Origin of the sequence: Paenibacillus humicus NBRC 102415 (genome assembly GCF_004000905.1) — a bacterium.
GTDB lineage: Bacteria > Bacillota > Bacilli > Paenibacillales > Paenibacillaceae > Paenibacillus_O > Paenibacillus_O humicus.
The window spans coordinates 173,015-230,685 of sequence record NZ_BIMD01000002.1; the positions used below are offsets into that span (position 1 = coordinate 173,015).

Genomic DNA, 57,671 nt, shown 5'->3' on the forward strand with positions numbered 1-57,671 from the left:
CGGGCAACAACGTGGGCATCGGCAAGGATGACACGCTGTACGCTCTGATCGACGGCGTCGTCAAGTTCGAGCGTTGGGGACGCGACCGCAAGAAAGCCAGCGTTTATCCCGTTGATCTGGCTCCGGTAGCTGCAGCAGTAGAAGCTTAAGTTCACGAGAGACGCGACCCGGCCTGATTTGAACAGGCCGGGTTTTTTTGTCAACAAATTGCCGGCTGCATACGGAGTTGGCTGGCCAGGGCATCCTTAAGGCAGAAAGTGGGATAAACGTATGAATCGCATCGGATCGGCTAAGCTGTATGCAGCGGGGTCTGTCCTGCTGCCTGCAGCAGGCGTGATCATTCGGCCTTCCTTGCTATGGACGCATATTTTGTTCATTCTATGGGCCGTTGCCGCAGCTGCCTTCTGGATTGTCCAGGAGCGCAAGGAGCATGAGGAACGCGCCAGGCGCGCCTCCGCGCTCCAGCAGCAAGCCTCCATCCGTACGCTGAATCATCACCGGCATGACTGGATGAACGATTTGCAGGTGCTGTACGGCTATATCCGCATCGGCAAGCTGGATAGGGCTGCTGCCAGCGTGGAACGGATCCGGGACAAGATGGCGGTGGAGAGCAAGATCGCTCACCTGGGCATTCCTTCTCTCGTCGCCTATCTGCAATCTTTCCGCACGCTCAGCCACAATCTGGTGCTTGAAGTGGACGTCGAGGACAACCTCACGCTGGAGGATTTCCAGCTTGACCGAGACCGGACCGCGGATGCCCTGATCGAAGTCATTAACGCTTATCGCTTCGGCGTCAAGCCGGGAATCGGCGATCCTGCCGTCCTGGTGCTGAAGCTGTCCCGCGCAGCCGATGAGCTGATGGTGGAGCTGGAGTTCGCCGGCGAGCTGCGCGACGGCGATGAGCTGGTAGATAAATTGGAGCAGCGTCTGCGCGGAACCCCGCTGCAGGCCGTCAGCCTGAAGCAGTTCCGCCATGTGCTGCTTAAGGCTCCGCTCTGCGCATAATTGGAGGCTAATCATGTTTGTCGATAAAGCAAAAATATTTGTCAAAGGCGGAGACGGCGGAGACGGCATCGTATCGTTCCGGAGGGAGAAATACGTGCCCGAGGGCGGTCCAGCAGGCGGGGACGGCGGCCGTGGAGGCAATGTCATCTTCCGTGTGGACGAGGGCTTGCGCACGCTGATGGACTTCCGCTATCAGAAGCACTTCAAGGGCGAACGCGGCGAGCGGGGCCGTCCGAAGAGCATGCATGGAGCCGGAGCCGAGGATACGATCGTGCGCATTCCCCCGGGAACGATCATCATTGATGACGATACCGGCGAAATTGTCGGGGATATGACCCGCCACGGACAACAGGTCATCGTCGGCAAAGGCGGACGGGGCGGACGGGGCAACCCGCGCTTCGCGACGATCAGCAACCCCGCTCCCGAAATCGCGGAGAAGGGCGAGGAGGGCCAGGAGCGCTGGCTCGTGCTGGAGCTCAAGGTCATGGCCGATGTCGGGCTCGTCGGTTTCCCGAGCGTGGGCAAATCGACGCTGCTGTCGATCGTATCCGCCGCCAGACCGAAGATCGGCGCCTACCATTTTACGACGATCACGCCCAATCTTGGTGTTGTCGATGTCGAAGAGGGCCGCAGCTTCGTCATGGCCGACTTGCCGGGCTTGATTGAAGGCGCACATGAAGGCATCGGCCTTGGCCATGAATTCCTGCGCCATGTCGAGCGCACCCGAGTCATCATCCATGTCGTCGACATGTCGGGCACCGAAGGACGCGATCCGTTCGAGGACTGGCTGAAGATCAACGAAGAGCTCGTGCTCTACAACGCCAAGCTCGCCGAGCGTCCGCAGATCATCGCAGCCAACAAGATGGACATGCCCGAATCCGCCGCGAATCTGGAGCTGTTCCGCCAGAAGCTGGCGGAACGCGAAGAGGAAGGCCAGACCTACGACATCGTTCCCATCTCCTCGCTGACCAAGGAAGGCATTCAGGAGCTGCTCTACAAGGCAGCCGCAAAGCTGGATGAAATTCCGGAAGCGCCTGAACTCGAGGAGGTAAAGGAAGTCGAGGAGCGGAAAATTTACCGTCATGCCGAGAAGAAGGAAGAGCCGTTCCGCGTGTACCGCGAGAACGACTACTATGTCGTGGAGAGCGAATCGTTCGAGCGTCAGCTCAAGCGGATTCACCTCAACTCGTATGACGCCGTGAACCGCTTCGGCCGCATGCTGCGCAAGATGGGCGTCGATTCCGCTCTGCGGAAAATCGGAGCCAAGGATGGAGATACGGTGCATCTCGGCGAATTCGTGTTCGAATTTTTCGAGGGAAGCGAATACTCCCCGGAATAAGAGGCAAGCAGGGGGAGTCGGGCCGGGAGAAATCCGGGCCTTTTCCTTTGTCTTTTTATAGATAACTCCTATAAAGTGATGGTTATTTTATATTTCAAAATAATAATGAATTCCCTTATGATGAGACTAAGAAAAGAAACGGGGTGGCAGCGATGGGAGATCGGGTTCAGCAGCAATTCGATGCGGTTTCGTCTCGATATGACGCACAGCGGAGAATGCTGATTCCTTGCTTCGACGACTTTTACGGAATGGCGGCCTGGGCCGCCGACAGCGCCGCAGCGGAGCCGAGGATATTGGATTTAGGGGCGGGAACGGGGCTGATGTCCTCCTTTATGAGGCAGCGTTATCCGAGAGCGCATATTACGCTGACGGATTTCACGGCAAGCATGCTGGACAAGGCGAGAGAACGATTTGCGGGCGACAGCCGAGTCGATTTCGTGCAAGCGGATATGACGGGCGAGCTTCCCGAAGGGCCTTACGACCTGATCGTTTCCTCGCTGGCCATCCATCATCTGCGGCATGAGGATAAGCGGTTGTTGTTCGGCAGCGTGATGGCGCGGCTTGAAGACGGAGGCCGCTTCGTCAATGCCGATCAAGCCGCGGCGGAGTCCCCGTTGTTCGACCGGCTGTACCGGGAGCAGTGGCAGAGGGATATTTATGACGGCCGCTTGGCCGCGGAGGAGGCGGACGCCTCCGTGCTTCGAAGGGAAGTCGACATCAACGCGAAAGTGTCCGAGCAGCTTCGCTGGATGGAGGAAGCGGGCTTCTCCAGCGTCGATTGCGTCTATAAATATCGGGATTTTGCCGTGTTCTGCGCCGTGAAATAAAGGGCCGCAAAACGATGTTCCGCTTAGAAACAGGTGAATAGATAGAGAGAGCAACACAGCTGCCGGATGATTGTCGATCGGGCAGCTTTTCTGATGGCAGTTTATGCGTTATAATGTACATAAATTCGTTAAAACGAACATTGGGCATGAAATCAACGGTTGCCGAAAGGATCGGTTTTCCGTATAATGTCCTCTATGGGAGTACATCTGTCTACGCTGGGAGGACGAAATGTTGACAGAGCGATATTATGTCGTCCGCGAGGATTTGCTGCCCGAAGCCATCATCAAGACGATCGCGGTCAAGGAGATGCTGGCGCGCGGCGAAGCGGCCACCATCCATGAGGCGGTGGAGAAGGCGGATCTGTCGCGCAGCGCGTTTTATAAGTATCGGGAAGGCGTGTTGACGCTGGGGGAGCTGGAGCGGGGGTCGATCATTACGGTGTCCATCGATTTGGAGCATCGGGCCGGCATTTTGTCCCAAGTGCTCAGCATGTTCGCGGCCCGAGGCGGCAACGTGCTGACGATCCATCAGAGCATCCCGCTGCAAGGCTCCGCCAATGTGGTGCTGTCGGTAGATACGGCTCCGATGAAGGATGAAGTGTTCGCATTCGTGGACGAACTTCGCTTGGTGCCAGGCGTCAAGCGGGCTTCGGTCATCGGCCAGGGATAGAAAAGCGCTGCGTCCGGTGCTGTGAATGCCGGATCGGCCTAAGCATGTCGACTAGGAACAGGAACGGGGGAATGGCGATGAAGCCGGTTAAGGTAGGGTTGCTCGGACTAGGAACGGTGGGCACGGGAGTCGTGCGGATCGTGGAGGGCCATCAGGCGGATTTGCGCAGCCAGGTCGGATCTCCGATCGAGATTGAGAAGGTGCTCGTGCAGAACGTGGAGAAGACGAGGACGATCGGCATCGATGCGGCGAAGCTGACGACCGATCCGTGGGAGATCATCCGCAATCCGGAGATCGATGTCATCGTAGAAGTCATGGGCGGCATCGAGAACACGAAGGAGTATATTCTCGAAGCTCTCTCGCGCGGCAAGCATATCGTCACGGCCAACAAGGATCTGATGGCGCTGCATGGCCGCGAGATTCTGGCCAGGGCCAGCGAGCAGCGCTGCGACGTTCTGTACGAAGCCAGCGTGGCTGGCGGCATTCCGATCATCCGCACGCTCAACGAAGGCTTCTCCTCGGACCGCATTACCAAAATCATGGGCATCGTCAACGGCACGACCAACTACATCCTGACGAAAATGAGCCAGGAGGGGGCGTCCTACGCCGACGTGCTGAAGGAGGCCCAGGATCTCGGCTACGCCGAAGCCGATCCGACCTCCGATGTGGAAGGGCTTGATGCCGCCCGCAAAATGACCATTCTCTCCCGGCTCGGCTTCCGCTCGGAAGTCAATCTGGAAGACGTGTCGGTCAAGGGCATCTCCTCCGTCTCCAAGGAAGACATCGCCTACGCGAAGCGGCTCGGCTACGAGGTCAAGCTGCTCGGCATCGCCGAGCGCCGGGACGAGTCGATCAGCGTCAGCGTGCAGCCGACGATGGTGAAGACGACCCATCCGATCGCCTCGGTCAACGGGGTGTTCAACGCCGTGTACGTCCACGGCGAAGCTGTCGGGGAAACGATGTTCTACGGCGCGGGCGCCGGAGAGCTGCCGACGGCGACCTCGGTCGTCGCGGATCTCGTGTCCGTGGTGAAAAACCTGAAGATCGGCGTCAACGGCCAGCAGGGCGTCATTTCCTACAACGAGAAGCGGCTCAAGACCGACGAGCAGATCTCGTCCAAGAACTTCCTCCGGCTCCATGTCGCGGACAAAGCCGGCGTTCTCGCCCGGATTACGCAGGTGTTCGCCGAATACGAAGTCAGCCTCGAATCCGTCATCCAGCAGCCGAATGCGGATCTGAAGGAAGCGGAGATCATCGTGATTACCCATAATGCCAGCAAGGCCGCGATGAATAAAGTGCTGGACGCCTTCCAGACGCTGGATGTCATCCAGAACGTGCAGAGCGTCTACCGGGTGGAAGGCTGATGGGCATGCGAAGCGTGCTGGTGCGAGTCCCGGCCAGCACGGCGAATCTGGGACCCGGCTTCGACTGTCTGGGCATGGCGCTGTCGCTCTATACATGGATCGAGATGAAGCCGGCGGACAAGGCTACGGTCATCCGGCTGCATGGGGAAGGGCTTGAAGGCATCCCGCTGGACAAAAGCAATTTGATCTACAAGACAGCCCAGCTCGTCTTTCAGGAAACGGGAACCGATCTGCCGGAGCTGGAAATCGACATGTACAGCGATATCCCGCTCACCCGCGGCCTCGGCAGCAGCGCGAGCGCCATCGTCGGCGCCCTGACGGCCGCAAGCGAGCTGACAGGCGGCGGCCTCGACCGCGATGCCCTGCTCCAGATCGCCAGCCGCCTGGAAGGGCATCCGGACAACGTCGGAGCCTCGCTGTTCGGCGGCATCGTCGCGGCGGCCTGGGACGGCACGCGGGCGGACTGCCTGCGCATCGAGCCGCCGGCCGGACTAGCCGCGCTTGTGGCGATTCCGCGCTTCCAGCTCTCGACCGAGAAAGCCCGGCATGCGCTGCCGGAGCAGCTGGCGCTGAGCGACGCCGTGCACAACATCGGCCGCAGCTCGCTGCTTGTGGCCGCTCTCGCCGGCGGCCGGCTCGACATGATCCGCCATGCGATGAAGGACAAGCTGCATCAGCCTTACCGGGCAGCGCTCATTCCGGGCATGGCCGAGGTTCTTGAGGGCGCGTCGGATCACGGAGCGCTCGGAGCTGCGCTGAGCGGCGCCGGCCCGACGCTGCTCGCCCTGATCGAGAACGGAAGCCCGCGAATGAGAGAGCTGGAGGCGTTCCTGCTCTCGACCTTGTCGGCTGCCGGAGTCGATGCGGATCTCCTGCTGCTGCAGCCCGATCCCGCCGGCGCGGTCGTCCTTGAGGGCGCCGATCCCGCACTGCCTTTCGCAGAGCGAATCAAAGGAGAAGTTCATTCATGATCAAAGTCGCCTTGCTTCCCGTCGTCTCCACCTCCGACGAGGCTGCCCGCAGCCTGTGCGGAGACAACGCCGAGAGAGTTTATTACCCGATGATATCCGATGTCTTCCTTGCCACGGCGGAGGGAAGGACCGATTACAGCGTCATTCCGATCGAGAATACGATCGAGGGCTCTGTCAACCTCCATATGGACTGGCTTCTGCACGAAGTGGATTTGCCGATCCAGGCGGAATGGATCTATCCGTCCCGCCAGCAGCTGATCGGCCGCAAGGACGAGCTGCTCGGAGCGGGAGGAGAGCCGGAGTACGGCCGCATCGTCAAGGTGTTCAGCCATCCCGTCGCGCTGGCCCAGTGCCAGAGCTTCCTGCGCGGCCATCTCCAGCATGCCCAATGGGAGCCGGTCAGCAGCACCGCGGAGGCGGTTCGGATCGTATCCGAGAATCCGGGCCAGGGCTGGGCTGCGATCGGGCTTACGCTGGCGGCGGCCCACTACGGCCTTGACGTGCTGCGCGAACGGGTGACGGATCACGACAACAACTACACCCGCTTCCTGCTGGCCGGTCCGAAGCCGTTCGAGCTGCGCCAGTCCCCTGTCCGCAAGACGTCCATTCTCGTCACCTTGCCGGAAGATTACCCGGGAGCGCTCCATCAGGTGCTGTCCGCCTTCGCCTGGCGAAGGATCAACCTCGGGAGGATCGAATCCCGTCCGACCAAAAAACGTCTGGGCACGTACCATTTCGTCATCGACATCGAGATGGCTCTGGACACGGTCCTCCTCCCGGCGGCGCTGCAGGAGATCGAAGCGATCGGCTGCCAGGTAAGGGTGCTCGGCACCTATCCGAGCTTCGGCAGCACGGCGGATTGATCCGTTTTGAAGCGCCGAGCATCATTGTTTTCTGCCGATACCGAATAAGTGAAGGGTCTGTCCTTAGTCGTTTCGTGACTAGCGGGACAGCCCTTCTTCGCGTTCAGGACCAAGCCGCAGGAATACGAGCCAGCTGTCATTCGTACGGATATTCGGTACGCTTCCCGGCAGGGCTTGTATTTTTTTGCTGAAAAGGGAGACAGACGCCCAGTCGCTGCATACGATGTAACGACGGGCAGATAGGCTGCAGTCCTGCCGCTGCGCACAGCACGCGAAGAGGAGGGAGTCGGCTAGTGAAAATCCATATTGTCAAAGAGGGAGAATCATTCTACCTCATCGGCCAGAAATACGGGGTGACGGTGGAGGAGCTGAAGAAGCTCAACCCATCCGTGACCGATGACAAGAATCTGCAGATCGGCGCCAAAATCAAGGTTCCTTCGGAAGAGGAAAAGCCGTGGAGCGGCGGCTTGATCCACAAGTACACGGTGAAAGAGGGGGATACGCTCTGGAAGCTCTCGAAGGCTTGGGGAGTGCCCCTGAACGAGCTCATCAAGGCCAACTCGCAGCTGACGAATCCGGATGCGCTGAATGTCGGCGATACGGTCAATATTCCAAAGCTAAAGGAATCGACCGGATTATCCCCCGAGCATAAATCCGATCATCACGGCCACGCGGGAGGAAAAGCGTTCACGGGACCGGTCGTCGACGGCAAAAAGAACACGGCGCCCATCGAGGAGAAGCCGCCTACGGCGGTGAAGCCTCCAACGGCTGTGAAGCCTCCAACGGCTGTGAAGCCGCCCGAGCCGGTTCCTGTGCCGCCGCCCGCCCCTCCTGTGCCGCCGGCGCTTCCGGCCGAGGAGAAGGCATATGGGAAGCCTTATCAATCCCATTATACGGAGAAGGCGATCCATCCTTTCGCACAGGAGAAGCTTCCGGCCGTCGAAGCGATCGCTCCGCTGTTTGAGCTTCCCAAAATGCCGGAATATGCTCCGTCCCCATCCTATGGAAGCGGGTATGCGAATACGGAAGCAGGGTCTTACGGCGTCCAGGGCACAGGGTACGGGAACGCCTACTCGCAGGGCGGGCATGCCGCGGGATACGGGCAGGAGCTCCCTGGACTAGGCGGCCAGATGGATGGCTACGGCGCATTTAACGTCTGGCCGGCGGCCGCCGGAGCTTCCGTCGAACAGCCCTATGCCGCCGCTTCCCCTTGGATGGCCGGCTATCCGGCCGGTTATGGAGTCGCGGGGCATCAGCAAGGGTACGGTTACCCGGGAGGCGCGGTGCAGGGAGCCGCGCAGATGCCGGGAGACGGCTATGGTTCCCAGGCGGGAAGCCCGGGGCATGACGGCTATGGAGCTGCCGCAGCAGGCATGCAGGATTGTTACCCGCCGGGATACGGCGGATACGGCCATGGCGGATACGGCCATCACGGCTATGCAGCGGGAGCGCAAGGATACGGCGGATACGGCCATCCCGGCTATGCAGCGGAAGCGCAAGGATACGGCGGATACGGCCATCACGGCTACGCAGCGGAAGCGCAAGGGTACGGCGGATACGGCCATCCCGGCTATGCAGCGGAAGCGCAAGGGTACGGCGGATACGGCCATCACGGCTACGCAGCGGAAGCTCAAGGCTATGGCGGATACGGCCATCCGGGTTACGCCGCCGAAGCGCAAGGGTATGGCGGATACGGCCATCAAGGATACGGCGCCCAGAACAACGGAGCGCATGTGTACGGCGGGGGAGGTTATCCTCAGGGCATCATGCCGGCCGCAGGAGCGGCTGCTCCCGGTTCGTACAATTACGACGGCGGCGGCCAGTGGAATGCAGCTGGAGCAGTCGCCGGCGCCGCCAGTCCTGCCCAGTGGCCTGGATACCAAGGCTGGGGCGCGGAAGCTCAAGGGTATCCCGCCTCTCCGGGAGGCTGGCCGCAGACGGCCGCCGTACAGGGCTACGGCGTGAATCCGGGGTATGGAGGAGCGCCGCCGGATGAAGCTGCTCCGGTAGCGGTCCAGCCTTCCTGCTGCGGAGACAGGGACGAGGAGGAGGCGCAGGCGGCTGAGAAGGCAGTCAAGCCGGAGACCAAATCGAAGGCTGAAGCCAAGCCGGCGAAAACGGGCACGGCAGCCGCGCGCAAGCAGCCAAAAAAAGCGGTTATACGCAGCGCTTCCCGGCCGGCTCCCCGCGCCTCCAAGGGCAGCAAGCCCTGGATCAACCGCTGACGGAAGCCGAGCATGGGGAATGGCCATAGAGCCGAGCCGGGCTGAACTCGCAGCCCGGTTCTTTTTTATGCTTGCATAATTCATCCAGCCGGAAGGCAGACTAGCCGAAACTGCCAAGAAGGGGCTATGGATGACCATGTTGTCAATCAGCATCTGGAACCATCTGAAACGGAAATATTTGAGGCGCAGGCGCGGCCGCTCGCCGCTCAGCCTGGCCTGCGCGCTTCTGCTTCCTGCAGCGCTTCTGCTGGGCTCTTCCGCAGCCGAAGCGGCCGCTCGGAGCGGGCCGGACCTTACACAGGAGGGGATCTCTTCCTTTCTGGAAGGAAGCGCATCTGCCGCGGTCACGATGAAAAGAGTCTATCTATGCGGAGAGGAAATCCGTCCGCTCGGCGTCATGGATCCTCCTTCCGTGCTGAAGCTGCTCGGCAGCCATCCCGGCTGGGAAGCCGGATTCGATGATAAGGGCGGCGTCGTCGTGACCGAGCGGATCGACGATCTGTCCGAGGCCTGCAAGCAGAGCGCGACTTTCGGGGTGGATGACGGGGGAAGCCTGACGTTGTTCGAAGGTCCTCCGAGCGACGAGAAGGTCATGAAGACGTTTTTTCAGCTCGACCTGCAGTACATGGAAAGCGCGCTGCCCAAGCAGGAACGGGACAGGCTGCTGAGCGGCATCCGCGTCCAGGACAGGGACGAGTTCAACAGCGTCTTGTCGACGTACAACGATTTTGCCCTGGAGAGATCCAGAGGAGCGATGAAGCGCGCCTACTGATTCCGTTCGGATATCAGCAGACTGCGCTTCCGCCGACAGCATGTCTTCCCGTCCGGTTCCAGTCCGGCAAGCCCATTCTCCGAGCGCCTTTGCGAAAAGGCGTTTTTTGCTTTTCGGCGAGCGGTCTGAAACGCTTGTTCTCATGTCATCCACTTCCTGTTATAATAGATAGAGTCTGTTTTTCGCTACATAGAGATAGATTTCATTGTCCAGCTTTCATACAAGGAGAGTGCGCGATGCGGATTTTAGGGATCGACCCCGGCATCGCCATCGCGGGATTCGGGTTCATCGACAAGGACGGCATGAAGCTTACGCCGGTCCAATACGGCTCCATCGAGACGGAAGCCGGCACCCCTCACGAGGTGCGGCTCAAGCAGGTCTACGAGTCTGCTTCGGCTCTGATGGACAAATACAAGCCGGACTCCGTTGCCGTCGAGAAGCTGTTCTTCAACCGCAACGTGACGACGGCCTTCACGGTCGGCGAAGCCCGAGGCGTCATTATTTTGGCCGCCGCGCAGAGGGGGCTTCCCATTACGGAATATACGCCGATGCAGGTCAAGCAGGCCGTCGTCGGCTACGGCAAGGCCGAGAAGCGCCAGGTGCAGGAGATGGTGCGGATGTTCCTCAAGCTGGCCAAGGTGCCCAAGCCCGACGACGTCGCCGATGCGCTTGCGGTTGCCGTCTGCCATGCCCACGCTTCCGGCATGATGTCCAAGATAAACGAGGTGCGCCGCAGATGATCGATTTTGTAAAAGGCCGTGTGGCCTATGTGGATACGGATTATATCGTCGTCGACGTTCGGGATGTCGGGTACCAGGTCTACACGCCGAATCCTTACGCGTTCGCCCGGGGGGAGGAGCCGGTAACCGTCTACTGCCACCACCATGTGCGCGAGGACGCGGCGCAGCTGTTCGGCTTCCAGACGAGGGAGGAGCAGGCGCTCTTCCGCAAGCTGCTGGAGGTATCCGGCATCGGGCCGAGGGTCGCGGTCGGAATTCTGGCCGGCGGCCGCCCGGAGGCGGTCATCTCGGCCATCCACCGCGAGGATCTGAGCTTCCTCACCCGGCTGCCCGGCATCGGCAAGAAGACGGCCCAGCGGATGATTCTGGACCTCAAGGACAAGCTGCAGATCACGTCGGCTTCCATCGAGCTTGTATGGGAAGCCGAAGCCGCCGGCGGAGCGGCAGTCGCCGCCGCCGGCGAGGACAGCTGGGGCGAGGCGAGGGAAGCCCTCGGAGCCCTCGGTTATACGGCGTCGGAGCTGGACCGCGCCTGGGCGGGCATGGGCGGCTCGCAGCAGCCCGGAGAGACCGTGGACGCGCTCATGAAGCGGGCGCTGCAGCAGCTGTTCAAGGGATAGCGGAAAGGGAGGTTTTGCATGGAAGACGATCGCATCATTTCCGCCAATCTGATGATGGAGGACCAGGCTGTCGAATACAGCCTGCGTCCGAGGTATCTCGCCGAGTACATCGGCCAGTCCCAGGTGAAGGACAACCTCAAGGTATTCATCGAGGCGGCCAAGCTCCGCAAGGAGGCTCTCGACCATGTGCTGCTCTACGGCCCGCCGGGACTCGGCAAGACGACTCTCTCGAACATCATCGCCAACGAGCTCGGCGTCAACCTGCGCACGACCTCCGGCCCGGCGATCGAGCGTCCGGGAGATCTGGCCGCCCTGCTCACGAACCTGCAGGAGGGCGATGTGCTGTTCATCGACGAAATCCACCGCTTGAACCGCTCCGTGGAGGAAGTGCTGTACCCGGCGATGGAGGATTTCTGCCTGGACATCATGATCGGCAAAGGTCCCAGCGCGCGCTCCGTGCGGCTTGACCTGCCCCCGTTCACGCTGATCGGAGCCACGACCCGCGCCGGGCTGCTCAGCGCCCCTCTGCGCGACCGCTTCGGAGTCGTCAGCAGGCTGGAGTATTACGGCACGGACGAGCTGGCGTTCATCATCTCCCGCTCCGCCGAGATTCTGGAGGTCGGCATGGTCGGCGATGCGGCCTCCGAGATCGCACTGCGCTCGCGGGGAACGCCGCGGATCGCCAACCGGCTTCTCAAGCGGGTTCGCGATTTCGCGCAGGTCCGCGGCAACGGCATCATTACGAACGAGCTCGCCCAGCAGGCGCTGTCGCTGATCGCGGTGGATCCGCTCGGACTCGACCGGATCGACCACAAGATGCTGCAGGCGATGATCGCCAACTATCGCGGCGGCCCCGTAGGCCTGGACACGATCGCAGCGACGATCGGCGAGGAAAGCCAGACGATCGAGGATGTGTACGAGCCGTATCTCATGCAGATCGGCTTCCTGCAGCGGACTCCGCGAGGGCGTGTCGTCACTCCTCTTGCCTACCGCCATCTGGGCTTGCCCGTACCGGAATAATGGCCGCGGCAGACAAGCCGCATGGCCTAAGGGAGGATCCGCCGATGAAGGAGCAACGGTCCGGAGCCGCTGAAGACAGCGCGCTCACCGTCATCTACGACGGCCAGTGCAACCTCTGCCTCGCCTCGGTCGACAGGCTGGGCCGACTGGGCTCGCGGGCGGAGCTGAAGTTTGTTCCGTTGCAGAATCTGGACCGGCTCCAGGGCCGGGCCGCCGAGCGGTTACTGGACATCGACGCGGAAGCGCTGAGGGACAGGATGCATGTCGTTGACGGCGCAGGGCGCTTGTATGCGGGCAGCGACGCCGTCGTGCGCATCCTGCGCACGGTTCCTGGCTTCGGTCCGGCAGGCTGGCTGTACCGGCTGCCGGGCATGAGCCGTCTTGGAGACCGGATTTATCGCTACATCGCCAAACGCCGCTATGACTGGTTCGGGAAGGCGGACGAAGCCTGTTCCCCGGATGGATGCCGCATTCCCCCCGAGGACCGTACCGACAAGACCCTGTAAGGTGCCCGCCTGCACGCCGGCCGACGGCCGCGAGCCGGCGGAGCACACGGAAGGAGAGAACCATGAACAGACCGATAGCCCGAATTCTCCCCAAAGGCCTGCTGGCAGCCGCCGTTCTGGGCGGCTGCCTCTACTTGCCTCCCAAGGCGGAAGCGGACGGGATCGAGGTCATGGACACGATTCGCGTCGGCTTGTTCATCACCGTACCGAACAAATATACGCTGTCGATTCCGGCCGCAACGTTCAGCTCCGACGGCGGGATAGCCATCGGCGTCAGCCAAGGGGGAACGGCCAAACCTCTGGCTTTCGCTGTCGGCGGCGCGACTGCCCGGGTAGCCGTGGAGAACTATTCCGTCCTGCTGGGAGAGAACAGCTCCTTCGCGGCCGCGCTGGCAGTATTCAAAGCCGTGCAGACTGCCGGAGGAAACGCCGTGCTGGAGGCGGTGGACCGCGGGGGCGGCACTTCCTACCAAGTGTCGGAAGGCTCCTACTCCTCTGCGGCTGCGGCAGGGACCGCTCTTGCCAAATGGAACGCGAACGCGACGGTGAAGGCATTCGGCGGCGGCGCCTCCGTGCGCGGACCGCTTCACCTGGAGACGGCCGCGTACGCGTCCGAGCAGGAGGCGCGGCTCGCGATGGCCTCGTTCAGCGCTTCCGGAACGGATACATTCCTTGCGCTGCGCCCATCGGATTCCGGAACCCGTTATTCCGTCATGGTGGGAGCGGCGGCGGACAGCGCTTCGCTGGAAGCCGTGAAGCTCAAGCTGGCCGGAATCGCGGAGGCGGCCGGGCTGAAGCAGGCTGCGGCGGGCGATTATCTGCTGCAGCGGAGGGATTTGTCCGTCACCCAGAAGGAAGCGGCGCCCGGCATGCTGCTGACTTTCCCGGCGGGCACGAAGGCTGTCGTGTTGCCGTCCTCGACCCAAGGCGTGAAACTTGCCGAGCGCTATGCCCGTACATACAGAGGCCAGTTCGAGTTAAGCAGCTACAACAACGCTCTTGCCGTCATCAACGAGCTTCCGTTCGAGCAGTATCTGTATTCCGTCGTCGGCGGGGAAATGCCCGGCTCCTGGCCGATCGAGGCGCTCAAGGCGCAAGCCGTGGCCGCCCGCTCGTACGCCGTCTACCAGGGGACCGGCTTCGGCATCGCCCAGGTCGTCGACACGACGCTCAGCCAGGCGTACAACGGTGTCGCCTCCGAGAAGGCGACGACCATCAAGGCGGTCGACGATACCAAGGGGCAGGTCATGCTCAGCGGGGGCAAGCCTGTCGAGGCGGTATTCTCTTCCAGCGCCGGAGGGTACACAGCGGATCCATCCGAAGTATGGGGAAGCAAGGTGCCGTATCTGGCTCCGGTCCAAAGCCCGGACGATTCTTCCGAGAACGGCCTGTTCAAATGGTACCGGGTCATGGCTCCGAGCGGCGGCACCGGCTTCATCCGGTCCGACACGGCTGACCTGACCGGCGAGAAGAACGCAGCAGGGGCTGTCATCGCGCGCATCAAGTCCGCCGCTACCAATGTGAGGCCGCTGCCTCTCATCCAGGACGGCGTGAATCCGGTGGACAAGCTGGACGCCGGGGCTAAGGTGACGGTGCTGGAGACAGTCGCGCAGTCCAATGAATTCAACTGGATGCGCGGCCCGTTCACCTCGGCCCAGCTGCTGGATGCCATGAAGGGCAAGACGACCTCGGCCGTATCGGGACCGATTCAGTCGCTGGAGGTCGCCTCGCGCGGACCTTCAGGGCGGGTCATGCAGGTGAACGTGAACGGCAAAGCCGTTCCGGTCAAGTATCCGGACTCCCTGCGCACCGCGCTTGGCAGCTTGCCGAGCACGCGGTTCGCCATCGAGCCGGCCGGGCAGGTGTCGCTTCTCGGCGCCGGCGGCGCCTCGGCGGTCAAGGAAACGGGAGCCGCCGTCCAAGTGCTGGGAGCCGGCGGAGCCAAAGCATCGCCATCGGGCGGAGCGGGCCTGACGGTCATGAACGCCTCCGGAGCCATCCGGCCCGTCTCCGCTTCGCAGACGTGGCTCATCCGGGGAACCGGCAACGGGCACGGCCTCGGAATGTCGCAATACGGCGCCAAGGGCCTGGCCGATACCGGGTATGATTACCAACGCATTCTGAAATACTACTACAAAGAGATTGAACTCGCTAAGGACGGAAGCTGAAGCCATGAACGTAGAAGATTATGATTTTCACCTGCCGGAAGAGCTGATCGCCCAGACCCCTTTGACGGACCGGACCTCCTCGCGCCTGCTCGCTTTGGACAAGCGCACGGGAGAGATCGCCCATCATCGGTTCACGGATCTGAAGCAGTATTTGCGCGAGGGAGACACGCTGGTCGTCAACGATAGCCGCGTGCTTCCCGCCCGCCTGCTAGGCGTCAAGGAGGATACCGGAGCGAAGGCGGAGCTGCTGCTGCTCCGCCAGCTCGAAGGCGATTGCTGGGAGACGCTGGCGAAGCCGGCCAAGAAGCTGAAGGCCGGCACGGTCATCGCTTTCGGCGCCGGCGAAGGCGGCGAGCCGCTGCTGCGCGCAGTCGTGGAAAGCGAAGGCGATATGGGCGGACGCATCGTCCGGTTCCAGTACAGCGGAATATTCCAGGAGCTGCTGGACAGACTGGGCGAGATGCCGCTGCCGCCGTATATCAAGGAACGCCTGGACGACCGGGAGCGGTATCAGACTGTTTATTCCCGCCAGGCGGGATCCGCAGCGGCTCCGACCGCGGGGCTGCATTTCACGCAGCAGTTCCTCCAGGAGCTGCGGGATAGGGGAGTCGGAATCGCTCCGCTGACGCTTCATGTCGGTCTCGGCACATTCCGGCCGATGTCCACGGACACGATTGAAGAGCATGTGATGCACTCCGAGTATTACGAGCTCAGCGAGGAATCCGCCGCGATGATCCGCGCCGCCAAGGAACGCGGCGGCCGAATCGTTGCCGTCGGCACCACGTCGGCCCGCACGCTGGAGACAGCGGCTCAGCGGTATCCGGACGGGCTTCAGGCTTGCAGCGGCTGGACGGATATTTTCATTTATCCCGGATATGAGTTCCGGGCTGTCGACGCCCTGCTGACGAATTTCCATCTGCCCAAGTCGACGCTGGTCATGCTGGTCAGCGCGCTTGCCGGGCGCGAGCATGTCCTGCACGCCTATGCAGAGGCAGTCAACGAGAAGTACCGGTTTTTCAGCTTCGGCGACGCGATGTTTATCTACTAGGAATGGAAGAGTGAACTGTGGCTGTAACTTACGAACTGATCAAAGTATGCAAGCAATCCGGGGCGCGGCTCGGCCGCGTCCATACCCCTCACGGCGTCATCGAGACGCCGGCGTTCATGCCCGTCGGCACCCAGGCTACCGTCAAGACGATGAGCCCGGAAGAGCTCAAGGAAATGGACGCCCATATCATTCTCAGCAACACCTATCACCTGTGGCTCCGTCCGGGCCACGACCTGATCCGCAATGCCGGCGGCCTGCACAAGTTCATGAATTGGGACCGCCCGATTCTGACGGACAGCGGCGGCTTCCAGGTGTTCTCGCTGAGCAACATGCGCAAGATCACCGAGGAAGGCGTCGAATTCCGCTCCCATCTCAACGGCGACCGCTTGTTCCTGTCGCCGGAGAAGGCGATGGAGATCCAGAACTCGCTCGGCTCCGATATCATGATGGCGTTCGACGAGTGCCCTCCGTATCCGGCCGAATACGAATACATCAAAAACTCGCTCGAGCGGACGACCCGCTGGGCGGAGCGCTGCCTCAAAGCCCATGCCCGTCCGCAGGACCAAGGGCTGTTCGCGATCGTCCAGGGAGGCATGCATGCCGACCTGCGCAAGCAGAGCGCGGCGGATTTGACTTCCATGGATTTCCCGGGGTATGCTATTGGTGGTTTGAGCGTCGGGGAACCGAAGCATCTCATGTATGAGGTGCTGGAGGAGACGATTCCGCTCCTGCCGACAGGCAAGCCGCGTTATTTGATGGGCGTCGGATCTCCCGACGCGCTTCTCGAAGGAGCGATTCGCGGAGTCGACATGTTCGACTGCGTGCTTCCGACCCGCATTGCCCGCAACGGCACGACGATGACGAGCGGAGGACGGGTGAACATCCGCAATGCCAAGTACGCGGAGGACCTCGGACCGCTTGATCCGGACTGCGGCTGCTACACCTGCCGCAATTATTCCCGCGCTTATCTGCGGCATCTCATCAAGGCCGACGAGACGTTCGGCATCAGGCTGACGACCTACCATAACCTGCATTTCCTGCTGGAGATGATGCGCGGCGTGCGCCAGGCGATCATGGAGGACAGGCTGCTTGATTTCCGGGACGAATTCTTCACCCAATACGGCCTGCATGACAACGACAAAGGGTTTTAACCAGAATCTCGTTCCGATATTGAAAGGGGTATACACCTATGTTTCTGGCTTCCGGTAGCGCCGGCGGTGGCGGCATGTCCATGCTGCTCATGTTCGGCCTCATGTTCATCGTCTTCTACTTCCTTCTGATCCGTCCTCAGCAGAAGAAGCAAAAGCAGCGCAACGCCCTGCTCGGCTCGCTCAAGAAAGGCGACAAAATCGCGACCATCGGCGGCATGCACGGCACGATCGTGGAGCTGACCGACGACACGGTCGTTCTGCGCGTCAACGATACGACGAGAGTGACGTTCGAACGCAGCGCCATCGCATCCGTCCTGAACAGCGCTCCGGCTCCTGTCGAAGCCAAGACGGAAGAAAAGCTTGAAGTCAAAAGCGACAAAGTGGATCCTGAAGGCACACTCTAAGCAGCCCGACGCTCCAAAAACCCTTCGGAGAGCAGCTCTCCAAAGGGTTTTTTTATGCGTTGCGGTGCATCTCCAGAGCTGCTTCGGCGAGCTCGCATACCCGCTGCCGCAGCTCCGGAGGATCGACAGCCTCGACGGCGGGTGCGAGCGAGAGCACGACGCCGGCCGCATAGTCCAGCGTATCGAAGCGGACGTCGACGAGCTTCAAGACGGGGGTTGCTTCCGTCTCCTCCCTTTCTGCCGAAGCCGCCTCGCTTTCAGGGGAATAGGCGCCTACAATCCGCGTATATCTCATTTTTTGCAGCCTGTCGATGGCATCCGGAGAAGCCTTCAATCGAACAAGAGTGGAAGGCAGCCCTTCAAGGAAGCGGCTCACTGAAGTCCGCCACCACGCCGCCAGGCTGAATGAGGCAGGACGCTCAAAGGGCTCTCCCGTCAAGCGGATATCCGACAGCTTGGACGTCCGAAAGCTTTTAACGGCATCTCCCTCGCTGGCCGCCAAATACCAGCCGCTCCCCTTCATGACGAGACCGAGCGGCATCAGGCAGCGCGGGGAGGCAGCCTGAGGGGCGTTCCGCGATTCATAATAAGCTTCGATCCGCTGTTCGGTCAGGACGGCTTCGAACAAGAGGGCGAGCTTCGGCTGCGGCTCCCGGCATTCATGCCAGCCGTCCGCATCGACATGAAGCTTGGAGGACAGGCTCGCGGCGACGGCAGGCTTGCCCGGCATCCCCGCCGCCCGCAGCTTGAGCAGCGCCGAGTCGAGCGCATCCGCCAGACCGAGGTCGCGGGCCGCCCGGCTGCCCGCCGACAGGAGGAGAGCTTTCCATTCCTCTCCGGTCATGCCGGTGGCATCCGTCCGGTACCCCTCCATCAGCCTCCAGCCGCCGGCGCTTCCCCGTTCGGATACGACTGGAATCCCCGCCGAGCCCAAGGCATCCATATCCCTTTGAATCGTTCTTTCGGACACCTCCAGCCTTCGGGCAAGCTCCCGCTGCGACAGCTTTCCTTCGGCCTGGAGCGTCAGCAGGATGGCAAGCAGCCGGTCTCCGCGCATGGAACAGACCTCCTACAATGGATGGTTCATCCTACAAGACAGAGGATGTCGTGTATGGCACTATATGATTATACCTGAACTTAGTGCCGCTGAGCGGCCCCTATTGAAAAGGAGAGATGGTTCATGACGCAGAACAAGCCGTTGAAGGACAAGATTGCCCTCGTAGCCGGAGGAACGAGGGGAGCCGGCCGCGGAATCGCGATGGCGCTCGGAGAAGCCGGTGCGACGGTATACGTGACAGGGCGGACGACGCGAATGTCCTCTTCCCCCATCGGACGCAAGGAGACGATCGAGGAAACCGCTGAAAGGGTTGAAAGCCGCGGCGGTATCGGGATTGCTGTCCGAGTCGACCATTCGGTGCCGGAGGAAGTGGAGGCGCTGATGAAGCGGATCGAAATGGCCCATGGACGTCTGGATATCCTCGTGAACGATATTTGGGGAGGAGAAAGGCTGACTCATTGGGGCAAGCCTTTCTGGGCGTCACCGCTGAAGGATGGGCTGGCGATGCAGCACGGAGTGCTCGACACCCATTACATGACGGCACATTACGCGATGCCTCTGCTCATCCGCAGCGAGTCCGGCCTCCTCGCGGAAATAACCGACGGCGTCGACTACAAGTATCGGGGCAATCTGCCCTATAGCTTGTCCAAGATATGGGGAATCCATATGGCTGCAGGGCTGTCCGAGGAGCTGAAGCCATATGGAATTTGCGCGGTTTCGTTGACCCCGGGATTTTTGCGCTCGGAGGAGATGCTGGCCCATTTCGGCGTGACGGAAGCGAACTGGAGAGACGCCGGCGAGAAGGATCCTAATTTTCTTCAATCGGAGACACCGCTTTATGTAGGCAGGGCGCTGGCCTGTCTGGCGGCCGACCCCGGGAAGGGAAGCTTGTCGGGATGGCATCTTAGCTCATGGGAGCTGTCGGAACGTTACGGATTTGTGGATGAGGACGGAACGCAGCCTCATTGGGGCCGGCACGAGCAAAAGCTGCTGAGTCAGCCGTAAAGGCAAAAAAAAGGAGCCGCGAAGGCTCTTTTTTTGCGCTATTGCCGGAAGGGGGAGCGATTCAACGCCGGGAAGGAGTTCAGCGTGAAGGATGAACGGACGGAATTGGTTTGGCCAGCGATTTCAAATCCGCCAGCTTGTAGCCCATGTACACGGCGAAGGTCGCCAGGCAGAGGCCTCCGAGCATATCGGTCAGCCAGTGGATGCCCATATAGAAGATGGTGAAAATAATGATTGCCGCCGTCACGCCGGTCAGCCAGGCCCAGCGCTTGATGCCGGAACGGGCTCCCAGCAAGGCAAGCGTCACGGAGATGGAAGTATGAAGGCTCGGGAAACAGTTGTCCAGGCCGGACAAGCCGCGGTATACCGTTTCAAAAGCCGGAAAAGCCTCCAGCATATAAAAATGAACGTTTGGATTATAGGCCCAAACTTCCTTGACGGGCATGAACAAATAAAAAGGAATCGCAATCAGGTAGTTGAGCATGATCGCGTAGCAGGTCGCGGAGAATTGCCGTCCGGTCTTGTCGCGGTACATGTAGACAGCGAGCGATGCGACCAGCAGCGACTGGAAGACGACAACGTAGAAAAAGGCCAGCACCGGCGTCAGCCATGCGGCATGGAACAGCTGCTGGAATCCTTCCACGAAGCCGCCTTCGAGCCGCTGGACAAATGGGGTGAAGTCGGTCTGATGCTTCATCTTGCTTTCGATGATCAGCTCGAGCTTGTTCATGAAGAGGATGGCGAGCAGCGAGCCGAACAGCAGCAAGTATCTGGGATTGACGGCTAGATTGCGGGCAAAGACGCCTGCGGCGCGCAGCGGATTGCGGCCGGTTCCGAAACTGATCAATACGGCGGACGTCAACACCGTGTACAGCGTAATTTGATTCATGGATGTCAAGATTGCCACTATGGTTCCCCCTAAGCTTGCCCCTGATACACCGGAAGATGACAGTTCCAGATGTTTACCAGTTCGATTACCGAGAACAAGTATAGCATACCCGAGACAAGTTTACACAGGGGGTCATTTCCGCAGATTGACGCCGATCATGCCCCCGAATGCGCCTGCGAGAGCGACGATGAGGAAAAGGATGCCGGTTTTGGACGACATGCCTGCATCGGCTGCCAGAAAGCCGATCACGAGCACCAGAAGGCCGTAAACGAGACCGAGCAGGCCGCCATGGTACCAGCCTTTGGCTCCGCTGCGCTTGCCGGACGTGAAGCCTCCGCACAGGGAAGCGGTGCCGTGAATGCCAAGCGCCCAGGCCGGAAGCGAATCCTCGCTGAGATTTCCCGCGTACAGCATGAGCGACAGAAGCAGGGCTCCCAGAGCGAGCCATAAGCCGGAGTAAGCCAGCCCTCCTAGCATGGGGGAGCCGATACGCACTTTTTGCACATTTTTAATGGGGTTCATGCGGGAATCACCCTCCAGTGATGGTATGGTATTTAGTTCACCATATGGTCAAGCCGCGGGAATTAGTACAGCCCTGCCGATGGGAAGGACAAATCCTCGTTTCGCCTTTATTGCCAACATTTCATTGCGTCATGCTGTGCATGGCTGCGGACAGGGGGGGCGACAATACCATCTGACGCTTGATGATTGGGCCAAGGGGGGCGAAAGCATGGAATATGGGTCGCTGCTGCTGCGGACCGTCCTGATTTATTTTGTCGTGTTCCTGATCATGAGATTGATGGGAAAGCGGGAAATCGGCAAAATGAGCGTGTTCGACCTCGTCATCTCGTTCATGATTGCCGAAATTGCGGTTCTTGTCATCGAGGATACGAAACGGCCGGTTATCGAGGGCATCGTTCCGATGGCCGTGCTGATGATCATTCAGGTGCTGATCGCTTATATCGGCCTGAAAAACCGCAAGCTCCGGCTGCTGTTCGACGGCAAGCCCAGCGTCATTATCGCGGACGGCAAGCTCAATCAGAAGGAAATGAAGAAACAGCGCTACAACCTGGACGATCTCATGCTTCAGCTGAGGGAAAACCAGGTTGCGAGGGTGGCGGACGTGGAATTCGCGATTCTCGAGACGAGCGGCAAGCTGTCCGTCATCCCGAAGGAAAGCCAGTCCCAGTCTTCCGGCCAGAGCCAGCAAGGACAACAAGGCCAGCAGAACCGGCAAAGCGGGCAGCAGCAAAGCGGACAGGGAAGCTCTTCCGGCGGAGAACAAAAACAGGGAAAGCATGGAAAGCAAGACAAGCAAGACAAGCAAGACAAGAACAATGAGCAGCAGGATTCATCGTCAAGCGACATAACGTTTCCTTCGGCTTATCGATTCGAAACGCTGCCGGTTCCGCTCATCATGGATGGCAGAGTCATGGATCATAATCTGGAGAAGCTGGAAAAAAACCGTCTCTGGCTGAAGCAGCAGCTTCGCAAAAGAGGGCTTACGGAGTGGAATCAGGTGTTCTTCTGCACGATCGACCACAAAGGCGAGCTGTTCGTCGATGAGAACCGCCGAAAAAAATAAAAAGCGGGCAGCTGCGATGCAGCTGCCTTTTCGCTTTGTCTCCATACATGCCGGCTTCACCCGAACCAGCGCCCGATGCCCGGTATTCGGGACAAGTCATGTCTGTCGACAATTCCCATGGCTCCCATCAAAAATAAATAAACCGCGGCGCCGGCTGCGCAAGAAACGATCAGATTGAGCCATTCGGCTGGCAGCGGCCCTCTGCTCATCAGCCACCTGCAGCAGGCTCCCATGATGATCATGGCGCTTCCGACCTTGATGAAGTCGGGCAGCTTCATGCGGTACCCGGCGCAGCGCATGACGCTGATGCCGTGGAGGGCAGTGACGAGGATGATGTTGACGACGATCGCGATGACAGCGCCATAGATTCCGAGCTCGGGACGAGATGCGAGCTCGACGATCAGATACAGCTTCACGCAAGCGCCTACGGTCGTATTGAACAGAGCCGTTCCGGGTTTGTCTAGCGCCTGCAGGGCTGCCTGGAGCGGTCCTTGCAAGTAGATGAAGATGCCGGCGGGAGCGAGCAGGGCAAGCAGCGGGGCGATTTCCCCGTGGTTGTACATCAGCCGGCACAGCGGCTCCGCGAGCAGTCCCATGACGACGACAAAGGGGGCGCCGCTGACGAGAGCGAGGCGGAGGGACTGATGGAGACGCTTGTGGATCGAGGCCATGTCTCCTCTGGCCGCTGCGGCCGACAGGGATGGAATCAGAGACACGGACAGGGAGTAGGTCAGAGCCGTCGGCAGCAGCAGCAGCGGAATGATCATCCCTTGAAGGGCGCCGTATTGCGCGGTGGCGGCACCGGTCGCGATGCCTGCGGCGGCGAGGCTGCGGGCGGTCAGAATCGATTCCAGCAGATAGGACAGGGAGCCGACCAGCCGGCTGCCGGTAACTGGGATGGAAAGGCGCAGCAGCTTTTTCAGCACGGGAACGCGGTCTTCGTTCTTGAAGTCTTGAGAAAAAGGTGGAGCGCCGGCAGGGGGGGCGGGAACTGCCGCAGCGGACTTTCCCTTGTCTCTGGCTGCATGCCAGAACAAGATCAGCAAGCCGGCGATCTCCCCGATGACGGTTCCCATCATCGCGCCTGCGGCTGCCCACTCGAGTCCGTACGGGAGCAGAAGGAAAGCCAGCAGCAATTGCCCGGCAATCCGCAGCACCGTCTCCACGACCTGGGACTGGGCGGTCGGGATCATGTTCTGCTTGCCTTGGAAATAGCCTCTGTATACGGACGATACCCCGATGATGAGAAGCATCGGCGCCATCATGACGAACGGCCGGTACACGCGGCTGTCGGTCAGGACGCGGGTCGTGATCCATTCGGCGCCGAGCAGCATCAGAGCCGTCATCGCGAGGGCAAGGGCGATCGTCAGCAGCATGGCGGTGCGGAAAATCTGCTTGACGCGGTGGCCCTCCCCCTTGGAGTCGGCTTCCGCGATCCATTTGGCGACGGCCAGCGGGATGCCGCCTGTAATGAGAGTCAGCAGCACGCCGAGGAACGGGTAGCTGAGCTGGTAGATGCCGACCCCTTCGGCTCCGATGACGCGGGGAAGGGCGATGCGGGGGACGAAACCGAGAATCCGGTTGATGACGCCCGCCGCAAGCAGGATCATGGCTCCCTTGATAAAGGTTTGCTTGGTTGGTTTGTTCGGCTTCGTCATAGATTCCTTCCTCTTCCCTAACGGTGTTCATTGTGCTGGCCCGGCAGCGGGCGGGCACGTCCGTACAGCATGTTTATGCGGCATCCGGCACCCGGCATGTCTATGTTTTTTGGGAAGAAGCCGGATCGAGGGAGGAAAGCGGGCCTCTGCGTCGAATGAAATCAGTTCGACGGCTTGAGGCGGATAGTCAACAGGGGAGGCGAGTTGCCGCATGACGGAAAAGGAAATGAGCGAGGAGATCTTCGCCCTGTGCGAGAGCAAGGCGGAGGAGTTCCGCTGGATCGGTTACGAGCAGGTGACGGGGACCGATGTATGGGAATGCGTTCAAGCCCGGTATATCAAGTCGGGAGAGCCGCTGCTGCACAAGCTCGTAAATGACATCTTGTCCCTTAAGGCGACCCAGCTCATGAACCATCTGACGATGAGCGCGTGGAAAGAACCCTGATTTTGACAAGGGTTTCTTTTTTTTGACTCAAATTTCCGTCATCGTTATAATAGAAACGATTGTGAACTTAAGGAGGAACATCAGGAATTATGAAACGGATGCTAGCATTCCTGATCATTGTCGTCGTCAGTTTCGGCGTCATTGGTTGGACAAGCCCCGCCCTCTTGGATAAGACCCGGTTAGGTCTAGACCTCAAAGGCGGATTCGAAATCCTCTACCAGGCCAAGCCTTTGAACGAAGGCAGCAAAGTGACGCGCGAGTCGTTGACGGAGACGGCAAAAAGCCTCGAGAAGCGCGTCAACAAAGACGGCGTGTCCGAGCCTGAAGTCACGACGGAAGGCACGGACCGCATCCGCATCCGCATCGCGGGCATGGACGAAGCCAAGGAAGCCAAGCTGCGCGAGGATCTCGTCAAGCCGGCGAACCTGACCTTCCGCAGCGCCATCGGCTGCGCCAAGGAGGCCGGCTACTGCAAGGTCGAATTGACCGGCAGCGACTTCAAGGAAGGCGGCGCATCGGTCCAGCGCGATGACTTCGGACGCTATCAGATCAACATCAAGCTCAAGGATGCCGCCCAGTTCGCCAAGGTGACGGCCGAGGTGGCCAAGCTGGCCGTGACCGGAAACAACCAGCTCGCCATTTATCTCGACGAGAACCAGCTTTCGGCTCCGGCCGTGTCCTCGACGATCAACAGCAGCGACGCCCAGATCACCGGGGGCTACACGCAAGAAGAAGCGATGAATATCCGCGACACGATCAACCTCGGCGCCCTGCCGCTGAAGCTCGAAGTGAAATACACGCAATCCGTAGGCGCCTCGCTCGGCAAGCAGTCGCTCGACGACACGATTTTCGCCGGTCTCGTCGGCACGATCTTCATCGTGCTCTTCATGCTCGTGTTCTATCGGGTGCCGGGCATCGCGGCCAGCGTATCCCTGATCATCTATACGTGGCTGCTGCTTGCGGCGCATATCGCGCTCAACGCGACGCTTACGCTTCCCGGCATCGCGGCTTTCATTCTCGGCATCGGCATCGCCGTCGACGCCAATATCCTGACGGCGGAGCGGATCAAGGAAGAGATGCGTTCCGGCAAGAGCCTGCTGAGCGCTTTCCGCGCCGGCTCCAAAACTTCCCTGCGCACGATCATCGACTCCCATGTCACGACGATCATCGCCGCCGGCGTTCTGTTCTTCATCGGTGTCGGATCCGTCAAAGGATTCGCCATCACGCTGCTTCTGAGCATCATCATCAGCCTGATCTCCAACGTAGTCGTTTCCCGCTACCTGCTCTGGCTGATGATCAAGAGCGGCAAATTCAACAAGCCGGGCTATTACGGCGTGAAGGAGAGTGAAATCCGTGCGCTCTAAGGAATCCCGGATCGATTTTGTCCATTACAGCAAGTATTTCTACATCTTCTCGATCGTCATCACGATCGCCGGCATCGTGGCGCTCGCGGCTCTGGGACTCAACTACGGCGTCGATTTCAAGTCGGGCTCCAGCGTGGACGTCAAGTCGACCAAGGACTTGTCCGCCCAGCGCCAGGAGATCGAATCCTATCTCCAGGCCGGAGAATTCGGCAAGCACAACGCGCCGACCTTCGGCGACAACCGGATGACGATCCGATTCGACGAAGTGCTCAGCCAGAGCAAGGAGGAGCAGCTCAAAACGGATCTTAAAGCGAAGTTCGATCCCGGCTCTTCGGTCGAGGTCAACACGGTCGATGTCGAGATCGCCCGCGAGCTGCAGTGGAACGCGCTGAAGGCGATGCTGCTGGCTTGCATCGGCATCATTATCTATATCGCCATCCGCTTTGAATGGCGCTTCGGCCTTGCGGCCGTCGTGGCTCTCGTCCACGATGCCTTCATCGTCATCAGCGTCTTCTCGATATTCCGCCTGGAAGTCAATCTGCCGTTCATCGTCGCGATTCTGACGATCATCGGCTACTCCATCAACGATACGATCGTCATCTTCGACCGGATCCGCGAAAACCTGCGATTCGCGAAGATCAAGACATTCAAGGACTATATCAAGGTCGTAAACGACAGCGTATGGCAGACGATGACGCGCTCCATCAACACGGCGCTTACGGTGCTGTTCGCCGCTTTGGCGCTGTTCATTTTCGGCAGCGAATCGATCCGCCTGTTCTCGCTGGCCATGCTGGTCGGCCTGTTCAGCGGAGCGTATTCCTCCATCTTCATCGCAAGCCCGCTGTGGCTGCTCATGAAGAAGAATTCCAAGTCGAAGCCGGCTTCCGCCGGCAATCCGGCAGCTTCATAACGGGAGGCTGAAGCCATGGCCGACAAGCTACCGCAATCCGGCCAAGCTGCGGCCGGCCGGCGGAGGGAGACCGGAGTCCATATCGGGCTCGCCGTCATCAAGGGAACGGCCGGTTCCCTCTTCGGCAGTTCCGTTCTGCTGTCCGATGCTTTCCGTTCCGCTTCGGACGCATGCTCCTCCTATGCGGCGCAAGCATCCGGCAAGGAGCACAGCCGCCGCAGCGGGGACAACGTGCAGCGTATGGGCAGGGAGCATACATTCGCTTATGTGTTCTCCATTTTTCTCATCGTCATCGGCCTGCAGATGGCCGTACTCGCTCTCAACCGCATGATGGAGCCGCTTGACGGCTATCCGCAGCTGCCGGCTGCCTTCGTCATTCCGATCTGCCTTGCCTTGCGGCTTCTGTTCGTAAGAGGCCCCATTCCCGGATGGGAATGGGCGGTCTCGCTGACGGCGGCCGCCGGAGCCGCCGGCGCTTGGGCCGGAGGCGAGAGCGGATGGACCTGGATGACTTATCTGGATCCTGCCGCATCGGTCCTCATCGGGGCTTTCATCGTCTACAAGGGCTATCTTCTTTTTCTTGGAACCGGCAAAAAGAAGGAACCGGCACCCGCAGACCATTCCGGTCTCGCCGAGGACATGACGGAGATCATCCAAAGAGTCGACGGCGTCGTGACGGTTGAAGCGGTCCAGCCGCATATGAGCGGAGGCAGGATATCCGCCGAAATCGTCATCAGCGTCAATCCGCGGATTTCCGTTCTCGAAGGGGCGGACATCGGGCGGCGGGTCAAGCAGCTGGTCCTCAAGCGATTCATGCATATCCATGACGTCAAAATCTGCGTAGAGCCTTATAATCCCGGCTATCCGTACAAATCCAATCATGATCCCAATCAGGAGCATATGCCGACGCTGCTTCAGTAAGAGCCGGCTGGTCCGTCCTGGGCATAACGCTGCCGCCGCCTGCTGCGGGCTGATCCGGTCTTCCGGAACGGCCAGCAGCCGCAGAGGGCAGCGTTTCTCTGCTTGGATTTCGTTTTGAGAACCAGCCTGTGGCGGCAAGCGGCAGATATAAGCAGCAAGCTACACACCGAATGGCAAGGATGGAGGCGGGTACAACGTGATCGGGTCCAAAACCCGCTGGAACATAAGAAAGCTGAATGAAGAGGAAAACCAGGCCGCGCAATCGATTCAGGCTGCCCTTGGCCTGAATCCGCTGGCGGCGAGACTGCTCGTCCAAAGAGGGTGCATGACGCCGGAAACGGCCCATGACTTCATGGGAGCGGGAATCGAGTCGATGCATGATCCCTATCTGCTCAAGGGAATGGAGGAAGCGGCCGCCCGCATCCGGAAGGCCGCGGCAGACGGGGAGAAAGTGCTGGTGTACGGAGATTACGATGCGGACGGGGTTTCCTCCACCGCCTTGATGATCCTTCTGATGCGCGAGCTGGGCATTCGCCATGACTATTATATTCCGCATCGTACCCGGGAAGGATATGGCATGAACATCCCGGCCGTGGACAAGGCTGCGAGAGAGGGATTCACGCTTATCGTCACGGTCGACAACGGAATCAGCGCCGTCGAGCCGATCGCGCATGCCCGCAAGCTGGGCTTGTCGGTCGTCGTTACGGATCATCACGAGCCTCCCGACGTTCTTCCCGATGCCGATGCCATCGTGAACCCCAAGCAGCCTGGCTGCGCTTATCCGTTCAAGGGACTGTGCGGCGCGGGAGTCGCATTCAAGCTCGCCCAGTGCCTGCTGGGCCGCATTCCCCTGGAATGGAGCGATATCGCCGCTCTGGGAACGATTGCGGACTTGATGCCATTGGCCGACGAGAACCGCATTATCGTTCGCTCCGGCCTGCATGTCATTCGAACTTCGCCTCGCCCCGGCTTCGCGGCTTTGGCCGAAGCGGGCGGCATCAAGACGGAGGCGGTCACGGCTTCCGATATCGGCTTCCAGATGGGGCCGAGAGTCAACGCCGCCGGCCGGCTCGATCATGCCGCTCCGGCCGTAGTCCTTCTTGTCACCGATAATCGGGAGGAAGCCGAGGAAATCGCCTCGAGCCTGGACGAGCTCAATATCGAGCGCCGCGAGGTTGTCGCCGATATCGCCAAGGAAGCCGAAGCCATGTGGCAGGAACGCTGCCGCCGGGCCGACGAGCAAGGCGCTCCCCGCCCCGGAGTGATCGTGCTCGCCGGTGCGGGCTGGAATCCCGGCGTTGTCGGCATCGTAGCTTCCAAGCTGCTGGAGAAGCATTACCGTCCGACCGTGCTGCTCGGACTTGACGAGCAATCGGGAATGTGCAAAGGATCGGCAAGGTCGATTCCGGGTTATGATCTGTTCGAAGCTCTGAGTTCCTGCAAGGAACTGATGGAGCATTACGGAGGCCACGCGGCCGCAGCGGGCATGACGCTGCACCGCACCCGTCTGGACGAGCTGGAAGAAGCCCTTTGCGCGCAAGCGGAGCTTCAGCTGCGTCCGGAGGACTACATTCCGGTCTGCGACATCGATTTGGTCTGTCCCATCGAGGAGGCGTCGATCGAGACTGCCGGCGAGCTGGCGCTGCTTGAGCCTTACGGCAGCGGCAATCCGGTGCCGAAGCTGCTGATCAGCGTAGCGGGCATCGGCGATGTCCGCCTGCTCGGCAAGGAAAAGACGCATCTCAAGCTCGCTCTGAGCAGCGGCATCACCCCGGCGAAGCTGGACGCGATCGGATTCGGCATGGGCGAATTCGCCGATCCGCTCGCCGCTTCCTTGAGGGCGGACATCGTAGGGGAGCTGACGGTGAACGAATGGAACGGGAAGCGGAAGCCGCAGCTGATGATCCGCGATTTGAGGGTCAGAGAGCCGAGGGTGTACGACTTCCGAGGGACAAGGGATCCGGTCGGCCGCCTCGCCTCGATCATCGAGAGGCTCCGGCAGGAAAAGAGAACGGCCGTCATCGTGACGAGGGAAAGGCTTCATTTGTCCAGCGCTCTCGAGATCGCAGCAGGAAGCGAAGGAAGCGGCAATCCCGGATGGACTCATTGCCTTCCCGAAGAGGTTCCGGCAGGAGGCTTCTCCTGCCAGGAAATCATCCTTTATGGAAGTCCGTCATCCTGCATCAGGCTGGAGAAAGCTCTTCGGCTCAGCCATGGGCTGGAGGCGCTGCATCTGCTCTATCCGGCCGATCAGAAAGGCTCCGCGGATTGGCTGGAGCGGCCGGGCATGGGCAGGCTGTACGCCTGGATCCGCAAGCTGTCTCCGCTGCCTGCCGGGCAGGCGGGACGGAGGCTGGCCGAGGCTGCGGGCTGCCCGCCGGAGCGAGCCTCTCTGGCATTGGAAGTGTTTCATCAGCTGGGCTTCATCGAGCGGCGCGACGAGGGCTGGACAGCCGCCGAAGCCCCGGCCCGCAGGGACCTCTCGGAATCCGCGCTTTACTTGGAGGCGCTGGAAGAAGAGAAGATCATGTCCAGGCTCTTTTCCGCCACCGAAGACATCAAATCTTGGATAGCCGGCTTGCCGGCATCAAGCCATCATACCGAACTACCCGCATAGGGAATAAAAGGAGCTCGACAATCATGAACTTCAAAGAATATATCCGCGTTATCGAAGATTTTCCTCAGCCAGGCATCCGCTTCAAGGACATTACGACGCTGCTGAACAACGGCGAAGTATACCGTGCGGCGATCGATGAGCTCAAAAAAGCGGCCCACGGCAAAGAGATCGACCTGATCGCCGGTCCGGAGGCGCGCGGCTTCGTCGTCGGAGCTCCGCTTGCGATCGCTCTCGGAGTCGGCTTCGTGCCGATCCGCAAAAGCGGCAAGCTTCCGGGAGAGACCGTCGAGGCCGGTTATGATCTCGAATACGGCAAAGACACGCTCGCCGTCCACAAGGATGCCATCAAGCCGGGACAGCGCGTGCTTATCGCCGACGATCTGCTCGCCACCGGCGGTACGATCGCGACGACGATCAACCTCATCGAACAGCTCGGCGGCGAGGTGGTAGGAGCTTCGTTCCTGATCGAGCTCGGCTATTTGGACGGACGCGCCAAGCTTGGCGGATTGGACATCTTCTCCCTGATGAAATACTAAATGCTTCATGGGTAATTATTTCTCAGGAAATAATGACGGCCGGTCATCGGCCGTCTTTTTTTGTCGATCTAGAGACATTTCCGCCAAATGAATAACAGAATAAGGAATTTGAACCATTGTTTATGGTGGACCTGTGTGCCGCGTTCGGAGGGAGGACCGTATCGCTTCAAGTTCAGTTGACGCAGCCCGTATTGTAGGGGCATAATAGGAGTTAAACTTATTTCATAGGTACTGGGACACGGTAGAAGTCGAACGATGACATTTGGATGGAAAGGGACGTTTCATGGGCATAGAGCAATTACTCGCTAAGGCGTCGACTTATATGAGGGACCAGGATCTGAACAGGATCCGGGAAGCCTATGAATTTGCCGACCAGGCCCATCACGGGCAGGTGCGCAAATCGGGAGAGCCCTATATTCTCCATCCGGTGGCCGTGGCGGAAATCCTGGTCAATATGGAGATGGACGTGACTTCCATCATAGCGGCGCTGCTGCATGACGTTGTGGAGGATACGACTGTCGAGGTGGAACAGGTCCGAGCGAGGTTCGGAGATACCTGCGCCATGCTGGTCGACGGCCTCACCAAGCTGGAAAAGATCAAATTCCGGTCCAAGGAAGAACAGCAGAACGAGAACTACCGCAAGATGTTCGTGGCGATGGCTCAGGACATCCGCGTCATTCTCATCAAGCTTGCGGACCGGCTTCATAATATGCGCACGCTGAAGTTCCAATCGGAGGAGGCGCAGCGCCGCATCGCCTACGAGACCCTGGAGATTTTCTGTCCGATCGCCCACAGGCTCGGCATCTCCGCGATCAAGTGGGAGATGGAGGATATCGCCCTGCGCTATCTCAATCCGCAGCAGTATTACCGGATCGCCAATTTGATGAAGAAAAAGCGTGCGGAGCGGGAGCAGTACATCGCTGTCGTCATCGGCCGGATCACGGAAAAGCTGGAGGAAATGGGCATCGACGGCGATATTTCGGGGCGCCCCAAGCATATTTACAGCATTTACCGCAAGATGACGATGCGCAACAAGCAGTTCAATGAAATCTATGATCTGATGGCGATCCGCATCATCGTGGACAACATCAAGGACTGCTACGCGACGCTCGGCATCATCCATACGCTGTGGAAGCCGATGCCGGGCCGCTTCAAGGACTATGTCGCGATGCCGAAGGCCAACATGTACCAATCGCTGCATACGACCGTCGTGGGACCGAACGGCGAGCCGACCGAGGTCCAGATCCGCACCTGGGAGATGCACCGCACGAGCGAGTACGGCGTCGCGGCCCACTGGGCCTATAAGGAAGGATCGGCGGGACCGAGCGGCAATATCGAGGACAAGATGGGCTGGTTCCGCGAAATTCTGGAGCTGCAGAACGAGGCCGAGGACGCCTCCGAGTTCATGGAGTCGCTCAAGATGGACTTCTTCTCGGATCTGGTGTTCGTGTTCACCCCCAAAGGCGAAGTGATCGAGCTGCCGGCCGGTTCCGTTCCGCTTGATTTTGCGTACCGGATCCATACGGAGGTCGGCAACCGGACGATCGGGGCCAAGGTGAACGGCCGGATCGTGCCGCTCGACCATAAGCTCAAGACCGGCGACATCGTGGAGATTCTGACCTCGAAGCATTCCTACGGCCCGAGCCAGGACTGGATCAAGATCACGAAATCCTCGCATGCCCGGACCAAGATCAAAGCCTGGTTCAAAAAAGAGCGGCGCGAGGAAAACGTCATCAAGGGCCGCGACATGCTGGAGCGCGAGCTGAAGCGGCTCGGCCTCGAGCCGTCCGCCTGGATGGCCGAGGACAAGCTCATGGAGGCCGCGTCCAAGTTCAGCTTCCACGATGTCGAGGACATGATGTCCGCGATCGGCTTCGGCGGCATCACCGCCGCGCAGATCTGCACCAAGCTGACCGAGAAGATGCGGCGGGAAGCCGAAGCCGCGCAGCTGATCGAGCTTACGAACGAGCCGACCGAGGTGAAGTCTCCGGGGACCCGCAAGAAGGCGGCGACCGGCGGCGTGACCGTCAAAGGCATCGACAACCTGCTCGTCCGCTTCGCCCGCTGCTGCAATCCGGTTCCCGGCGATGAAATCGTAGGTTATATTACGCGCGGACGCGGAGTGTCCGTTCACCGGCAGGATTGCCCGAATCTTCCTGTCGAAGGCAAGGAGGACGACGCGGAGCGCGTCATCGAGGTCGAATGGGAAGAGTCGACGGAGTCGAACTACAGCGTCGATATCGAGATTACCGGCTACGACCATCGCGGCCTGCTCAACGAGGTTCTGCAGGCAGTCGCGGAGAGCAAGACGAATATTTCCGCCGTCACGGGACGCACGGGCAAGAACAAGATGGTCATCATCCATATGACCATCCTGATCCGCAACATCGAGCATTTGCAGTCTGTCGTGGACAAGATCAAGCGCGTCAAGGACATCTACTCGGTTCAGCGCATCATGCAATAGATAGAGGACGGTGGCCCATCGTGAAAGTCGTCGTTCAGCGCTGCTCCAGCGCATCGGTCTCTGTCGGGGGCGCAGTCGTCGGCAGCATCGGCCAGGGACTGATGCTGCTTGTCGGACTTACCCATGAGGACACCGAAGTCGATATCACCTGGATGGCGGACAAGGTCGCGAACCTGCGCATCTTCGAGGACGGGGACGGGAAGATGAACCTGAGCGTGCTCGACGCGGGCGGCGCCGTGCTTTCGGTGTCCCAGTTCACCCTGTACGGCGATTGCCGAAAGGGAAGGCGTCCCAACTTCATGTCCGCAGCCCGGCCGGAGCATGCCGAGCCGCTCTACGAAGCGTTCAACGGAGCGCTGCGCGCGCTGGGGCTCCAGGTGGAGACGGGCCGTTTCGGGGCCATGATGGATGTATCCCTCGTCAACGACGGTCCGGTTACGCTGATCGTGGACAGCCGCGATTAATCCCTGCTTCCCGGACTAACGAAGACGTTATGCGGCAACACTACTTACCGGAACCTCGACAGACGCTTCATAAGCGATTTGACGGCGAGAAAGGAAGTGGCCGCCATGCGGCAGGGACGCAAAATGCAGATGCTGAGCCGCGCTTCCAGCCGGATTCTCCAGGCGGACAGACGGGAAGCGCTGCTGCTGGACGATCTGGAGGACGATCTGGAGTTCGCGGAAGACTGGGCTGGGGGCGGACCCGCTCCCAAAAAGGAAGATCGGGAAGATAGCTGACCTTTCATGCCGGCAGAAGCGATTTTGTCATCCAATTGTAATCTGGGCAACATCATCGCTTAACACAGCCGGGCTATACTTGATCTCGACCCCCTTTTTAATATGGCAAGACTTCAGAGCCCGCTTGCCGGGCTCTTTTTTTTGTTCCTGCGAGGAGAGCGGCTTGACTTGATCCCTTTACAGCGGTAGAATGAATCTCAATTGAAACCAACCTTTGATGATGGGAAGAAGTACTCTGCGCGCACGTATCCAGAGAGGGACGCCGTTACGGCTGCAAGCGTCCTTATGGTGGCGGGAGGAATGACATCCCGGAGAACATCCGGCGAAGAAGGCTTTTGCGCGCATGACGGCGCAGCCTTTGCGTAGACGGCATGCGTGTGACGGGCGTTAACCGTTCTTTGAAGCGGATGGACCGGCCTTAGGCCTCTTGTCCGGAATCAGGGTGGCACCACGGGAGATCGAGCTCTCGTCCCTGACGACCTTACGGGGTCGTCAGCGGACGAGAGCTTTTTTTGTCGATGAACATAGGTTGGAATGCGATGATAGCGAGCAAAAGCAAGGAGGGGCGGTTATGGGATTTCAAAAAATGCCGGGAACGCAGGATCTGCTGCCCGGACAAGTCGAGAGATGGCAGTTCGTCGAAAGCAAGGCGAGGGAAATATGCCGCAGATTCAACTTTCGCGAAATTCGTACGCCGATGTTCGAGTCGACGGACTTGTTCCGGCGCGGCGTTGGGGAGACGACGGATATCGTCGAGAAGGAAATGTACACGTTCGAGGACCGCGGCGGGCGCAGCCTGACGCTGCGTCCGGAAGGAACGGCCGGCGTCGTGCGCGCTTATGTCGAAAACAAGATGTACGGCGAACCCGATCTGACGAAGCTGTATTACATCGGGCCGATGTTCCGCTATGAGCGCCAGCAGGCCGGACGTTACCGCCAGTTCCACCAATTCGGCGTGGAAGCGCTCGGGTCGGTCGATCCGGCGCTCGATGCGGAGGTCATCGCGCTTGGATATACCTTCTACACGGAGGTCGGCCTGAGAGACGTGCGCGTGGAGATCAACTCCGTCGGGACGCCCGAGGTGCGCGCGGCGTTCCGCGGCAAGCTGCTTGAGTTCCTGGAGCCCAAGCGCAGCGTTCTATGCAAGGACTGCCAGTCCCGCATGGACCGCAATCCGCTGCGGGTACTGGACTGCAAGCACGACCAGCATCACTTCGAAGGCGCTCCGTCGATTCTCGATAGCCTGGACGAAGCCAGCAGCCGGCATTTCGAAAAGGTGAAGCAGCATCTGAGCGATATGGACATCCCGTATGACATCAACTCCCGGCTCGTGCGCGGACTTGATTATTACACGAATACCGCCTTCGAGTTCAAAGCGGAGGGCATCGGCGCCATCGACACGATCGGCGGCGGAGGCCGCTACAACGGCCTCGTCGGCGAAATCGGCGGGCCGGACCAGCCCGGCGTCGGATTCGGCCTCGGAATCGAGCGCACCGTCATGATTCTGGAGCACCAGCAGGGCGGCGAGGCGGCCAAGCCGCGCATCGACGTGTATCTGGTCGCTCTCGGCGAAGCGGCGGAGCGTGAGACGGTCAAGCAGCTTCAGCTGCTTCGCCAAGCCGGCTTGTCCGCAGAACGCGACTATCAGGGACGCAAGATGAAGGCGCAGATGAAATCGGCCGACCGTTACGCCGCGCGTTATACGGCGATTCTGGGCGACGACGAGCTGGCGGCCGGCCAGATTTCCCTTAAGGAGATGGATACCGGCGAGCAGCGCATGGTTCCTCTCGCAAGCTTGGCTTCCGAAATCAAAGGCTGATCCGCATTCGGAATCCAACTGTCGACCGCATCCTTGAAAGTTCGGCCTTAGCCGCGGAATCGGAATTTCCAGCGATTTCAAGGCTACTCAAATAGAGCATGGGAACCCGTGCCAATCATCCGAAGGAGTGACAGAAATGAGCGAACAAGCTTATCAATGCGGCCGGCTGACCAAAGCCGACGTAGGCAAGACCGTGGAACTGAAAGGATGGGTGCAGCGCCGGCGCGACCTCGGCGGCGTGCTGTTCATCGACCTGCGCGACCGCACGGGCATCGTACAGATCGTCTTCAATCCGGCTTATTCGGGCGACGCGCTCGGCATCGCCGACCGCGCGCGCAGCGAGTATGTGCTCGCTGTGAAGGGAACCGTCGTTGAACGCGACGCGGAAACTCGCAATCCGAACCTGGCCACCGGCGAGATCGAAGTCCGCATCACCGAGATCGAGATTCTCAATGCCGCCAAAACGCCGCCGTTTCCGATCGAGGACGGCATCGAGGTCGACGAGCCTCTCCGCCTGAAGTACCGCTACCTGGACCTGCGCCGTCCGGAGATGCAGCGCACGCTGCTGCTCCGCTCCAAGGCGTCCAAAATCTTCCGCGACTTCCTCGACGGAGAGGAATTCGTCGAAGTGGAAACGCCGATCCTCACCAAGAGCACGCCGGAGGGAGCGCGCGACTATCTCGTGCCGAGCCGCGTGCATCCGGAGGAGTTCTACGCGCTGCCGCAATCGCCGCAGCTCTTCAAGCAGCTGCTCATGGTCGGCGGCGTCGAGCGCTACTACCAGATCGCCCGCTGCTTCCGCGATGAGGATCTTCGCGCCGACCGCCAGCCGGAATTCACCCAGGTCGACATCGAGACTTCCTTCCTGACGCAAGACCAGCTGCTCGCGATGATGGAGAAGCTGGCCCAGCGCCTGTTCAAGGAAACGGTAGGCGCCGACATAACTGCCCCGTTCCAGCGCATCACCTATGCGGATGCCATGGACAAATACGGCTCCGACAAGCCGGATCTGCGCTTCGGTCTGGAAATTGAAGATATTACGGACATCGTGAAGGACAGCGACGTGAAGGTGTTCGCGAGCGTAGCTGCTTCCGGCGGCGTCGTACGCGTCCTGAACGCCAAAGGCTGCGCAGGATGGAGCCGCAAGGAGCTTGACGACCTGCAGCCGTTCGCGGCCCGCTACGGCGGCAAGGGACTTGCCTGGATTACGGTGAAGGAAGGCGAATGGCGCGGTCCGATCGTGAAATTCCTCAAGCCGGAGGAGATTCAGGCGCTGACCGGGCGTCTCGGCGTTGAAGAAGGGGATCTGCTGATGTTCTCCGCCGACAAGAAAAAGGTCGCAGCCGACGTTCTCGGCAACCTGCGGCTGAAGGTCGGACGCCAGCTGAACCTGATCGACGACTCCGTCTTCAAGTTCGCCTGGGTCGTGGACTTCCCGCTGCTCGGCTGGGACGAGGAAGCGAAGCGTTATGTCGCCGAGCATCATCCGTTCACCCGTCCGAAGGATGAGGATCTGCATCTGTTCGACACCGATCCCGGAGCGATCCGCGCTCAAGCCTACGATCTGGTGCTCAACGGATACGAGGTCGGCGGCGGCTCGATGCGGATCTACAAGCGGGATATCCAGGAGAAGATGTTCGCGGCGCTCGGCTTCAGCATGGAGGAGGCGCATGAGCAGTTCGGCTTCCTGCTGGACGCTTTCGAATACGGCACGCCTCCGCATGGCGGCATCGCTTTCGGCCTGGACCGCCTCATCATGCTGCTGGCCGGCCGCACCAACCTGCGCGAGACGATCGCCTTCCCGAAAACGGCGAGCGCGACCGACCTGCTGACGGCGGCTCCGTCTCCGGTGGATATCGCCCAGCTTCAGCAGCTGCATATCCGCACGGTTGCGAAAGCGGGCTCGAAGCCGGCTCCGGGAACGGCGCCGGCTCCAGCCACGGCCGTTCAATCGTAGTCGAGGGACCCCTGCAAATTACAGGCATGGAAGCAGGCCGCACCGGAACCGGTGCGGTTTTGCCCTGCCTGAAAGGATAACGAAAAGGATAAAGGAGGAAATGCCCATGCTCAATCAATTTTCCCGAACGGAGCTTGCCTTCGGGCCTGAAGGCATCGAAGCCATGAAGCGGAGCACCGTCGCCGTGCTCGGCATCGGCGGCGTCGGCTCGATCGCGGCCGAGGCTCTGGCCCGTACCGGCGTCGGCCGGATCATCCTGATCGACAAGGATGTCGTGGACATCACCAATATCAACCGGCAGATCCACGCCTTGACGACGACGGTCGGCGAGCCGAAGGCGGATCTCATGCGGGACCGCATCAAGCTGATCAATCCCGAGTGCGACGTCGTCAGCCTGAGAATGTTCTATACCGAGGAGACGTACGAGAAGCTGTTCGAATACCCGCTCGATTATGTGCTCGACGCATCCGACACGATTTCCTACAAGGTCCACCTCATCAAGCAGTGCCTGGAGCGGAACATTCCGATCATCTCCAGCATGGGGGCTGCGAACAAGGTCGATCCGACCAAGTTTCAGGTGACGGATATTTCCAAGACCCATACGGATCCCGTCGCGCGCGTCGTCCGGCAGAAGCTGCGCCGCGAAGGCGTGAAGAAAGGGGTCCAGGTCGTCTTTTCGTCGGAAGAGCCTAAAAAGCCGCGCGAGGACGTCACCCAGCGGATCGTGCCGGACAACGCTCCGGAAATCCGCAAAGCCCAGCAGCCGCCTGCCAGCAATGCCTTCGTGCCGCCGGTAGCGGGACTGATCATGGTCAGCGTCGCCGTTCGGGAGCTGCTCGCCAAATCCGGAATTTCTCTGTAAGCTTTCCTGTTCAATAGACAAAGGCGGATCTCGATTAGAGGCCGCCTTTGTTTTATATCTATTCATAATATTACATATTAAGTTATGTATAGGGTAGATATGCAATTGAAAAGGCCTATTTTGCGTAATCTATATTGACATAAAGCTTCAAATTGGATACCATCATCTCTAATTAATCTACGGGATGGTGCATATCATGGTCACGACGAATCTGATGAGGCGTTTGCCGAAAATCGAATTGCACTGCCATCTCGACGGAAGCGTCAGGCCGGCGACAGCCGCGGAGATCGCCGAGGAGGAAGGAATCGAGCTGAGCTGCCGCGATTTGCGGGATTTGACGGACCGCATGACCGCGCCTCCTTCCTGCAGCAGTCTGGTGGAATATTTGGAGCGGTTCGAGCTTCCGCTGCTGCTGATGCAGTCGGCATCCTCGCTGTCGCGCATCGCATTCGAGGCCGCAGAGGATGCGGCTCTGGACAACGTCCGCTACCTGGAAGTGCGCTTCGCGCCGCATCTTCATACCCGCCGGGGGCTGACGGTCGAGGAGGTCATCGAGTCCGTCGGCTCCGGCCTTCGCGCCGCGGAGCAGAAATACGGCCACTGCGTGCGCATGATTCTGATCTGCATGCGGCATCATGGACAGATGGACAACGAGGAGATCGTGAGGGCCGCCGCACGCTATTATGGGCAAGGAGTTGTCGGGGTCGATTTGGCCGGCGACGAGGCCGGCTATCCGAACGAGCTGCATGCGGAAGTATTCGAGCTGGCCGACCGCCTCGGGCTGCCGATCACGATCCATGCCGGCGAGGCGGCGGGGGCATGCAGCATCCGCTGCGCGGTCGAGAAGCTCCGGGCGCGCCGGATCGGACACGGGGTCAGGCTGCAGGAGGATGCCGAGGTGACGGAGCTCATCCGCGTCAAGGGAATTCCCCTCGAGCTGTGCGTCATCAGCAATGTGCAGACGAAGGCGGTATCCTGCATGGAGGCGCATCCGATCCGCAGCTACCTGGACAGCGGCCTGCTGGTGACAGTCAATACGGATAATCCGACCGTCTCGGGAACGAACCAGACGCGGGAGTACGAAAATCTGACTCGCCGGTTCCGCTTCTCCGCCGGAGATATCCGCAAGGTCGCCGGCCATGCGATCAATGCGGCTTTTGTCGACGAGGACCGGAAGCGCCAGCTGCGGGAGCTGTTCGAGCGCGAATGGTCCGAGCTTGGGCTGGCGGCGGAGGCCTGAGATTGCCGGGCAGAGCGATCCGCAACCGGAGGATTTCCAGGCGAAGGAATTGATTGCCAAAGACCTGAATGGGATTGAAACAGCAGGCGTGAAGGAAAGGCAATTCCGGATTGAAAAGGGGACAGACTTTGTGTCTGTCCTTTTTCTCGTGCGTCGGAGGTTCAGCTGTCGGCCGCGCAGGGGAATCCCGGCTTCGCCGTAATGCTCCAGGAGCGGAACGGGCGGAGCCAGGTTCAGCTTCGGCTCAAGCGCGATGGATTTCATGGCGAACGTTTGTGCCCTATCCGCAGCTGTGATACACTTTTTCTAAAGGAATCCGGCTGTCCGGGAACCGGCTGCGGCCTTCCCGGACATCCCTCAGTCCAGCATAGTACAGGGGATGTTGCGAGATGGACTTATTTGATTATAAAGAAGAAAAGGAGCAGCCGCGGGCGCGGCTGCTTGCGGACCGCATGCGTCCGCGGACGCTGGACGAATATATCGGCCAAGAGGATGTCGTCGGCCCCGGAACGCTGCTGAGGCGCGCGATCGAAGGCGACCAGGTCAGCTCGCTGCTCCTGTTCGGCCCTCCGGGCAGCGGCAAAACGACGCTGGCGAACATCATTTCCAACCGTACCGAGGGGGAGTTCGTGAAGCTCAATGCCGTCGACGCGTCGGTCAAGGATGTGCGGGACGTCATCGAGCGGGCAAAGAGCGCCAAGTCCCTGTACGGGCGCAAGACGATTCTCTTTCTCGACGAGGTGCACCGCTTCAACTCTTCGCGCCAGGATGCGCTGCTTCCGGCGGTCGAGCAGGGAATCATCATTTTCATCGGGGCGACGACCGAGAACCCGTTCCATTCCGTCAACGGCGCCTTGCTGTCCCGCTCGACGCTGTTCCGTCTCCACGCGCTGGAGAGCAGGCATGCGCTGGAGGCGATGTCCCGGGCGATCGCGGACAAGGAGCGCGGGCTCGGATTCATGAAGCTGGATGTGGAGCACGAAGCTCTCGAGCATATCGCAGGCATGGCGGGAGGAGATATCCGCCGCGCGCTCAACGCCCTTGAGCTGGCGGCCGTGACAACCCCGTCGGAGCCGGACGGCACGGTCGTGGTCACGCTGGAGGTCGCCCAGGAATCGATCCGCAGCCGGGCGGTCCAAGCGGATGAATCGACCCAATACGACGTGCTGTCGGCTTTCCACAAAAGCATCCGGGGTTCGAGCGATGCGGCCTTGTTCTGGTTTCTGTACGCGGTGGAGAAGCTCGGGATGGACCCGATGGTGTTCATCCGCAGGCTGATCGTCGCTTGCAGCGAGGATATCGGACTTGCGAATCCGCAGGCGATGGTGCAGGCGGTGACGAGCATGGACGCCTATCACAAGATCGGCTGGCCGGAAGCCAAGTACAATGTGGCGCAGGCGATCCTTTTCGCTGTAGAGAGTCCCAAGTCCAACGCGGCCGCCATGGCGATATCCAGAGCGACGCAGAAGATCGAAGCGGTAGGAACGGCGGAGGTGCCGATGCACTTGAGGGATACCCACTACAAGGGCGCCGGGAAGCTCGGCCACAAAGGGTACAAATACCCGCATGATTTCCCCGGCCACTACGTCGTGCAGCAGTATTATCCGGATCGGCTGGCCGGCTCGTCCGTGTATGAAGCGACCCGCCAGGGCATGGAGGACAAGATTCGCCAGAACCAGGACCGGCGTCCCAAATAGACGGAGCGATATGTCCGGCAAGCGCCGTGCGGCCCGGTAAATTCAGGGCGGTTACAACGGAAAGGAAAGATCGGAGGGACCGGTCCTTCCTTTTTTTGTTTCTTGTGTTTTGAAACGAGAAAAAAAGGCTATTCAAATAAAAAGGTTAGTGCTAAGATTTAAGCATAGGAACATTTGCGGAGATGGGTTCATATACAAGTAAGACAGGATCAAGATCGAATGGCTCTTTTTTTTGGCTCAAAAGTTTCCCTAGGTCAACATATATGGATGGATACAAGTTTAGGAGGAGAGACATCATGAACGAGGAAAGCGCCCTGATCACTACCCGGGATAAAGGCTGGAACCGCGCATCCGGCAGGCCTTCGCTCGCTGAAGTGAACGGCTCCCTGAGCGTTCCGACGAAAGGCGGATGGTTCCGGAAGCTGCTCGCCTTTATGGGACCGGGATATCTGGTTGCCGTCGGATACATGGATCCCGGCAACTGGGCGACGGATCTGGCCGGAGGCTCGCTGTTCGGCTACACGCTGCTGTCGGTCGTCCTGCTGTCCAATCTTATCGCGATCCTGCTGCAAGCGCTGGCCGGCAAGCTCGGCATCGTCACCGGCAGGGATTTGGCGCAAGCCTGCCGCGACCATTACAGCAAGCCTGTATCCGTCGCGCTGTGGGTGCTGTGCGAGCTGGCGATCGCGGCTTGCGATCTGGCGGAGCTGATCGGCACCGCCATCGCCCTCAATCTTCTATTCGGCATGCCGCTCCTGTGGGGCGTCATCCTGACGGCATTCGACGTCATCATCGTCCTGATGCTGCAGAACAAAGGCTTCCGCTACATGGAGGCGCTCGTCATTACGTTGATCGGCACGATCGGCCTCTGCTTCCTGATCGAGCTGTTGTGGGCGCAGCCGGTCATGGCCGATGTCATGAAGGGCTTCATCCCCCGGGCGGAAATCGTCTCCAACCCGGCCATGCTCTATATCGCGATCGGCATCCTGGGAGCAACCGTCATGCCGCATAATCTGTATCTGCATTCTTCCATCGTCCAGACGAGGAAATTCGAGCAGACTCCGCTCGGCAAGCGCGAAGCGATCCGCTACGCGACCTGGGATTCGACGATCGCCCTTTTTCTGGCCCTGTTCATCAATGCGGCCATCCTCATCGTAGCCGGAGCGGTCTTCCATACTTCCGGCCATACCGATATCGCGGATATCGGCGATGCGTACCATCTGCTGACGCCTCTCATGGGCGGGGCGCTCGCCAGCATCCTGTTCGGCGTCGCTCTGCTGGCGGCCGGACAGAACTCGACCTTGACGGGAACGCTGGCCGGACAGATCGTCATGGAAGGCTTTCTGAACATCCGCATGAAGGCTTGGCTGCGGAGGCTGATCACCCGTCTCATCGCAGTCGTGCCGGCCGTCATCGTGACCTTCATGTACGGGGAGAAAGGGACGACCGACCTGCTCATTTTCAGCCAGGTGGTGCTGAGCTTCCAACTGAGCTTTGCCGTATTCCCGCTCGTGCTGTTCACGGGAGACCGCAAGAAGATGGGCGAGTTCGCCAACAAGCCGGCAACCAAAGTTCTGGCTTGGACGTGCGGCTGCCTGATCGCCGTGCTCAACCTGTACCTGCTCGGCGCTACGATCTACAGCTGGATTTGAACGGAGATTCCAGGATAGGCAGGATTCTTTGCCGGACCACGGCGGAAGGGTCCTTTTTTCTTCTTCTTGTTTGTCCCAAACGAGCTTCAACTGTCATATGGGGCTTCTGAGAGCCATAGTAATGGAAATAATCAGACAAATCGTCCTCATGCCGCCGATAACGGACTTATCGTGAGCCGCAGGCGGTTTGACCGGGAATGCCGTCATGGACTACAGTACTTCTTAATAGATTTGATGCCGGGGAGGTGCGCCTGTCCTTGAGCTTGCCGAACATCGGCGCCGGGAGACAGGCAAATGAGTGAGTGACGACCCGTTACCGCTGAGTCTAAGCATTATCGTGGTTCTTGTATTGGTTTTCCTGAACGGTTTTTTCGTGGCGGCCGAATTCGCCATGGTGAAAGTCCGCGGCAGCCGGATCGGCTCCCTTGTCTCGGAGGGCAACGGCAGAGCCCGTTTCGCGATGCGCCTGACGGACAATCTCGATGCTTTCCTTTCGGCTTGCCAGCTCGGCATCACGCTTGCCTCCCTCGGTCTCGGGTGGGTCGGGGAGCCTGCCGTCGCCCGCCTGCTGGAGCCGCTTTTTTCCCGCTTCGGAATCGACGGCCTCGCCTTGAACACCGTCTCCTTCATCATCGCCTTCACCTTGATCACGCTGCTGCATATCGTCCTCGGCGAGCTGGCTCCCAAGACGATCGCCATCCGCAAGGCGGAGCAGGTGACGCTGTTGACGGCCGCTCCGCTCGTCCTGTTCCATCGGATCATGTACCCCTTTATCTGGGCGCTGAACGGCATGGCGAACCTGCTGCTGAAGTGGATCGGAATCGAGCCTGCTTCGGAGCATGAATCCGCCCATACGGAGGAAGAGATCCGCATCCTCATGAAGGAAAGCCACAAAAGCGGGCTGATCGACAACACCGAGCTGACTCTGGTCGACAACATCTTCGATTTTGCGGACACGCATGCCCATGAGATCATGATCCCCCGCACGGAGATGATCTGCCTTTCCATCCAAGCCCCCTTTGCCGAGAACAGGGACATCGCCCTGGAGCAGATGCATACCAGGTATCCCGTCTGCGACGGGGACAAGGACAACATCATCGGATTCGTCCATATCAAGGATCTGCTCAAGGCGGGTCCCGACCTTCACGATCTGCGGCAGATTCTGCGGCCCATGACGACGGTTCCGGAATCGATGCAGATCAGCTCGCTGCTGAAGCTGATGCAGAAGCGCAGAACTCAGATCGCGATTCTGATCGACGAGTACGGAGGCACTTCCGGCCTTGTGACGCTGGAGGACATCATGGAGGAGATCGTCGGAGAAATCCAGGATGAATTCGACGAGGAGAGGCCCGATGTCGAGCAGACGGGGGAGGCCGCCTATTCGCTCAGCGGGCTGATGCAGCTCGAAGAGGTCGCCGCCCGCTTCGGGCTGGAGCTGGACTCGGAGGATTACGATACGCTCGGCGGCTGGCTTTATTCCCGGATCGAGATTCCGCCGACGCGGGGACAGAGAGTCGCCATGTCGGATGAGGCTGAGTTCGTCATCGAGGAAACCGACCATTTGCGCATTTCCAGAGTGGCTCTCCGGATGCTGAGGCCCGCGGGAGCGGAAGAAGAGGCCGCTGCCGCGAAGCGTCAGACAGCTGCCAGCTCCGAGCCGAATGCCGGAGCGACCTGGCCTTCCTGAATAAGCAACGATGCGAAAAAGCCCTGCAGTGCCGGATAACCGGCGCTGCAGGGCTTTTTTGGAGGCTGCGGATCAGCGGGCGGCAACGCCTTCCGGATAATCCGCCTCTCGGACGAGATGCACCTTGTCGATCGTGCCTCCGCCGAGGCAGGTGTCGCCGTCATAGAACACGACGGCTTGGCCTGGAGTGACCGCCTTCTGCGGTTCGTCGAAGACGACCTCCGCCGTCCCGTCGGCCGACAGCCTCAGCGTCACGCCTTGGTCGCGCTGGCGGTAGCGGAATTTGGCTGCGCAGCGGATCTCGCCGGCCGGCAGCTCGGGCGCGATCCAGTTGATGCCGCTTGCGGTTAGCGACGAGGAATAGAGGCGTGGATGCGATTCGCCCTGAACGACGTACAGGATATTGGATTCAAGATCCTTGTCGGCGACGAACCAAGGCTCTCCGTTGCCGGAGCCGCCGATGCCTAGTCCTTGGCGCTGACCAAGCGTGTAGTACATGAGTCCGTCATGGCGTCCTTTGGTCTCGCCGCTGCGCAGGTCGACCATCGGTCCGGGCTGCGCGGGAAGATAGCCGCTCAGGAACTGCTTGAAGTTCCGTTCGCCGATGAAGCAGACGCCGGTGCTGTCCTTTTTGCGGGCGGTCGCGAGGCCGTGCTCCTCGGCGATGCGGCGGACTTCCGGCTTCGGCAGATCGCCGATCGGGAACATCGCCGATGCCAGCTGTTCCTGGCTGAGCTGATGCAGGAAGTAGGTCTGGTCCTTGTTGGAATCGACTCCCCGCAGCAGACGGGTGACGCCGTTCCCGTCGCGCTCGACGCGGGCGTAATGGCCCGTGGCGAGATAATCCGCTCCGAGCGATTTGGCCTTGGCGAGGAATTCCCCGAACTTGATCTCGCGGTTGCACATCACGTCCGGGTTGGGCGTGCGGCCCCGGCGATACTCGTCCAGGAAATAGCTGAACACCTTGTCGAAATATTGGCGTTCAAAGTTCACCGTATAATAAGGGATTCCGATCTGCTCGCAGACCTTCCGCACATCCTCGGCGTCCTCGTCCGCGCTGCAGACGCCGTTTTCGTCGGTCTCGTCCCAATTTTTCATGAAAATGCCGATGACGTCGTATCCCTGCTGCTTGAGCAGCAGAGCCGTAACCGAGGAGTCGACTCCTCCGGACATGCCGACGACGACGCGTGCTCCCGTTTGTGCCATTTATCTCCACCACCTTGACAATCTTGCTCTTTCCCTGCTAATCTGACAACTTGTGTTCCATCCACTCAGGGCAAGGGGAGCGTAAAGCCCATTGTAGCATATTTCCTGCCCGCTTATCATGCATTCTGCGCGTATTTTAGCGGACGAATGGGGTGGAATATGTTAACATAGCAGTTAAATGGGAATACCTTGAATTAATCCACGCAGCCGTGAACCTGCAGAATAGAGATCGAGAGGCCGGAGGCCGCGGAGAAGACGGTGCTTTCCAGGCCCGTACTTTGGCAAATATCGCCTTGGACCGCATTTCAGAGGGCTAGAACGCGATATTAACGGCCATCCTGCCTCGAAGGTTAGTCTTCAACATCTGTCAAACAGGGAAAGAGGTGCAGCCTTGAAAATTTCAACCAAAGGCCGTTACGGCTTGACGATTATGATGGAGCTCGCCGCCAAATTCGGCGAAGGTCCGATTTCATTGAAGAGCATTGCGGAGAAGAACTCCCTCTCCGAGCATTATCTGGAGCAGCTGATCGCGCCCCTGCGCAACGCCGGGCTGGTCAAGAGCATCCGCGGAGCCTACGGCGGCTATATTCTGTCCAAGGATCCCGAGACGATCACCGCAGGCGACGTCATCCGCATCCTGGAGGGACCGATCTCGCCCGTCGACTTCACGGAGGAGGACGATCCGGCCAAGCGCAACCTGTGGCTGCGCATCCGCGACAGTATCGCGGAGGTGCTGGATTCCACGACGCTCCAGGATCTGATCCAGTATACGGAGAAGAGCGAGAACGACAGCTATATGTTCTATATCTGACCGGGAGAGAGGCCAATGGAACGCATCTATTACGACCATGCGGCGACGACCCCGCTGCATCCGCTTGCCGCTGAAGCGATGCTGGCCGTCATGCAGGGCCCGCCGGGCAATGCCTCCAGCATCCACAGCTTCGGCAGGGAGGCGCGGCGCCTCGTCAATGCTTCCCGCGAAGCCATCGCGGCTACGCTGGGCTGCAAGCCCGCCGAGATCGTCTTCACCTCCGGCGGCACGGAAGCCGACAATATGGCTGTCCGCGGCGTCATGGAGGCTCAGGCCGCGGCAGGCAGGCGCCATCTGATCACAAGCCGGGTGGAGCATCATGCCGTGCTCAGGGAATGCGAGCGCCTGGAGCGGACAGGCATCGAGGTGACGTATCTGCCCGTTGACGAATTCGGCCTCGTATCCGTGAACGACCTGAAGGAAGCGCTGCGGCCGGATACCGGACTCGTGAGCATCATCTATGCGAACAACGAGACGGGCACGGTGCAGCCGATCGCCGAGCTAGCCGCATTGGCGGGCGCGGCAGGAGTGCCTTTCCATACCGATGCGGTGCAAGCCTACGGCAAGCTGCCGATTGATCTGGCGGTCCTTCCCGTCCAGCTCCTCTCCGTCACGGCCCACAAGATCAACGGGCCGCATGGAGCGGGCGCCTTGTTCGTTCGCCAAGGAACCCTCATGCATCCGCTTCTCGTAGGCGGCTCGCAAGAGAAGAAGCGCCGCGGCGGCACGGAGAATCTGGCCGGCATCGCCGGGTTCGCCAAGGCCGCGAAGCTGGCTGCGGAGAAGCTGGAATCCGATGCGCTTCGTCTCGACGATCTTCGCCGGCAATGGATTTCTTTCATGGACGAGGCGGCCGAAGGGGGAGTCGTCGTCAACGGGCATGAGGAGAAGCGGGTGCCGGGAATCGTCAATCTGAGCTTTCCCGGCTTGGACAACGAAGCGCTGCTCATGAATCTCGACCTGGCGGGAATCGCCGCTTCGGCGGGCTCCGCCTGCACGGCTGGAGCGCTGGAGCCTTCCCATGTGCTGCAGGCGATGGGGCTTCCCCGGGAGCGTCTGCAGACCGCGATTAGATTCAGCTTCGGATTGGGCAATACTAAGGAGGAAATGGCGCTGGCGGCACGAAAGGTTGAAACTTTTCTGCGCCGTAATCGTAATTCTTCTTAGGAGGCGGATGCCGCATGGCGACTCCGGCCGTTCCCGTGATGAAGCTTCAGCATATCATCGGACTGCCTGTCCTGATCTCCCATACCGGCCGTATGGCCGGACGCATCAAGGATGCCTGGTTTGACGAGCATTGGAAGCTGAAGGGATTCGTCCTGGACGGCTGGTGCTGGAAGCCGCGTACCGTTCGGACCGTTCTCTGGGACGAGGTGCTGACCTGCGGTGAAGACTGCGTCTTCATCCGGGGCAGGGAATCCGTCCGCACGGCGAAAGTGTCCATCGCGCAGCGTTCATTCCTGAACGGATGCGTGAGGCTGAAGGATCTTCCGGTCGTCACGGCAGGCGGCAGCCAGCTTGGACGAGTGTCCGATGTTTATATCGACCCGTTCTTGGGTACACAGTTAGTAGGTTTTGAACTGACGGACGGTTTTGTCTCCGATCTCATGGATGGACGGAGATGGCTGAGAGCGCCCCGGGATTCCGACGTCTTCTTGCTTGGCGAAGATGCGATCATCGTCCCGACGATGGATGAGAGTTCCCTGGAGCGCGTCGCAGCTTCCGATCCGTACATGTAGGGAGAAATGACCAATGACATTGAAATGCCCCAACTGCAATTCCCGAGATATCGGCAAAATCGGCTCGCATCAGTTCTATTGCTGGAGCTGCTACATCGAGCTGACGGTGAACGGCGACAAGATGAGCGTCTACCAGGTGGAGGAAGACGGCACGCTGAGCTCGCTCGACGATCTGTTCTTCGAAGAGGATATCGCCTCCTCGGAGCTTCACGCCAACTGACGGCTGTCCAACCGGAATCCACGCCCCTGAGCGCTTTGCGCATCAGGGGCTTTTGCATTTAGGCGGCTTTCGGGAACTGCCCCAAGCTTGGAGCGGAATGCCTCGTTTCCCGCAGACGCCGGAATACGGACTGCCGACACGGGTGCAAGGTCAGGCGCGCATCCAGCCTGGGGCCGCGGAGCCGCCAAGCGGCTTGCTTGGCTGAGCGGGAAAGGTATGGAAGGCGGCAGAAGGACATATACTGTAACGACCTGCCGGGGAAGACAGGCCCTTTAGGCATCGCTCCCGGCCCGAGCAAGGCGCCAGGGGAGGACGGCAACATGGACAAGCTGAGGCAGAACCGCGTCCTGATGACGCTCATATACATCATTCTGGGGCTGCTGGCCCTGTTTTTGCTGCTTCTCATCAAGCCGATGCTGATGGATGCGTACCGGTTCGTCCGCGCGGTGCTGACCCCTTTCCTCATCGCGATGGTCATCTCGTACGTGCTTCATCCCGTCGTCAGCCTGCTCAGCGCCAGGCGGGTGCCGCGTACGATCGCCGTCCTGCTCATCTACGCCGTGTTCTGCACCGCTCTGACCGTCATCCTGATGAATCTCATCCCGATGGTGGCCGGCCAGGTGCAGGAGCTCGGAGAGCATGCGCCTGAGCTTACGATGAGAGCCAAAGGCATGATGGAGGATTTCAACAACACCTCCTTCCTGCCGGACAGCCTGCGCAGCGGCATCGAGCGCGCGCTGGTCACGATGGAGAAGAAGCTGACCGAGACGACCGCCGATTTCCTGAACAATATCGGCTCGATGCTGAATGTCGTTTTCCTGGCGTTCATCATTCCGTTTCTCGTTTTTTATATTCTGAAGGACTTCGACGTGATGGAGCGGACCGTCGTTACCTACATGCCCAAAGCGCACCGCAAACATCTGGTCCGGATGTTCAAGGACATCGACGAGGCGCTTGGAAGCTACATCCGCGGGCAGTTTCTCGTATGCGTCATCGTCGGGCTGCTGGCCTATGCCGGCTATCTGATCATCGGAATGCCCTATGCGCTGCTGCTGGCCTCGATTGTCGCCGTAACCAACATCATTCCGTATCTGGGCCCGTTCATCGGAGCGGCGCCGGCGCTGCTCATGGCATCCACCGTTTCGGTGAAAATGATGCTGCTCGTCGTCGTCGTCAACACGCTGTGCCAAATTCTGGAGGGCAACGTCATCTCTCCCCAGGTCGTGGGCAGGACGCTCCACATGCACCCGCTGTCGATTATTTTCGCCCTGCTGGTCGGAGGGGAGCTTGCCGGCATCGTCGGCATGATTTTGGCCGTTCCCGTCTTCGCTGCGCTGAAGGTCATCCTCCAGCATTTGTTCGCTTATTACATCCGGCGGCGCACCGTCTGAATCGAGGGGCGTCAATTTGACAAAAGGCTGTTTTTTTCTTATAATGCATGGCATATAGGTCTATTTTCAGCTTCCATACACACAGCGTTGATGAGATAACAAGTAAGCCGCAGCCCGGCATTCAGAGAGAGGATTCCTTCCGGCCTTGCGCCGGTCGGCTGCAAGAATCCCCGTGCCGAAGAGCGTGCCGAAGCTGGTCTCGGAGCGTGGATGAACTCCACCGGCAGCGGATCCGTTATCTTCCGCATCGAGGAGATTGCCCCCTTCGGTAGCCCAAGCGGCGGCTGGAGAGCGGCAGTAACCAGGGTGGTACCGCGATATGAATCGTCCCTGTCGGCTGACAGGGGCGTTTTTTACGTTTTTTCAGGCTTATCGACAAGCAAGACGAGTAGACCAAAATCCCTAGTGGAAGGCTGGAATTTTCCATGAAAGCTGCAGAAATCCGTTCCAAATGGCTGAAATTCTTTGAAAGCAAAGGCCACAAGGTCGAGCCGAGCGCTTCGCTCGTGCCGCATAACGATCCTTCCCTGCTGTGGATCAACGCGGGCATCGCTCCGCTCAAGCCTTACCTTGACGGACGCCAGATTCCGGACAATCCGCGCATCACGAACGCGCAGAAATGCATCCGTACGAACGATATCGAGAATGTCGGCAAAACCCGCCGCCACCATACGTTCTTCGAGATGCTCGGCAACTTCTCGATCGGCGACTACTTCAAGGACGAGGTCATCGTCTGGGCGTGGGAATTCCTGACCTCCAAGGAATGGATCGGCTTCGATCCGGAGCGTCTGTCGGTGACGGTCCATCCGGAGGATGAGGAAGCGTTCAAGCTCTGGAACGAAACCGTCGGACTGCCTGCCGAGCGCATCATCAAGCTGGAAGGAAACTTCTGGGAGATCGGCGAGGGGCCATGCGGACCTTGCACGGAGATCTTCTACGACCGCGGCGAGAAATACGGCAGCGATCCGTCCGATCCCGAGCTCTACCCCGGCGGCGAGAACGAGCGCTACCTGGAGGTTTGGAACCTCGTGTTCACCCAGTACAACCTGAACAAGGACGGCAGCTACACGCCGCTGCCGAACAAGAACATCGATACCGGAGCCGGGCTGGAGCGCTTCGCTTCCATCCTTCAGGATGTCGACTCCAACTTCGACACCGACCTGTTCGTGCCGATCATCGAGAAAGCCTGCTCCATCGCCGGCGTCAAATACAAGGAAAAAGAAGATACGGACGTTGCCCTCAAGGTCATCGCCGACCATGTCCGCACCGTCGTCTTCGCAGCCGGAGACGGCGTGCTGCCGTCCAATGAAGGACGCGGCTACGTCATCCGCCGCCTGCTCCGCCGCGCGGTGCGCTACGGCAAGTCGCTCGGCGTGGACCAGCCGTTCCTGTACCGCCTGACGGAGACGGTCGGTGACGTCATGGGCGTCTATTATCCGGAGATCGAGGCCAAGCGCGAATTCATCGAGAAGGTCATCCGCGGCGAGGAGGAGCAGTTCCACCGCACGCTCGACAGCGGCCTCGGCCTGCTCGGTCAGCTCGTGGAAGCGGCCAAAAAGGACGGACGCGCCGAAATCGGCGGCGAGGATGCCTTCAAGCTGTACGACACGTACGGCTTCCCGTTCGACCTTACGGAAGACTTTGCAGCCGAGAACGGCCTGTCGGTCGATCGAGGCGGCTTCGACCAGGCGATGGACGCCCAGCGCCAGCGCGCTCGCGCCGCGCGTCATGAAACGGGCGGAATGAGCGTTCAGGGCGGCGCTCTGTCCGAGTTCACCGAGCCGAGCAGCTTCATCGGCTATGACAGCCTGTCCGCTGAAGCGGTCGTGACGGGCATCTTCGTGGACGGAGAGACGGCGGACATCGCCGGCGAAGGCAGCCGCGTGCTGGTCGTTCTCGACCGCACGCCGTTTTACGCTGAAAGCGGCGGCCAGATCGGAGACAAGGGAATCATCAGCGCTCCGGGAATGAAGCTTGAGGTGGAGGATGTCACCAAAGCTCCTCACGGCCAATCGGTCCATCATGCCCTCGTCGTAGAGGGAACGCTCCATAAGGGCGCCAAGGTCCAGGCCGAAGTATCCGGAACGTCGCGCGGCGATACGGTGAAAAACCATACCGCGACCCATCTTCTGCACAAAGCGCTCAAAGACGTGCTCGGCGGCCATGTCAACCAGGCGGGCTCGCTGGTCGAGCCGGAGCGTCTGCGCTTCGATTTCTCCCATATCGGCTCCATTTCCGCGGAAGAGCTGGCCGATATCGAGCGCCGCGTCAACGAGCAGATCTGGAAGGGAACGGACGTCGTCATCGAAAGCAAGCCGATCGCCGAAGCGAAGGCGATGGGCGCGATGGCTCTCTTCGGAGAGAAATACGGCGACGTCGTGCGCGTCGTCCAGGTCGGCGACTACAGCCTCGAGCTGTGCGGCGGCTGCCATGTAGAGAACACGTCCCGGATCGGGCTGTTCAAGATCACCGGCGAGACGGGCATCGGCTCCGGCGTGCGCCGGATCGAGGCGGTCACCGGCCGGTTTGCCTACGCGTATACGGAAGGCCGGCTGGAGCTGCTGGAGCAGGCGGCCGGGCTCGTGAAGGCCGGCGTATCCGAGCTGCCGCGGCGCATCGAGGCGCTGCTCGGCCAGGTGCGCGAGCTGCAGCGGGACAACGAGTCGCTTCAAAGCAAGCTGTCCCGCATCGAGGCAGGCTCGCTGGAGAGCAAGGCCGTATCGGTCGGCGGCGTGACTGTGCTGGCCGCTCAGGTCAGCGCTCCGTCCATGGATGCGCTGCGCGGCATCGCCGACGAGCTGAAGCTCAAGCTGCCGGAAGCGGTCATCGCGCTCGGCGCGGCGGCCGAAGGCAAGGTCAATCTGGTCGTATCCGTGTCTCAGGATCTCGTGAAAAAGGGCTTCCATGCGGGCAAGCTCATCAAGGAAGCGGCGGCTGTATGCGGCGGCGGAGGCGGCGGAAGGCCCGATATGGCTCAAGCCGGCGGCAAGGATCCTTCCAAGCTGGAGGAAGCGCTCAAACTTGTCGAAGAACTGGTTCTCGCGCAGTCAAATGTGATATAGTAAGGATGTATCTCAAGCGGAGCCGGCTGTTCTGTCGAAGGACGGCCGGCGCTTGCGCAGGGAAGTAGAGAATTTCATTTAATTCTATACGACTCCGAAGAGCCTCCTGAGCGGGGGCGAGAGGAAAGCGAGGTGCTGGCGGTGAGCTCCATGGACAAGACAATGAAGTTTGACGTGGTTGCGGACGGTCCTGAGGCTTCCTCGAAGGATATCCTGCTGACGGTGTACGACGCGCTGGTGGACAAGGACTACAATCCGATCAACCAGATCGTCGGGTATCTCCTGTCCGGAGATCCCGCTTACATCCCGAGGCACAACAACGCAAGAAGCCTGATCCGCAAGAAGGAACGAGACGAGCTCATTGAGGAATTAGTGCGCTCCTATCTGGCCAATCACCGCTGATTGAACGGCAGGCTGGCGACTGGAGAGGGTAGCGGCAGATGAGATTGATGGGCTTGGATTACGGCGACCGCCGAATCGGCGTTGCCCTCAGCGACCCGATGGGCTGGACTGCCCAGGGGCTCGAAGTGGTGCAGCGCAGGGACGGCAGCGAGATGCAGCGTCTCGCCGCGCTTGCGGCTGAGCACGAAGTGGTTGGAATCGTTGTCGGGCTGCCCAAGAACATGAACGGCAGCATCGGTCCGCGTGGCGAAATTTGCATCGCATTTGCCGAGGAATTGGGGCAAGTACTGAACTTACCTGTACACCTATGGGACGAAAGACTTACGACGGTATCCGCAGAGCGGACGCTCATCGAGGCGGATGTCAGCCGCAAGAAACGAAAGCAGGTCGTGGATAAGATGGCGGCCGCGCTTATTTTGCAAAACTATCTCGACTCTAAGATGAAAAGGTGAGGGTAACGATGGCAAATGACGACATGCAGTACGAAGAGCCGGAAATCATCTATATTCCGGACGAAGACGGCAACGAAGAGGAATTCGAGGTAATCATGAAGTTCGAGGTTGACGGCTCGGACCAGAAATATATGATGGTCGTTCCCCTGAACTCCGAAGGCGGAGAAGAGGATGAAGAGGACGAGGTGTACGCCTTCCGTTACGAGGAGGATGGCGACGATCTCAAGCTGTACACGATCGAAGACGAAGAAGAGTGGAGCATGGTAGAGGAAACGTTCAATACCCTGCTCGGCGAACTGGAGGAAGAACAAGGTTAATGAGCACATCGCAGCCGGAGCGCATCACGCTCCTTAAAGAAACTTTCGGCCGGGAAGTTCTGCTCGTCGACGACAGCGGGCAGGAAATTCCTTATACGGTCCAAGCGGAATTCAGCCTCGGCGACCGCAGCTATGCGGCTCTCCAATCTCCTGCCCTGCGCAAGGAGGGCGAAGTGGAGATGTTCCTGATCGTGCTTGGCGAGGATGGAACTCCAGAGCTGGAGACGATCGAGGATGACGAAGAGTGGGAGCTTGCGGCCGAATCCTATGACGCCCTGCTTTTCGAAGGGTCGGACAACGAGGAATAGCAGTTGACGCAGGGGCGGCTGACACCGCCCCTTTTGGTTGTGTCATGAAAGCGCCGATGAAAGCGGAGTGCCGGCGACACTTGCGAAGCGGGGGACAGGGATAGAGATGCGGAACGAAGAGATGAGCGGCATGCCGGGCGGGCAGCCGTCCGGGCCGGCGAGAAGCCGGATTACGCTTTGGGTAGTACTTACGCTGCTTACCCTGCTGCTCGTGACGGCTGCAGGAATCGCAGGATATATTTGGAACGGCCTGCGGCCTGCGGCTGCGGGCGATATGAAGCGAGTGCAGATCGCCCGGGGCATGTCGCCGTTTCAGGTGGCCGACCTTCTGGAGCGCGAAGGCATTATTCGGAATGCCTTCATTTTCAAATATTACCTGAAATTCAAGGAACAGGGCGGCAGCTTCCAGGCTGGAACCTATGAGCTCGCGCCGGGCATGGAGCATGAAGCGATCATCCAGAAGCTGAACAGCGGCTCCACGGTGAAGGAAGCGGTCATCCGGTTCACGATTCCGGAAGGCTATACGCTGCTGCAGATTGCGGACAAGCTGTCGAAGGAAGGCATCATCGACAAGAACCGCTTCCTTGAACGGGCCGATTCCAGTAGTACCTGGGGCGACGCCGAAGCCGTCAAGACGATTCCGGAGGATTCCCGGATCCGCCATCGTCTGGAAGGCTATTTGTTCCCGGATACGTACGAGCTCAAGAAGGGCAGCACCGAGGAGGATATCCTCACCCGCATGGTGGAGGAGACCGATCGCAAGCTTGCCGAGCTGCCTGACCTCGACGAGACGCTGCAGGAGCGGGGAATGTCGCTGCATGAGCTGCTTACCGTCGCCTCTCTGGTCGAGCGCGAGGTCGTCGTCGACGCGGAGCGGGCTGCCGTCGCCGGCGTCATCTACAACCGTCTGGCCAAGCCGATGCGGCTGCAGATCGACGCCACCGTGCAATACTTGCTGGACAAGCCCAAGGAAAGGCTCTACGAGAAGGATCTCGAGGTCGAGAGCCCCTACAACACGTACCGGAGCGACGGCCTGCCGCCGGGACCGATCAGCAGTCCGAGCTTGAAGTCCATCGAAGCTGCGCTGCATCCGGAGAAGAACGAATACTACTATTATGTGACGAAGAAGGACGGCAGCAGCCGTCACCTGTTCGCCGTCACCTACGAGCAGCATCTGAACAACATCAAGCAGAGCGAGAAGTAAAAGGCAAGGAGGAACGACGCAACTTGAATACCAAACCGGAACTATTGACAACAGCTGCTTCCTTGGGCGAGCTCCGCAAGCTCATGGAAGCCGGAGCGGATGCGTTCATTATCGGAGAATCCAAATACGGAGCGAGGCTGCCGGGCGAATTCGGACTTCAGGAGATGGCCGAGGCCGTCGAGGCGGCGCATGGCTTCGTCCGCCCCGTGCGGATCTATGCCGCCGTCAACAACCTGATGGACAATGCGGCCGCAGACTCATTGCCGGAGTATCTCGGCTCTCTGGCGCAAATCGGCGTGGATGCGATCGTCTTCGGCGATCCGTCCGTTCTCGTGACCGCGCGCGAGGCGGCACCGGGCGTGGCGCTGCACTGGAACGCCGAGATGACCTCGACAAGCTACGCCCAAGCCGATTACTGGGGCCGCAGGGGAGCGTCGCGCATCGTGCTCGCGCGCGAGCTGAACATGGAGCAGATCATCGAGATCAAGCAGCGGACCTCTCTGGAGGTTCAGGTGCAGGTGCATGGCATGACGAACATCTACCATTCCAAGCGCTCTCTGGTCGACAGCTATATGGGCCATCTCGGCAAGGAGCCTTCGGAGCTTGACAGCCGTCTCGGCCAAGGGCTCTATCTGATGGAGGAGGAGCGCAGGGACGAGCGCTATCCGATCTACCAGGATGCCCATGGGACTTACATGATGAGCTCCGATGACGTCTGCATGATCGAGAACCTGCATGAGCTGATGGAAGCGGGAATCGACAGCCTGCGGGTCGAAGGCTTGATGAAAACGACGGCGTACAACGAGACCGTCATCCGCGCTTACCGGGCAGCGATCGACGCCTATGCGGCCGACCCGGCCGGCTACGAGTTCAAGGAAGAATGGCTGGACGCCATCCGCGCGCTTCAGGATCCCAGCCGGGAGCTAAGCTACGGCTTCTTCTTCAAAGAGCAAGTCTATTAATCCAAGCAAGCAGGAGGTGAATACATCATGTCTATGACTTCAATTAAACCCCTTCTCAAAGGAAAAAGGCATCGCCTGGACAGGCCCGAGCTGCTGGCTCCGGCCGGCAACCTGGAGAAGCTCAAGTTCGCCGTCCATTACGGCGCCGACGCCGTTTATATCGGTGGACAGAAGTACGGGCTCCGCTCGGGAGCGGACAATTTCAGCTTCGAGGAAATGCGCGAAGGCGTCGAATTTGCCGCCCGTTACGGAGCGAAGGTATTCGTCGCGACCAATATCTATGCCCACAACGAAGATATTGAAGGCCTGGAGGACTATTTGCGCGGCCTCGAAGCGGCCGGCATAGCCGCGATCATCGCGGCTGATCCCGCCATCGTCGAGACCGCCCAGCGGGTCGCGCCTGGACTGGAAGTCCATCTCAGCACCCAGCAGTCGGTGCTCAACTGGCGTACGGTCAAGTTCTGGAAGGACGAAGGGCTGCCGCGAGTCGTGCTTGCGCGGGAGACGAGCCTCGAGGAAATCGCGGAGATGAAAGCCCATGTCGACATCGAGATCGAGGCGTTCATCCACGGCGCGATGTGCTCCTCGTTCTCGGGCCGCTGCGTGCTCTCCAACCACTTCACCGACCGGGATTCCAACCGCGGCGGCTGCTGCCAGTCCTGCCGGTGGAAGTACGATCTGTACGTGGACGGCGATTCCGTCAACACCGAGCAGGACAGCCAGTTCACGATGGGCTCCAAGGATCTGTGCATGATCTCGCATCTGCCGGAGCTAATCGAGGTCGGGGTGGACAGCTTCA

The 57,671-nt window shown here is 60.0% G+C and carries 54 protein-coding genes (2 of these 54 running past the window's edge); 49 read left to right on the forward strand and 5 right to left on the reverse strand.

Going from position 1 to position 57,671, the window contains the following annotated elements; translation table 11 throughout:
* The 18 genes from rpmA to yajC form a co-directional block, all read left to right on the forward strand.
* Positions 1–149, forward strand: the 3' end of a protein-coding gene (gene rpmA, locus PHU01S_RS02685) for a 50S ribosomal protein L27 (RefSeq protein ID WP_048744637.1). 163 nt of this gene lie to the left of the window's left edge; 149 of the gene's 312 nt are visible here — the last part of the coding sequence; its start codon lies off the left edge, out of view; its stop codon occupies positions 147–149.
* A gap of 121 nt (positions 150–270) precedes the next feature.
* Positions 271–1,005, forward strand: a complete 735-nt coding sequence (locus PHU01S_RS02690; protein WP_021881559.1) for a Spo0B domain-containing protein — start codon at positions 271–273, stop codon at positions 1,003–1,005.
* 13 nt (positions 1,006–1,018) lie between these two features.
* The gene (gene obgE / locus PHU01S_RS02695) at positions 1,019–2,344 is read left to right on the forward strand and encodes a GTPase ObgE (RefSeq protein WP_048744640.1); all 1,326 of its coding nucleotides are present in this window, start codon (positions 1,019–1,021) and stop codon (positions 2,342–2,344) included.
* A gap of 152 nt (positions 2,345–2,496) precedes the next feature.
* Positions 2,497–3,171 carry a class I SAM-dependent methyltransferase gene (locus PHU01S_RS02700; protein WP_127505999.1) on the forward strand — a complete coding sequence of 225 codons (675 nt, stop codon included), beginning with the start codon at positions 2,497–2,499 and terminating at the stop codon, positions 3,169–3,171.
* 229 nt (positions 3,172–3,400) lie between these two features.
* Complete coding sequence (locus PHU01S_RS02705; RefSeq protein ID WP_076354318.1) at positions 3,401–3,841, forward strand: ACT domain-containing protein; 441 nt, start codon at positions 3,401–3,403, stop codon at positions 3,839–3,841.
* A gap of 77 nt (positions 3,842–3,918) precedes the next feature.
* A complete protein-coding gene (locus tag PHU01S_RS02710; RefSeq protein ID WP_049869674.1) occupies positions 3,919–5,205 on the forward strand; it encodes a homoserine dehydrogenase in 1,287 nt (428 codons plus the stop codon).
* Positions 5,205–6,176: a homoserine kinase gene (gene thrB / locus PHU01S_RS02715; RefSeq protein ID WP_049867827.1), complete on the forward strand. Its 972-nt coding sequence runs from the start codon at positions 5,205–5,207 to the stop codon at positions 6,174–6,176. Before PHU01S_RS02710 ends, thrB begins: the two co-directional genes overlap by 1 nt.
* The gene (gene pheA / locus PHU01S_RS02720; protein WP_048749341.1) at positions 6,173–7,039 is read left to right on the forward strand and encodes a prephenate dehydratase; all 867 of its coding nucleotides are present in this window, start codon (positions 6,173–6,175) and stop codon (positions 7,037–7,039) included. The genes thrB and pheA overlap by 4 nt, the downstream gene beginning before the upstream one ends.
* 293 nt (positions 7,040–7,332) lie before the next feature.
* Positions 7,333–9,264, forward strand: a complete 1,932-nt coding sequence (locus PHU01S_RS02725) for a LysM peptidoglycan-binding domain-containing protein (protein WP_127506001.1) — start codon at positions 7,333–7,335, stop codon at positions 9,262–9,264.
* A gap of 130 nt (positions 9,265–9,394) precedes the next feature.
* Positions 9,395–10,036, forward strand: a complete 642-nt coding sequence (locus tag PHU01S_RS02730) for a BofC C-terminal domain-containing protein (protein WP_049867825.1) — start codon at positions 9,395–9,397, stop codon at positions 10,034–10,036.
* Between the two features lie 236 nt (positions 10,037–10,272).
* Complete coding sequence (gene ruvC / locus PHU01S_RS02735; RefSeq protein ID WP_048746652.1) at positions 10,273–10,776, forward strand: crossover junction endodeoxyribonuclease RuvC; 504 nt, start codon at positions 10,273–10,275, stop codon at positions 10,774–10,776.
* On the forward strand, positions 10,773–11,396 hold the full coding sequence (gene ruvA / locus PHU01S_RS02740; RefSeq protein ID WP_049867824.1) for a Holliday junction branch migration protein RuvA: 624 nt from the start codon (positions 10,773–10,775) through the stop codon (positions 11,394–11,396). Before ruvC ends, ruvA begins: the two co-directional genes overlap by 4 nt.
* An 18-nt stretch (positions 11,397–11,414) precedes the next feature.
* Complete coding sequence (gene ruvB, locus PHU01S_RS02745) at positions 11,415–12,416, forward strand: Holliday junction branch migration DNA helicase RuvB (protein WP_049867823.1); 1,002 nt, start codon at positions 11,415–11,417, stop codon at positions 12,414–12,416.
* 44 nt (positions 12,417–12,460) lie between these two features.
* Positions 12,461–12,922 carry a thiol-disulfide oxidoreductase DCC family protein gene (locus tag PHU01S_RS02750; protein WP_048746656.1) on the forward strand — a complete coding sequence of 154 codons (462 nt, stop codon included), beginning with the start codon at positions 12,461–12,463 and terminating at the stop codon, positions 12,920–12,922.
* Positions 12,923–12,984: 62 nt separating this feature from the next.
* Positions 12,985–15,090 carry a SpoIID/LytB domain-containing protein gene (locus PHU01S_RS02755; RefSeq protein ID WP_164762950.1) on the forward strand — a complete coding sequence of 702 codons (2,106 nt, stop codon included), beginning with the start codon at positions 12,985–12,987 and terminating at the stop codon, positions 15,088–15,090.
* A gap of 4 nt (positions 15,091–15,094) precedes the next feature.
* Positions 15,095–16,138: a tRNA preQ1(34) S-adenosylmethionine ribosyltransferase-isomerase QueA gene (gene queA / locus PHU01S_RS02760; protein WP_048746660.1), complete on the forward strand. Its 1,044-nt coding sequence runs from the start codon at positions 15,095–15,097 to the stop codon at positions 16,136–16,138.
* A gap of 17 nt (positions 16,139–16,155) precedes the next feature.
* The gene (gene tgt / locus PHU01S_RS02765) at positions 16,156–17,289 is read left to right on the forward strand and encodes a tRNA guanosine(34) transglycosylase Tgt (RefSeq protein WP_127506005.1); all 1,134 of its coding nucleotides are present in this window, start codon (positions 16,156–16,158) and stop codon (positions 17,287–17,289) included.
* A gap of 38 nt (positions 17,290–17,327) precedes the next feature.
* Positions 17,328–17,693, forward strand: a complete 366-nt coding sequence (gene yajC / locus PHU01S_RS02770) for a preprotein translocase subunit YajC (protein WP_021879619.1) — start codon at positions 17,328–17,330, stop codon at positions 17,691–17,693.
* Between the two features lie 52 nt (positions 17,694–17,745).
* Here yajC and PHU01S_RS02775 read toward each other — a convergent pair whose 3' ends face one another.
* A complete protein-coding gene (locus PHU01S_RS02775) occupies positions 17,746–18,750 on the reverse strand; it encodes a helix-turn-helix transcriptional regulator (protein WP_127506008.1) in 1,005 nt (334 codons plus the stop codon).
* A gap of 123 nt (positions 18,751–18,873) precedes the next feature.
* Here PHU01S_RS02775 and PHU01S_RS02780 point away from each other — a divergent pair, with 123 nt between their 5' ends.
* Complete coding sequence (locus PHU01S_RS02780; protein WP_127506010.1) at positions 18,874–19,755, forward strand: SDR family oxidoreductase; 882 nt, start codon at positions 18,874–18,876, stop codon at positions 19,753–19,755.
* A gap of 79 nt (positions 19,756–19,834) precedes the next feature.
* Here PHU01S_RS02780 and PHU01S_RS02785 read toward each other — a convergent pair whose 3' ends face one another.
* Both PHU01S_RS02785 and PHU01S_RS02790 read right to left on the reverse strand, forming a co-directional pair.
* Positions 19,835–20,662, reverse strand: coding sequence for a phosphatase PAP2 family protein (locus PHU01S_RS02785; RefSeq protein WP_048745173.1), 828 nt, complete (start codon positions 20,660–20,662; stop codon positions 19,835–19,837).
* A 114-nt stretch (positions 20,663–20,776) separates the two neighbouring features.
* Positions 20,777–21,166, reverse strand: coding sequence for a TIGR04086 family membrane protein (locus PHU01S_RS02790; protein WP_048745172.1), 390 nt, complete (start codon positions 21,164–21,166; stop codon positions 20,777–20,779).
* Between the two features lie 208 nt (positions 21,167–21,374).
* On the opposite strand from PHU01S_RS02790, the gene PHU01S_RS02795 reads away from it, so the two are divergent.
* On the forward strand, positions 21,375–22,229 hold the full coding sequence (locus PHU01S_RS02795; RefSeq protein ID WP_127506012.1) for a DUF421 domain-containing protein: 855 nt from the start codon (positions 21,375–21,377) through the stop codon (positions 22,227–22,229).
* A 56-nt stretch (positions 22,230–22,285) separates the two neighbouring features.
* On the opposite strand, the gene spoVB is transcribed toward PHU01S_RS02795, so the two are convergent.
* A complete protein-coding gene (gene spoVB / locus PHU01S_RS02800) occupies positions 22,286–23,887 on the reverse strand; it encodes a stage V sporulation protein B (protein ID WP_127506015.1) in 1,602 nt (533 codons plus the stop codon).
* A gap of 211 nt (positions 23,888–24,098) precedes the next feature.
* On the opposite strand from spoVB, the gene PHU01S_RS02805 reads away from it, so the two are divergent.
* The 16 genes from PHU01S_RS02805 to PHU01S_RS02875 all read left to right on the forward strand — a co-directional run bounded on the left by PHU01S_RS02805 (position 24,099) and on the right by PHU01S_RS02875 (position 44,798).
* Positions 24,099–24,332, forward strand: coding sequence for a post-transcriptional regulator (locus PHU01S_RS02805; RefSeq protein ID WP_021879611.1), 234 nt, complete (start codon positions 24,099–24,101; stop codon positions 24,330–24,332).
* An 89-nt stretch (positions 24,333–24,421) separates the two neighbouring features.
* The gene (gene secD / locus PHU01S_RS02810) at positions 24,422–25,696 is read left to right on the forward strand and encodes a protein translocase subunit SecD (RefSeq protein ID WP_049867817.1); all 1,275 of its coding nucleotides are present in this window, start codon (positions 24,422–24,424) and stop codon (positions 25,694–25,696) included.
* Positions 25,686–26,606, forward strand: coding sequence for a protein translocase subunit SecF (secF, locus tag PHU01S_RS02815; RefSeq protein WP_048745169.1), 921 nt, complete (start codon positions 25,686–25,688; stop codon positions 26,604–26,606). Before secD ends, secF begins: the two co-directional genes overlap by 11 nt.
* Positions 26,607–26,621: 15 nt before the next feature.
* The gene (locus tag PHU01S_RS02820; RefSeq protein WP_048745168.1) at positions 26,622–27,527 is read left to right on the forward strand and encodes a cation diffusion facilitator family transporter; all 906 of its coding nucleotides are present in this window, start codon (positions 26,622–26,624) and stop codon (positions 27,525–27,527) included.
* A 196-nt stretch (positions 27,528–27,723) separates the two neighbouring features.
* Positions 27,724–30,144, forward strand: a complete 2,421-nt coding sequence (recJ, locus tag PHU01S_RS02825) for a single-stranded-DNA-specific exonuclease RecJ (protein ID WP_127506017.1) — start codon at positions 27,724–27,726, stop codon at positions 30,142–30,144.
* A 23-nt stretch (positions 30,145–30,167) separates the two neighbouring features.
* On the forward strand, positions 30,168–30,680 hold the full coding sequence (locus PHU01S_RS02830) for an adenine phosphoribosyltransferase (protein ID WP_021879606.1): 513 nt from the start codon (positions 30,168–30,170) through the stop codon (positions 30,678–30,680).
* A 283-nt stretch (positions 30,681–30,963) separates the two neighbouring features.
* Positions 30,964–33,144: a RelA/SpoT family protein gene (locus PHU01S_RS02835; RefSeq protein WP_049867815.1), complete on the forward strand. Its 2,181-nt coding sequence runs from the start codon at positions 30,964–30,966 to the stop codon at positions 33,142–33,144.
* 20 nt (positions 33,145–33,164) lie between these two features.
* Positions 33,165–33,608, forward strand: coding sequence for a D-aminoacyl-tRNA deacylase (gene dtd, locus PHU01S_RS02840; protein ID WP_048745166.1), 444 nt, complete (start codon positions 33,165–33,167; stop codon positions 33,606–33,608).
* 105 nt (positions 33,609–33,713) lie between these two features.
* A complete protein-coding gene (locus PHU01S_RS25555) occupies positions 33,714–33,884 on the forward strand; it encodes a hypothetical protein (RefSeq protein WP_157053934.1) in 171 nt (56 codons plus the stop codon).
* Between the two features lie 571 nt (positions 33,885–34,455).
* Positions 34,456–35,703, forward strand: coding sequence for a histidine--tRNA ligase (gene hisS, locus PHU01S_RS02845; protein ID WP_127506019.1), 1,248 nt, complete (start codon positions 34,456–34,458; stop codon positions 35,701–35,703).
* 136 nt (positions 35,704–35,839) lie between these two features.
* Positions 35,840–37,660, forward strand: a complete 1,821-nt coding sequence (gene aspS, locus PHU01S_RS02850; protein WP_127506021.1) for an aspartate--tRNA ligase — start codon at positions 35,840–35,842, stop codon at positions 37,658–37,660.
* A gap of 106 nt (positions 37,661–37,766) precedes the next feature.
* Positions 37,767–38,522 (forward strand): tRNA threonylcarbamoyladenosine dehydratase, encoded by a 756-nt coding sequence (locus PHU01S_RS02855; protein WP_048745163.1) that lies wholly within the window; start codon positions 37,767–37,769, stop codon positions 38,520–38,522.
* Positions 38,523–38,718: 196 nt separating this feature from the next.
* Positions 38,719–39,762 (forward strand): adenosine deaminase, encoded by a 1,044-nt coding sequence (add, locus tag PHU01S_RS02860; protein ID WP_049867812.1) that lies wholly within the window; start codon positions 38,719–38,721, stop codon positions 39,760–39,762.
* 389 nt (positions 39,763–40,151) lie between these two features.
* A complete protein-coding gene (locus PHU01S_RS02865) occupies positions 40,152–41,459 on the forward strand; it encodes a replication-associated recombination protein A (RefSeq protein WP_127506023.1) in 1,308 nt (435 codons plus the stop codon).
* A gap of 296 nt (positions 41,460–41,755) precedes the next feature.
* Positions 41,756–43,111: an Nramp family divalent metal transporter gene (locus PHU01S_RS02870; RefSeq protein ID WP_083436296.1), complete on the forward strand. Its 1,356-nt coding sequence runs from the start codon at positions 41,756–41,758 to the stop codon at positions 43,109–43,111.
* Between the two features lie 298 nt (positions 43,112–43,409).
* A complete protein-coding gene (locus PHU01S_RS02875; protein WP_049867811.1) occupies positions 43,410–44,798 on the forward strand; it encodes a hemolysin family protein in 1,389 nt (462 codons plus the stop codon).
* A gap of 72 nt (positions 44,799–44,870) precedes the next feature.
* Here the strand turns inward: PHU01S_RS02875 and mnmA are convergent, their stop codons facing one another.
* The gene (mnmA, locus tag PHU01S_RS02880; protein WP_021878645.1) at positions 44,871–46,004 is read right to left on the reverse strand and encodes a tRNA 2-thiouridine(34) synthase MnmA; all 1,134 of its coding nucleotides are present in this window, start codon (positions 46,002–46,004) and stop codon (positions 44,871–44,873) included.
* A 391-nt stretch (positions 46,005–46,395) separates the two neighbouring features.
* Between mnmA and cymR the strand changes: the two genes are divergently transcribed.
* The 13 genes from cymR to PHU01S_RS02945 form a co-directional block, all read left to right on the forward strand.
* On the forward strand, positions 46,396–46,815 hold the full coding sequence (gene cymR / locus PHU01S_RS02885; RefSeq protein WP_048745159.1) for a cysteine metabolism transcriptional regulator CymR: 420 nt from the start codon (positions 46,396–46,398) through the stop codon (positions 46,813–46,815).
* Positions 46,816–46,830: 15 nt separating this feature from the next.
* A complete protein-coding gene (locus PHU01S_RS02890; protein ID WP_021878643.1) occupies positions 46,831–47,982 on the forward strand; it encodes a cysteine desulfurase family protein in 1,152 nt (383 codons plus the stop codon).
* A gap of 14 nt (positions 47,983–47,996) precedes the next feature.
* On the forward strand, positions 47,997–48,554 hold the full coding sequence (locus PHU01S_RS02895; RefSeq protein ID WP_021878642.1) for a PRC-barrel domain-containing protein: 558 nt from the start codon (positions 47,997–47,999) through the stop codon (positions 48,552–48,554).
* A 13-nt stretch (positions 48,555–48,567) separates the two neighbouring features.
* Positions 48,568–48,774 carry a YrzR-like zinc ribbon domain gene (locus PHU01S_RS02900; protein WP_021878641.1) on the forward strand — a complete coding sequence of 69 codons (207 nt, stop codon included), beginning with the start codon at positions 48,568–48,570 and terminating at the stop codon, positions 48,772–48,774.
* 320 nt (positions 48,775–49,094) lie between these two features.
* Positions 49,095–50,165, forward strand: a complete 1,071-nt coding sequence (locus PHU01S_RS02905) for an AI-2E family transporter (RefSeq protein ID WP_048745158.1) — start codon at positions 49,095–49,097, stop codon at positions 50,163–50,165.
* A gap of 425 nt (positions 50,166–50,590) precedes the next feature.
* Positions 50,591–53,227, forward strand: a complete 2,637-nt coding sequence (gene alaS, locus PHU01S_RS02910; RefSeq protein ID WP_048745157.1) for an alanine--tRNA ligase — start codon at positions 50,591–50,593, stop codon at positions 53,225–53,227.
* Positions 53,228–53,368: 141 nt separating this feature from the next.
* Positions 53,369–53,629, forward strand: coding sequence for an IreB family regulatory phosphoprotein (locus tag PHU01S_RS02915; protein ID WP_048745194.1), 261 nt, complete (start codon positions 53,369–53,371; stop codon positions 53,627–53,629).
* 38 nt (positions 53,630–53,667) lie between these two features.
* Positions 53,668–54,081 (forward strand): Holliday junction resolvase RuvX, encoded by a 414-nt coding sequence (gene ruvX, locus PHU01S_RS02920; protein ID WP_021878637.1) that lies wholly within the window; start codon positions 53,668–53,670, stop codon positions 54,079–54,081.
* 8 nt (positions 54,082–54,089) lie between these two features.
* On the forward strand, positions 54,090–54,398 hold the full coding sequence (locus PHU01S_RS02925) for a DUF1292 domain-containing protein (RefSeq protein WP_048745156.1): 309 nt from the start codon (positions 54,090–54,092) through the stop codon (positions 54,396–54,398).
* Positions 54,398–54,706, forward strand: a complete 309-nt coding sequence (locus PHU01S_RS02930) for a DUF1292 domain-containing protein (RefSeq protein WP_049867810.1) — start codon at positions 54,398–54,400, stop codon at positions 54,704–54,706. The genes PHU01S_RS02925 and PHU01S_RS02930 overlap by 1 nt, the downstream gene beginning before the upstream one ends.
* Before the next feature lie 130 nt (positions 54,707–54,836).
* On the forward strand, positions 54,837–55,910 hold the full coding sequence (gene mltG, locus PHU01S_RS02935; protein ID WP_127506037.1) for an endolytic transglycosylase MltG: 1,074 nt from the start codon (positions 54,837–54,839) through the stop codon (positions 55,908–55,910).
* Positions 55,911–55,933: 23 nt separating this feature from the next.
* Entirely contained in the window at positions 55,934–56,872 is a 939-nt protein-coding gene (locus tag PHU01S_RS02940; protein ID WP_049867809.1) for a peptidase U32 family protein, read from the forward strand.
* A 27-nt stretch (positions 56,873–56,899) separates the two neighbouring features.
* Positions 56,900–57,671: the 5' portion of a peptidase U32 family protein gene (locus PHU01S_RS02945; protein ID WP_373864515.1), read on the forward strand. Its footprint extends 482 nt past the window's final position; 772 of the gene's 1,254 nt are visible here — the first part of the coding sequence; it begins with the start codon at positions 56,900–56,902; its stop codon lies off the right edge, out of view.

Bases quoted from the DNA above. Each gene is read 5' to 3' on its own strand.
- add (WP_049867812.1), top strand. From the start codon at position 38,719: ATGGTCACGACGAATCTGATGAGGCGTTTGCCGAAAATCGAATTGCAC.
- PHU01S_RS02700 (WP_127505999.1), top strand. From the start codon at position 2,497: ATGGGAGATCGGGTTCAGCAGCAATTCGATGCGGTTTCGTCTCGATAT.
- ruvX (WP_021878637.1), top strand. From the start codon at position 53,668: ATGAGATTGATGGGCTTGGATTACGGCGACCGCCGAATCGGCGTTGCC.
- thrB (WP_049867827.1), top strand. From the start codon at position 5,205: ATGGGCATGCGAAGCGTGCTGGTGCGAGTCCCGGCCAGCACGGCGAAT.
- obgE (WP_048744640.1), top strand. From the start codon at position 1,019: ATGTTTGTCGATAAAGCAAAAATATTTGTCAAAGGCGGAGACGGCGGA.
- aspS (WP_127506021.1), top strand. From the start codon at position 35,840: ATGAGCGAACAAGCTTATCAATGCGGCCGGCTGACCAAAGCCGACGTA.
- PHU01S_RS02690 (WP_021881559.1), top strand. From the start codon at position 271: ATGAATCGCATCGGATCGGCTAAGCTGTATGCAGCGGGGTCTGTCCTG.
- yajC (WP_021879619.1), top strand. From the start codon at position 17,328: ATGTTTCTGGCTTCCGGTAGCGCCGGCGGTGGCGGCATGTCCATGCTG.
- PHU01S_RS02900 (WP_021878641.1), top strand. From the start codon at position 48,568: ATGACATTGAAATGCCCCAACTGCAATTCCCGAGATATCGGCAAAATC.
- PHU01S_RS02820 (WP_048745168.1), top strand. From the start codon at position 26,622: ATGGCCGACAAGCTACCGCAATCCGGCCAAGCTGCGGCCGGCCGGCGG.
- PHU01S_RS02905 (WP_048745158.1), top strand. From the start codon at position 49,095: ATGGACAAGCTGAGGCAGAACCGCGTCCTGATGACGCTCATATACATC.
- PHU01S_RS02890 (WP_021878643.1), top strand. From the start codon at position 46,831: ATGGAACGCATCTATTACGACCATGCGGCGACGACCCCGCTGCATCCG.
- PHU01S_RS02925 (WP_048745156.1), top strand. From the start codon at position 54,090: ATGGCAAATGACGACATGCAGTACGAAGAGCCGGAAATCATCTATATT.
- PHU01S_RS02855 (WP_048745163.1), top strand. From the start codon at position 37,767: ATGCTCAATCAATTTTCCCGAACGGAGCTTGCCTTCGGGCCTGAAGGC.
- PHU01S_RS02870 (WP_083436296.1), top strand. From the start codon at position 41,756: ATGAACGAGGAAAGCGCCCTGATCACTACCCGGGATAAAGGCTGGAAC.
- pheA (WP_048749341.1), top strand. From the start codon at position 6,173: ATGATCAAAGTCGCCTTGCTTCCCGTCGTCTCCACCTCCGACGAGGCT.
- ruvA (WP_049867824.1), top strand. From the start codon at position 10,773: ATGATCGATTTTGTAAAAGGCCGTGTGGCCTATGTGGATACGGATTAT.
- ruvB (WP_049867823.1), top strand. From the start codon at position 11,415: ATGGAAGACGATCGCATCATTTCCGCCAATCTGATGATGGAGGACCAG.
- PHU01S_RS02895 (WP_021878642.1), top strand. From the start codon at position 47,997: ATGGCGACTCCGGCCGTTCCCGTGATGAAGCTTCAGCATATCATCGGA.
- PHU01S_RS25555 (WP_157053934.1), top strand. From the start codon at position 33,714: ATGCGGCAGGGACGCAAAATGCAGATGCTGAGCCGCGCTTCCAGCCGG.
- PHU01S_RS02930 (WP_049867810.1), top strand. From the start codon at position 54,398: ATGAGCACATCGCAGCCGGAGCGCATCACGCTCCTTAAAGAAACTTTC.
- PHU01S_RS02730 (WP_049867825.1), top strand. From the start codon at position 9,395: ATGACCATGTTGTCAATCAGCATCTGGAACCATCTGAAACGGAAATAT.
- PHU01S_RS02780 (WP_127506010.1), top strand. From the start codon at position 18,874: ATGACGCAGAACAAGCCGTTGAAGGACAAGATTGCCCTCGTAGCCGGA.
- PHU01S_RS02755 (WP_164762950.1), top strand. From the start codon at position 12,985: ATGAACAGACCGATAGCCCGAATTCTCCCCAAAGGCCTGCTGGCAGCC.
- PHU01S_RS02705 (WP_076354318.1), top strand. From the start codon at position 3,401: ATGTTGACAGAGCGATATTATGTCGTCCGCGAGGATTTGCTGCCCGAA.
- PHU01S_RS02710 (WP_049869674.1), top strand. From the start codon at position 3,919: ATGAAGCCGGTTAAGGTAGGGTTGCTCGGACTAGGAACGGTGGGCACG.
- hisS (WP_127506019.1), top strand. From the start codon at position 34,456: ATGGGATTTCAAAAAATGCCGGGAACGCAGGATCTGCTGCCCGGACAA.
- secD (WP_049867817.1), top strand. From the start codon at position 24,422: ATGAAACGGATGCTAGCATTCCTGATCATTGTCGTCGTCAGTTTCGGC.
- ruvC (WP_048746652.1), top strand. From the start codon at position 10,273: ATGCGGATTTTAGGGATCGACCCCGGCATCGCCATCGCGGGATTCGGG.
- PHU01S_RS02775 (WP_127506008.1), bottom strand. From the start codon at position 18,750: ATGCGCGGAGACCGGCTGCTTGCCATCCTGCTGACGCTCCAGGCCGAA.
- spoVB (WP_127506015.1), bottom strand. From the start codon at position 23,887: ATGACGAAGCCGAACAAACCAACCAAGCAAACCTTTATCAAGGGAGCC.
- PHU01S_RS02750 (WP_048746656.1), top strand. From the start codon at position 12,461: ATGAAGGAGCAACGGTCCGGAGCCGCTGAAGACAGCGCGCTCACCGTC.
- mnmA (WP_021878645.1), bottom strand. From the start codon at position 46,004: ATGGCACAAACGGGAGCACGCGTCGTCGTCGGCATGTCCGGAGGAGTC.
- PHU01S_RS02805 (WP_021879611.1), top strand. From the start codon at position 24,099: ATGACGGAAAAGGAAATGAGCGAGGAGATCTTCGCCCTGTGCGAGAGC.
- PHU01S_RS02830 (WP_021879606.1), top strand. From the start codon at position 30,168: ATGAACTTCAAAGAATATATCCGCGTTATCGAAGATTTTCCTCAGCCA.
- PHU01S_RS02790 (WP_048745172.1), bottom strand. From the start codon at position 21,166: ATGAACCCCATTAAAAATGTGCAAAAAGTGCGTATCGGCTCCCCCATG.
- PHU01S_RS02835 (WP_049867815.1), top strand. From the start codon at position 30,964: ATGGGCATAGAGCAATTACTCGCTAAGGCGTCGACTTATATGAGGGAC.
- queA (WP_048746660.1), top strand. From the start codon at position 15,095: ATGAACGTAGAAGATTATGATTTTCACCTGCCGGAAGAGCTGATCGCC.
- PHU01S_RS02795 (WP_127506012.1), top strand. From the start codon at position 21,375: ATGGAATATGGGTCGCTGCTGCTGCGGACCGTCCTGATTTATTTTGTC.
- PHU01S_RS02865 (WP_127506023.1), top strand. From the start codon at position 40,152: ATGGACTTATTTGATTATAAAGAAGAAAAGGAGCAGCCGCGGGCGCGG.
- mltG (WP_127506037.1), top strand. From the start codon at position 54,837: ATGCCGGGCGGGCAGCCGTCCGGGCCGGCGAGAAGCCGGATTACGCTT.
- alaS (WP_048745157.1), top strand. From the start codon at position 50,591: ATGAAAGCTGCAGAAATCCGTTCCAAATGGCTGAAATTCTTTGAAAGC.